Genomic DNA, 55,219 nt, shown 5'->3' on the forward strand with positions numbered 1-55,219 from the left:
GCGGCCCGGCGCCGCAGCCGGGGAGGAACGGTGATCCAGGCGCTGCGGACCGCGCTGGCCCTCGCGCTGCTGGCCAGCTTCTACGTCCTGGTCATCCTGGTGGGCCTGTTCGACGTGGCATTGCTGCTGCTGGCGCTCTGGGCTCAGGTCAACGGCGGATCGGGCAGCACCAACAGCGCGGGCAGCACCTTCATGGTGATCGTGGGAAGCGTTCCGCTGCTGTACGCCATCGGGCACGGTCTGACGGCGGTGAGCCGCCCCACTCCGGTCGGCGAGCACACCGCCCGGGTCACCCGCAGGACAGCGCCGGAGCTGTGGCAGACGGTCACAGAGGTGGCCGGCCGGGTGGGCGTCAGCCCGCCGGATCTACTGCTGCTGACCGCCGAGGCGAACGCCGCGGTGTCCGAGGAAGGATGGCTGCTGGGGCTGCTTCCCGGCGAGCGGCGGCTGTATCTGGGGCTGCCGCTGACGATGACCCTGACGCGGGCTCAGCTGAGGGCGGTGCTGGCGCACGAGTTCGGCCACTATGCCGGGCGGCACACCCGTTTCGGCGGCGTCGCCTACCGGGTCGCCTCGGCGATGGAGATCACCTTTGAACGGCTGCGCCCGGTGCCGGGAAGACACGGAGGAATTAGCCTCGGCTATCTGCTGGCGGTTCCGCTGCGGCCGTACCGGTGGCTGTTCCACCGGCTGACCTTCGCCGTCCGCCGCCGTCAGGAACTGGAGGCGGACGACACCGCGGCCGGGATCACCGGGCGCGAGGTGACCGCCCTCGCGCTGCGGACGGCGCTCGGAACCGATATCGCCTGGCGCCGGTTCAGCCAGGAGTGGCTGGAGCCGGCGGAGGACGCCGCACTGCGCCCCGACAACCCGTTCCTGGCCTTCCGGTCGCTGTTGGAGGAGGCGGACACGGATGTGCTCCGGATCCCGGCCGCCCGCTTCGGCGAGAAGCCCGGCCGCTACGACTCCCACCCCCCGCTGGCCGTCCGGCTGGCCCGGCTGGCCGCCCTCGACACGGATTCCGCTCGGGACGACGGCACTGCGGCGGCGGCGCTGCTGCCGGCGGACCTCGGCCGGATCGTACGACGGGTACGGGGCCTGCCGCCCGGCGCACGGAGCCTGCCGTGGCAGGAGTGGGCCGAACAGGCCGCCGGGCGCCCGGCGCAGGAGCGGGCCGCGGCCCTGCTGCGCGCCGCGCGGCGTACCACCGAAGGGGGACAGCCGACTCTGGGTACCGTCCTGGAGCTGCTGGGGGACGGCCACGCGGGCCCCCTGGCACGGGAGTTCGGCGAAGAGCCGGAGGGGGACGGTGACCTGCACGGGGCGCTCCGCGCGCTGGTGGGGCAGCACCTGGTAGGGGCGGGCCGGGCCCACTGGCGTCCGGCGTGGGGCGGGGAGAGCGAGCTGGAGTGCCCCGGGCTGACCGGGCGCGCCCTCGATGAGCTGGTGCGCGACGCGCTCGCGACGCCGGCCGGGCTCGCGCCGCTGCGGGCCCGGCTCGCCGCACTCGGCGTGGACCTCGGCCGGCCGGTGCCGGCCGGGGGGCCGGAGCCGGAGCCCGGTAGCCGGGAGCCCGCGTCCGTGGGCATCACGCCGGTGAGCGACGAGGAGGCGGCGGCCGAGAAGAGGAAGTACCTCTACCTGACCGTGGCCGTCGCCGCGGTGGCATTGGTCCTGATCGTCGTGGGCGCGCTCAGCAGCTCCGGCGGCGGCTCCCCCGCGCTCCCCCCCGGCATCAGGTGCACATACGGCGCGGACGGGAACTCCTGCCTGAACAGGGCGTACCCGCCCACCTGGAATCCGTACCCAGGACCCGGTTACGGGCTGCCGACGCCGTACCCAATCGTCCCGCGCCCGACCTTCAGCCTCGACATCGGCTCGCTGCTCAAGCCGGTGTCAGCCCGCCCCCGCGGCTGAGACCAACTCCGCCGGGGTCCCCCAGGAAGCGGCGAAGAAGGTCTCGGCGAGGGCGCGGCGCTCTCGCGGGGCGCTCTCGCGGGCCCGGAGTTTCTCGTCGGCCAGCAGATCCGCGGCAGCGGGCGCGCCGACGGCGATCACGGCGATGGGCCGGAAACCCTCGGGGATCCCCACGGCCGCGCGCAGCCGGTCGCCGTCGAACCCGGACATCTGGTGGGCGTGCAGACCCTCGGCGTGCGCCTGGGTGGTCAGTTGTGCGACAGCGAGTCCGGTTTCGTAGGCGGCGGTGGAGTGCGGCGAACCGTCCTCCTTGACTTCGGCGGCGACAGCGGCGACGAGCACGGAGGCGGTGCCTGCCCAACGCTGGTTGAAGCCCAGCAGCGAGTCGAAGAGAACCTTGTGGGCCTCGTCGCCGCGACGGCCGACGATGAACCGCCAGGGCTGTCCGTTGAACGCGGACGCGGCCCAGCGGGCCGCCTCCAGCAGGGCGGTCAGCTGTTCGGCCGTGACCTCGTGAGAGGGGTCGAAGGAGCGCGGGCTCCAGCGCTCGGCGAGCAGCGGGTGCACGGCGGTGGAGGTGACGGCGCTACGGGACATGCGGTTGGCTCCCGGGGGGTGGTCGGTTCGGGCTGGGCTTGTTGCGGTCAGCGGAAGCATGGCGGCCGGCTATTCCCGCCGGCCACCTCGGCCGCCGGGAATTCACGCGGCCGCAACAGAGGGGGCGGTTCCGCGGAATTCGCCGTGCCCGTGCCAAGGGCGGGCCAGCAGCGTCAGCGACAGGGCGGCGCAGGCCAGCGCGCCGAGCATGATGACCGCCATCGGCGTCGCACTGCTCGTGCCGAACAGCCCCACCAGCGGCGAGGCGAGCGCCCCGAGCAGGAACTGCGTACCGCCCAGCAAGGCCGACCCCGTACCGGGGGCGTGCCGGCCCAGGGTCTGGCCCAGACTCATGCTGGCCGGGAAGACCATCCCGATTCCCGCCAGCGTGACGAACAGGCAGCCTTCGGTCGTGGTCTGAGCGGCTACCATGGAAGAAGAGTATCTAATAGTCTACCAGTTGACAAAAGTCGGAGTGATGAGCCGCATCTCCCCTCCCCTCCCTTTCACCGTGCACACACCGCGCGAGCAATGGGCCGCCGCGCGGCCGGAGCTCGACATCTCGCCGATGGATGTCATCGGCCCCGTAAAACGCATCCAGTGGCTGTACGAGGCCGCGCTGGAGCCGCTGTATGACGCCGCGCCGGTCACGGCGCCCGAACTGGACGTCCTGGTGCAGCTGCGGCACAACGACGAGCCGCTCATCGCCCGGCGGATCGCCGACCGGATGCGATGCTCACGGGCCGCGATCAGCAAGACGCTGGCCAAGCTCGAGAAGCGGGGCTTCATCGAGCGCCGGCCCAATCCCGCGGACCGCCGGGCCGCCCTCGTCACGATCACGGAGGCGGGGGCGGAGGCGGTCGACGCGATGTTCCCCCGTCAGCTCGCCGTCGAGGCCGACCTGCTGGCCGGGCTCGGACCGGACCGGGGCCGGGTGGTGGCGGCGCTCAACCTGCTGGCCGGCGCGCTGGAGCGCCGCGCGGCGGGGTAGGGGCGTTCTCCCACCCGCCCGTGCCCGAAAACCAGGGGCGCCGCCCCTGGACCCGGGACGCGTTTCGTTGTCCGGTGCGGCCCGGTGCGCCGGTTGTGCCAGCCCGTTCCGCCTTGCGGAACGTTCTCCCACATCCCGGTGCGACCGGGTGTCTGGGGGCGGAGCCCCCAGCGGGTCCGGGCGGAGCCCCGGTTTCGTGAAGGGAGGTGGGGGGAAGAACCCTGGCCGCCGTCCACCCGTCAGGCCGGCGCGATCATGCCCGCCGACAGGTCGATGTCTGCACCGCACAAGCCGGGCATGGCCAGCACGGCCAGCAGCGCCTGGGCGACCTCGGGCTGCTCCACCAGCCTCCCCAGCGCGGAGCGCGAGGCGAAGGCCCGCTCGGCCCCCTCGACCGTGGAGCCGGTGAGTTCGGCTTCGAGGCGGAAGTTGCGGGCCATGCGCGGGCCCCGCACCGGGCCCGGGGAGAGCGTGTTGACGGAGATGCCGAGCGGTCCGACCTCGCCGGCCAGCGTCCGGGTGAGGCCGATCAGGGCCATCTTGGAGGCGGTGTACGGCGTCCGGTTGAGAAGCGGGCGCTTGCCGCTGACCGAGGCGACGTTGACGATGTCGCCCCGCCCTGCCGTGATCATGGCAGGCAGGAAGGCCCGGCAGACCAGGTAGACGCCCCGTACGTTCGCGGCGAAGACGTCGTCCCACTCGCCCGGTTCGATGTCGACGAGCGGCTTCACGGGACCGGCGACGCCGGCGTTGTTGACCAGGACCGAGATGTCCTCGCCGGCCAGCTCGGCCGCGAGAGCGGCCACCGAGGCGGGGTCGGAGACATCGCAGCGGGCGGTACGCGCCGTGCCGCCGGCCTCCTCGACCAGCGAGGCGCCGGAGGCCAGCGCCTCGGCGTTGCGGCCGACGAGCACGACCCGGGCACCGGCCCCGGCCAGGGCGGCGGAGAACGCCCGGCCGAGGGGGCCGCCACCGCCGGTGACCAGCGCGGTGCGGCCGGAAAGAAAAGGCGCGAAGCACTTCGTCAGAAGGGTGGTGGCGGGCAACGGGTCGGCGGGGTGCTTCACACGCCGGTCCCCTCGTAGCCGGAGCCCTCGGTGGCCCAGGGCAGCGCGTCGCCGCCGAACTTGGCGGCGCGCAGGTCGCCGGAGCGGGCGTGGCCCTCGAAGAGCTCCACGCGGGCGGCGCGGCCGCACAGCCGGCCGAGCAGTACGCTGGAGTCCGGCTCGGTGACCTCCTGGTACGTCACAGTCTTGAGGTACTTGCCGACCCACAGGCCGCCGGTGTACCGGGCCGCACCACGCGTGGGCAGCACGTGGTTGGTGCCGATGACCTTGTCACCGTAACTGACACACGTACCCTCCCCCAGGAAGAGCGCGCCGTACTGGGTCATGCGCTCCAGCGCGAGGCGCGGCGCGGCGGTGAGCACCTCGACGTGCTCCGAGGCGAACTCATCGGCCAGTTCGTACAGTTCGTCGATGCCGTCGACGACGATGACCTGGCCGTGGTCGCGCCAGGCGGGCCCGGCGAAGTCCTTGGTGGGCATGTCCGGCAGGATCGCCTCGACGTGCGCGATGACCTTGCGGGCGAGGGCCTCCGACGTCGTGATGAGGATCGCCGGGGAGTCCGGGCCGTGCTCGGCCTGGCTGAGCAGGTCGACAGCGGCGGTGTACGGGTCGGCGTCGGCGTCGGCGAGGACCAGGATCTCCGTCGGCCCGGCGGACAGGTCGATGCCGATCTGGCCGAAGAGCTGGCGCTTGGCCTCGGCCACGTAGCCGTTGCCGGGGCCGGCTATCAGGTTGACCGGCTTCATCGTGTCGGTGCCAATAGCCATCGAGGCGACCGCCTGGACGCCGCCGAGCAGCCAGATCTCATCCGCGCCGGCGAGATGCGCGGCGGCCACGGTCGCGGACGGGATCTCACCACGGATCGGCGGCGTGCAGGCCACGACCCGTGGCACCCCGGCGGTCTTGGCGGTCACGATCGTCATATGCGCGGAGGCGGTCAGCGGGTAGCGACCGCCGGGGATGTAGGCGCCGACGGCCTGGACGGGGATGTGCTTCTGGCCGAGCCTCACGCCGGGCAGGGTCTCGATCTCGAACTCGCCCATGGAGGCGAGTTGGTGCTCCGCGAAGTTGCGGACCTGGTCCTGGACGAACCTGATGTCGTCGATGACCTGCTGCGGCACCTCGTTGACGATCTTCTCGGTCTGCTCGGGTGAGAGCCGGAAGGCTCCCGGGGACCACTTGTCGAAGCGCTCGGAGTACTCGCGGACCGCCGCGTCACCGCGCTCGCGGATGTCGGCGATGACGCCGGTGACGGTCTCGCGGACCACGCTGAGGCCGGCGGTGACCTGTTCCTTCGGTACGGCGTTCTTCAGAGTCGTACGCACGGCGGGTGCCTTCCATCGAAAGAGAGGGTGTCAGGGGTGCGTGGGGTCGTGCAGCAGTGAGCCGAGGACGTCCTTGCCGAGGGTCTCGACCAGCGAGTCGGTGAACTCCCCGTCCACGAGGACGAAGACCATGCGGGCCGCCGCCCCGGAGCGGTTCTCCCAGCGGTGGTCGGTGCCCCGCTGGACGACCACGTCGCCCGCGCGCAGCACCGTCTCGGTGTCGTCCAGGACGAGCACGACCTCGCCGTCCAGGACGATGCCGTAGTCCACGGACTGCGTACGGTGCGTGGGCGAGACCACGCCGGGGGGGAACTCGTTGATGCGTATCTTGGTGCCGCCTGGCTCCGGCGGGACCGTCAGGGAGATCCGCGTCGGGTCGGGCTCGGCGGCGGCGACCGGCGCCGGCATGGCCGCCGTTGACCACATCTCGTAGAACAGCGCCCCGTCGGGAGCGGTACGGACCACCGGGGGCGCACCGTCCGACAGGAAGACGGAGACGCCTGCCTCGTCGTGGCCGGTGACAACGCGACGCGGCTTGAAGGCCATGGGGAGTGGTGTCCTTCCGGTCAGACCGGTGGCGCGCTGAACAGCACGTCCGGGTCGTTGAACTGCTCCTTGGCGACCAGTTCGCTCATCGGGTCGGCCGTGCCCCACTGGTCCTGGGTGATCGGGTCGTCCACGTCGTGCAGACCGGGGTGCCAGGTGTCCTCGTCGAGGATCGCGAGTTCGGTGGTGTACTCCACGGTGTTGCCGTGCGGGTCGTGGAAGTACGAGAAGGTGTTGTCGCCGGCGGTGTGCCGGCCGGGGCCCCAGGTCATCCGGGTGCCGGCGCGCAGGGCCCGCCCCGTGCCGCGCATGTACTCCTCGACGCCGCGCATCTCGAACGAGGCGTGGTGCAGGGAGACATGGGGGCCGCGGGCGATGGCGAAGCTGTGGTGGACGGGGCTGCAGCGCATGAAGTACATGAGCTCGCCCATGTGCTCGCTGTACAGGGTGTCGGAGAGCCGGAAGCCCAGGTGCCGCTCGTAGAAGGCGCGCAGCCGCTCCGGGTTCCGGGAGTTCACCACGCAGTGCGAGAGCCGCACCGGGATGGCCTCGCGCTCCTCGATCTTGCGGTGCGCACGGGTCCCGACGCCCGCCGAGACCTCGACAACGCGGCCGTCGGGGTCGAAGAAGCGGAAGCCGTAGCCGCCGCCGGGGGTGTCCATCGCGCCCGGCTCGGAAACGACGGGCACGTCGGCAGCCGTGAGCCGGGTGGCGAGTTCGTCGACGTCGGCGGCGTTCGCCGCGCCGAAGGCGACGAGATCCATGCGCTTGCGCCGGTCGCGCCGGATCCGCACGACGTACTGCTCGGGGCTGCCCTCGGCGGCGAAGAGGGCGATGCCGTTGTCGCCGCCGATCTCGGCCAGGCCCCAGGTTGCGCCGTAGAAGGCCCGCTGCTTGTCGAAGTCCGGCACCGCCAGATCGACATGGCGCAGATGGGTGATGGGTTGGAAGGTCACGGTGCTCCTCACAGGGTGTGCGGGTCGGCGACGCAGGCGTTGCGCTGGGTACCGAGCCCGGTGATCTCCGCCTCCATGACGTCGCCGGGCGCCAGGAAGGTCCCCCAGTGCGCGCCGTTGCCGGCCGGGGAGCCGGTGAGCAGCAGGTCGCCGGGGCGCAGGGTGGTGGTGGAGGAGGCGTACTCGATCAGCCTCGCAATGTCGAAGATCATGTCCTTGGTCGACTCGTCCTGTCGGACGACCCCGTTGTGCCGCAGGGTGATCCGCACATCGGAGGGGTCCGGGACAAAGGCGGCGGGGACCAGGAAAGGGCCGGTGGGGAGGAAGGTGTCGGCGTTCTTGGCGGTGAACCAGTCGGTGCCGATGGCCTTCAGGTCGGGCCGGTAGAGCCGGTCGCGGGTGGTGATGTCGTTGCAGATCGTGTAGCCGGCGACGTACGACATCGCGTCCTCGCGATGGATGTGCCGGCCCTCGCGGCCGATGACCAGGGCGAGTTCGAGCTCCCAGTCGTGCTGCTCGCCCAGCGAGGGCAGCATCACGTCGTCGTAGGGGGCGCAGATGGCGCGGGGGCTGCCGAGGAAGATGTACGGGACGCCGCTGCGCGCCCGTTCGTCCATCATGCGTATCGCGTCGGCCCGGGCCTCCAGCGGTGTCGCGCCGTGCACGCTCTCCCGTTCGGCCGCGACGAGATCGACCACATGGCGGCGGTAGTTGGCGCCGCTCTGCAGGATCTGGCCGGGCTCGATGGGGGCGAGGATCCGCAGGGCCCCGAGCTCGTGCCAGGTGCCGCCGGGGTCGTGGGCGAGGCCGGTCAGCCGGGCCAGGGAGGCGTCCCAGGTCTCGGTCACGGCACGGACGGTCCCCCAGCGGTCGGACAGGTCGCGGACTCTCCGGCCGGTCACCAGGCCGGGGAAGGGGCCGCCGGTGGACGCGGCGAAGGTGCCGAGCGCGAACGGGCCGGCGTGGGTGGGCAAAGCGTCGGACACGGTTGCTCCCTGCGGAAGGTGCGGTTGTCCGCAGGCTAGGCAGGCCCGGCGGGGTGGCGGAAATACCCATCCGCGATGCCAGGCATCACCGGCGGTGCGGCCGTGGTGAGCCCGGGTCCGCAGGGCCTATCACGCTGCCGGATGGATGCTGTGCCGCTTGGCGATGACTGCATCCGTTGACGTCTCCTCGACCGCCCGGGGAGGGTCGTGGCCAGGCCTTCGACCACCCCGGATCCCGAGGAGTACGTGTGATCGTCGAGTATGCCGGGCCGACCGCCGAGGCCGGACTCTGCTTCGCCGCACCGCCGGCCGCGGAGCACTTCGCTCCGGCTTTCCGTTCAACCGACTTCTAAGGATCGCCCATGGCCGTCTCCAAGGTGCTCGTCGTCGGTGGCGGCGTCACCGGCAGCGTGCTGTCGCTGGCCCTCGCCCGGCGCGGCGTCGACGTCGACCTCGTTGAGATATCCCCGCAGTGGATCGGTGTCGGGCACGGCATCACCGTGCACGGCAACGCTCTCAAGGCGCTGCGTGAGGTCGGGGTGCTCGACAGGGTGCTGGAACAGGCGGTGCCGTTCGACCTGTTGCGGATGCGGCACGCGGACGGCTCGCTGATCGCCGAGGTGCCCACGCCCCGGACCGGCGGCCCTGATCTCCCTGCCACGGTCGGTTCGCTGCGCTCCGCGCTCCAGGACGCGCTGTGCGACGCGGTGTACGCGGCAGGGGTCACCGTACGGCTGGGACTGAGCGCCGACGCCTTCGACCAGTCCCCCGAGCACGTGGATGTCACCTTCACCGACGGCACGGGCGGCCGTTACGAGCTGGTGGTCGGCGCCGACGGGCTGAAGTCCCGCATCCGCTCGCTGATCGGCATCGAGACGAAGCCACAGCCGGTCGGCATGAGCATTTTCCGGGTCGTGGCGGACCGGCCGGCCGAGATGGACTGCGCGGAGGTGTACTACGGCGGCCCCCGCTACAAGGCCGGCTACAGCCCGATCTCCGCGGACAAGTGCTACGCGTATCTGCTGGACGAGAATCTCGACGAGTCCCTGGTCGGCCCGCGTGCCCCGCTGGCGCTGCTGCGGGAGCGGGGCGCCGGGTACGGCGGCACCTGGGGGCGGATCCTGCGGTCGCTGCCGCAGGACACGGCGGTGGACTACCGCTGGATCGAGGCCGTCCTGGTGGAAAGTCCGTGGTACCGCGGCCGGGTGATCGTCATCGGAGATGCCGCGCACGCCTGCCCGCCGCTGATCGCCCAGGGAGCGGCGATGTGCGCGGAGGACGCGGTGGTGCTCGCCGAACTCCTCACCGGGGACGGGGACAGCCCGGTGGAGACCGTGCTCAAGGACTTCATGGCCCGCCGGATGCCCCGGGTCCGGGTGGTGCTGGACAACTCGTTGCAGCTGGCCGAGTGGGAGATCCGCCCCGGGACACCCGGTGCCGATCCGGCCCGGATCATGTCCGAGACGCTGTCCTTCCTTCAGGCGGACGCGTGATAATCGACTTCCACGGGCACCTGGCCGTGCCCACCGCGGATGCCCTGGTGGCCGGTGCGCCGGGTTTCGCGGCGGAGCTCGCGGACGAGCGGCTGGCGCACTCCCCGGAGAGCCTGATCGCCAACCAGGACCAGCTCGCCCGGCTGCGCCCCAAACTGACGGACGTGGCCGCCCGGCTGGACGACCTGGACGCCATGGGCGTGGCCGCGCAGGTCGTGGGGCCCATGCCGATGCACCACTACTGGGCCGGCCGGGAGCTGGCCGGACGCCTGGCGCGCACCACCAACGAGGCCGTGGCCGAGCACTGTGCCGCCGCCCCGGACCGGCTGCACGGCCTCGGTACGGTCCCGCTCCAGCACCCGCGCCTGGCCGCCGCCGAGCTGTCGAGGGCCGTGACGGAGTACGGGCTGCGCGGGATCAGCGTCTCCACCACCGTCGACGGCCGGGAGCTGGCGGACCCGGCGCACGACCCGGTGTGGGCGCGGGCCGAGGAGCTGGACGCCCTTGTCTTCCTGCACCCCTGGGGGTGCTCGCTCGGCGAGCGGCTGGCGACCCGCTATCTCGGCAACACGGTGGGGCAGCCCGTCGAGACGACGGTGGCGCTCTCCCATCTGATCTTCGCCGGTGTGCTGGACCGCTTCCCCGGGCTGCGGCTGGTCGTGGCCCACGGCGGCGGCTATCTGCCGACGTACATCGGCCGCTCCGACCACGCCTGGCAGGTACGCCCGGACGCCCGCGGCTGCGCGCTTCCGCCGAGCGGTTATCTGCGCCGGCTGTGGTTCGACGCGCTCGTCTACACGCCGCAGGCCCTGCGGCACCTGGTCGACGCGGTCGGCGCCGACCGGATCGTGCTGGGCACCGACTACCCGTTCGACATGGGCGTCACCGATCCGGTGGAGCGGCTGGACGCGGCGCGGCTCGGTCCGGCGGACCATGCGGCGATCGCGGGCGGCAATGCCATGGAACTCCTCTCGAAGGGACACCAGCGATGACATCGGGGCCGATCGAGGAGGAACTGGCAAAAGCCCGGTCCGCGTACCGCAACCGGGGACGCTGGGGCGAGGACGATGTGCTGGGCACCCTCAATTTCCTCGATGACGCCAAACGCGCCCATGCCGCGAGTCTGGTACGGCGTGGCAGGCCGATATCGCTCGCCCAGGAGTGCAACGGCAACGGCCCGCAGCGCGGCTTCCGGGGCCGGATCAGCCCCGTCCGCTTCAAGGAGTCCGGGGTCGACGCCGCCGCCGGCCACATCGTCATGTCCTTGCAGGCCGGCACCCGGTGGGACGGCCTCGGCCACATCCATGACCGCGAGCAGCCGTGGAACGGCCGCCCCTGCACCGTCGTGGACGGCTCCGGGGACACCGTCACCGGCATCGAGCACATGGCGGACGCCTTCGTCGGCCGGGGAGTGCTGCTTGACGTCGGCCGGGTGGTCGGCGAGGACGGCAGAGAGCTGCCCGACGGATTCGCGATCCGCGAGGAGCATCTGCGGGCCACGATCGAGGCGCAGGGCGCCACTTCCACCGTGCGCCGCGGCGACATCGTGCTGATCCGCACCGGCCGGCTCGCCAGATGCCGCCGGCTGGGTGACTGGGGCGAGTACACGGGCGGCCCCGCCCCCGGCCTGTCCTTCACCACCCTGGGCTGGCTGCACCGCACCGAGATCGCCGCGGCGGCCACCGACACCTGGGGCTTCGAGGTCCGGCCGTACGAATTCCCCGGCCATGTCATGGCCCCGCTGCACCAGATCGCGATCCCCGACATGGGCCTGCCGCTCGGCGAGATGTTCGACCTGGAGGGGCTGGCCGGCGAGTGCGCCGCCGACGGGGTCTATGAATTCCTGCTGGTCGCCGCCCCGCTGCCGGTCACCGGCGCGGTCGGAGCCCCCGTCAACCCCATTGCCTTCAAGTGAGTGCCCCCGTGCGTGACAACCGATTCTCCGGCCGGCTCCACCTCCCCGGCGACGAGACCTACGAGCAGGCCCGCACCGGCCGGGTCTTCAACGCCCGCCGCCCCGGCCGGCTCCCCGCCGCCGTCCTGGAGGCGGGCTCCGAACAGGACGTGGTGGAGGGCGTCCGGCTGGCGGCCGAGCGCGGCTGGAAGGTCGCGGTGCGCTCCGGCGGCCACAGCTGGGCGGCCTGGAGCGTACGGGACCAGACGCTGCTGATCGATCTCGGCGGCTTCCGGGAGATCAGTTACGACCAGGAGACCGGCATCGCCACCGCCGCCCCCGCGGTCAAGGGCGGCGACGAACTCAACCCGTACCTGGCCACGTTCGGCCGCTTCTTCAACGGCGGCCACTGCCCGTCCGTCGGCATCGGCGGCTTCCTGCTCCAGGGCGGCCAGGGCTGGAACGCCCGGGGCTGGGGCTGGGCCGCCGAGAGCGTCGTCGCGATCGACGTGGTGACAGCGGAGGGCGAACTCGTCCGCGCCGACGCCGAGCGCAACAGCGACCTGTTCTGGGCGGCGCGGGGCGCGGGCCCGGGGTTCTTCGGCGTGGTCACCCGCTTCCACCTCAGAACCCGGCCGCTGCCCAGAGCCATGGCGCACACCGTGCACGCCTATCCCCTCCGCCTCTTCGACGAGGTCATGACCTGGCTGCACAACACCCACCACCAGGTGTCCGACCTCGTCGAGATCGTCGCCCTCACCCAGACCCCGCTGGAGCCGATCCCCGGCCACCCGGGCGGCCCGGTCCTCCTCGTCACCGGAGTGTCGATGACCGACACCCCCGAGGAGGCGCGCGCCGCGCTCGCCCCGCTGCACGCCAATCCGTACGCGGACCAGGCGCTCTTCCGGGTCGAGGCCAAGCCCACGCCCCTCGCCGAGCACCTCGCCATGCAGCGCCTGGCCAACCCCGAGGGCCACCGCTACCTGGTGGACAACGCCTGGCTCCAGGGCACCGCCGAGGAGGTCGTCCCGGCGATCCGCCGGGCCTTCACCGAGCACCCCACGCCGCAGACCTTCACCATCTGGTTCAGCATGGCCCCGCTGCGCGAACTGCCCGACATGGCCTTCTCCCTGCAGACGGAGATCTACTCCGCCACCTACGTCATCTACCAGGACGAGGCGCGCGACGCCGAGTTGCGCGAATGGCTGGCGGCCGCGATGGCCGACATGCAGCCGGTGACAGCGGGGCAGTACCTCGGCGACTGCGACTTCAGCGTCCGGCAGCTCAGGTTCATGGGCGACGAGCAGTGGGAGCGGCTGCGCCGGATCCGTGCCGACCGCGACCCGAAGGGCCTGTTCGCGGAGTACCTGACCGCCGGCGGCGCCCCCCTGAACACCAACCACTGGCAGCACCACTGAAGGAGCGACCACCCATGCGTTACGCCACCTACGAGTACGAGGGCACCGAGCGGTCGGGAGTGGTCCTGGGTGACGCGCTCCACCCGCTCCCCGAAGGGGTGACCCTGCTGGCGCTGATCCAGCAGGGCGGCGACGCCCTGCGCGAGGAGGGCCTCCGCGCCCTGACGCGTGCCGCCGCCGTCTCCGTGGAGCAGGTGCGGCTGCTGCCGCCGCTGACGCCGCCGAGCATCCGCGACTTCGTCGCCTTCGAGGCGCACATCGAGGGCGTGTCGCGCAGCCTCGACGGCCTGGAGTCGGTACCGGAGGTCTGGTACCGGGCGCCCGCCTTCTACTTCACCAACCCGCACGCGGCCGTCGGCGCCTACGACGGTGTGCCGATGCCGGCCGGCTGCTCGGTGCTCGACTTCGAGACCGAGGTCGCGGCGGTGATCGGCCGCTCGGGCAAGGACCTCACCCCGGAGGAGGCCCGCGAGCACATCATCGGCTACACGGTCTTCAACGACTGGTCCGCCCGCGACCTGCAGAAGCCCGAGAAGGAGCTGGGCCTGGGCTTCTCCAAGGGCAAGGACTTCGCCAACACCCTCGGCCCCTGGCTGGTCACCGCCGATGAGCTGGAGCACCGCCGGGAAGCCGACGGCTACCTCGACCTGGAGATGACGGTGTCGCTGAACGGCACCCTGCTGGGCCGTGACACTCTCGCCAACGCCTCCTGGACCTTCGACGAGATGGTCGCGTACGCCTCCCGGGACACCTGGGTGCGCCCCGGCGACATCCTCGGCTCCGGGACCTGCGGCTGGGGCAGCCTCGCCGAGATCTGGGGCAGGGTGGGCGAGCGCACTCCCCCTCCGCTGGTCCCCGGCGACGAGGTGACCATGACGGTCGAGGGCATCGGCACCATCAGCAACCGCGTGCTGCCCGGTGCCCCGGCGCAGGTCCCGCCGAGGGCCCGCAAGCGCGGACGCACGCCCCGCCCCTGAAACGGGAGGGACGCGAGAGGCGGTGGGCGATTCACCGCCGCGATACCTGGCATCGCCTCTGCGTCCCGGCACATGAGAGTTACCTCAAACACCTGTCCGTGCCGGGAACCGGTCATTACGCTCACGTTTCACCGATGTGACAGGGTTGGAGGCCCGGCAGCAGGTGGGGCGACATCGGCACTCGACGCCGCCCCGGATACTGCCGGGCCCTTCAGGGCCGAAGGGATGCGTCCATGAGTCTGGGAGCGATCGACCTCAACCTGCTGGTGGCCCTGGAGGCCCTGCTCGAGGACCGTAATGTGACCCACGCGGGGGTCCGGCTGTGCACCAGCCAGTCCGCGATGAGCGGCTCGCTGGCCCGTCTGAGACGCCACTTCAACGACGAGCTGCTGGTCCGGGTAGGTCGGGACTACGAGCTGACGCCGCTGGCCGAGCGGCTCCTGCCGGTGGTCCAGGAGACGCTCCGCAAGGCGGAGGAGGCACTGTCCCTCACCAAGCAGTTCGACCCGGCCCACAGCCACCAGCGGTTCTCCGTCGTGATGTCGGACTACACCATGTCGGTGTTCGTCAAGCCGCTGCTCCAGGAGCTCGCCCGTGAGGCGCCCGGCGTAAGGATCGACTTCCACCCGCTGGTCTTCGGGCAGCCCGAGAACGAGACGTATCTGCGCTGCCACGACATGATGATGGTCGCCCTCGGCTACAGCCTCCCGGGGATCAGCGAGACGGTCCTGCACGACCGCTTCGTGTGCATCGTCGACCGCGACAACCCCCGGGTGCGGGACGGCCGCCTCTCGCTGCGCGACCTCGCCGAGATGCCGCACGCGGCAGCGGGCTTCGGGAAGAGCATCACCCCCGCGGACCGGCAGCTGGAGACCCTCGGCATCACCCCCCGGGTCCAGGTGAGCGCACCGGGTTTCAGCGTCCTGCCGATGCTCATCGCGGGCACCGATCTCGTCGCCCTGGTGCCCGAGCGGCTGGCCAGGCGGTACGAGCACCTGTCCGGCTGCCGTATCGTGCCGACGCCGTTCCCCGACGTGCCGCTGGTGGAGGCCCTGTACTGGCACCACAAGCGGCACACCGACCCCGGCCACCGATGGCTGCGGGAAATGGTCGTCCGGGTCGGGGCCGAGCTGGACGTCGCGGAGAGTGCCGTCGTGACGCCGGCGCCGGCGCCGTCACAGCCGCCGCTGCTGTCCCTCGCCTGATGGATGGCACCCATCAACACTACGGATTTCCGGTGGGCCTCCGCCGTATCTAGCGTGAGGTGGGACAGCACCGACCGCTGGAGGAATCCGTGAGCCAGAGCCACAGCCGTCTGCAGGGCAGGACCGTCGTCGTGACCGGGGCAGCCCAGGGCCAGGGAGCGGCGGAGGTGGAGCTGCTGGCCCGGGAGGGCGCCACCGTCATCGCGACCGACCTCCTGGACGACGCCGGGGAGAAACTCGCCGGGCAACTGCGGGCCGACGGGCTTTCCGTGCACTACCGCCACCTCGATGTGGCGGAGCCCGGTGACTGGACGGCCCTGGTGGCGTGGCTCAGTGCCGGCCACCTCCCGCTGCACGGTCTGGTCAACAACGCCGGCATCCCCATGCGGCCCCGGCTCACCTCGGTGACGCTGGAGGACTGGAACCGGGCGTTCGCCGTCAACACCACCGGTCCGATGCTCGGCATCCAGGCCCTGGCCCCGCTGATGACGGGCCCGGCGGGTGGCTCGATCGTCAACATCGGTTCCGTCGCCGGGCTCACCGCGCATCACGCCGTCGCGTACACCGCCAGCAAGTGGGCCCTGCGCGGTCTCTCCAAGGTGGCCGCGCTCGAACTGGGCCCCCAGGGCATCCGGGTCAACACCGTCCACCCCGGCTACATCGAGACACCGCTGATGGCGAACGCCGCCACCGCCTTCACCGAGGCCCACCTCTCCCTCACCCCGCTGGGCCGTCCTGGCACGGTTGACGAAGTCGCGCCGCTCGTCGCCTATCTGCTGTCGGACGAGTCCGCGTACGTCACCGGCGCGGAAATCACCGTCGACGGCGGGTATGCCTCGCACGGTGGCACGAAGGCGATCATCAACGCGCTGGACGCCCAGGCGGCGCCCGGCCGGTCATGAACGGCCCTTCGCCACCGTGCCCGCTGCCGCGCGGCTGATGTCGCGAACTGCCGCTGACGCGGCGGGTCGCACCTCGCGGCGCTACCGACCGCATCCGATCCGCCGCCGGCACGGCAGACCCGAACGGAGGCGCTACTCGCGCGCTCCAGTGCCTTGCGATGCTCTCCCCCAGCCGTCGACCAGGAGGCACCCCCAGCGCGTCGGGCGCCCATGAGCGCCCGGAGAGGCCCGAGGCGGCGCCCGGCCGGTCACGAGCGGCCCTTCGCCACCGTGCCCGCTGCCGCGCGGCTGATGTCGCGAACTGCCGCTGACGCGGCGGGTCGCACCTCGCGGCGCTACCGACCGCATCCGATCCGCCGCCGGCACGGCAGACCCGAACGGAGGCGCTACTCGCGCGCTCCAGTGCCTTGCGATGCTCTCCCCCAGCCGTCGACCAGGAGGCACCCCCAGCGCGTCGGGCGCCCATGAGCGCCCGGAGAGGCCCGAGGCGGCGCCCGGCCGGTCACGAGCGGCCCCTCGCCACCGTGCCCGCTACGGAGCAACTGATGTCACCCCAGCTGCTCCGCAGCAGGCAACGAGCTGCCCCCGGCTAACGCTGGAAGGTGCCCGCAGCGCGTCCGGGCCCGAACACAGCCGCTGCGCAAGCGCTCTGGCGCCTTGCGACGCCGCCCCCAGCACGGCGGACACACATGAACGGCCGGCGAGGCCCCAGGCGGCGCCCGGCCGGTCATGGGCGCAGCCGGACGAGCGCCACTGCCTCGGCCGGTAATTCATTTGCGCCGTCGCGGGGCGCCGCCCAGACTTTGCCGGTGCTGATCCGACGTGAGACTCCCGCCGACATCCCCGCTGTGCGCGCTGTCACCGGGGCCGCTTTCGCCAAGCCGGAGACTCCGGTGCCTGTCGAGGTCACCCTCCTTGATGCCCTGCGCACCTGCGACGGCTGGCTGCCCGCCTTGTCGCTCGTGGCGACCGGTGCCCAGGACGGGGTAATCGGGCATGTGGTGTGCACCCGCGGACACGTCGGAGCCGCCCCGGTCCTGGCCCTGGGCCCGCTCAGCGTGCACCCCGGCCACCAGGGCCGGGGGGTCGGCCTGGCGCTCGTGCACTCCGTGCTCGGCGCCGCGGACGCGCTCGGCGAGCCGCTCGTCGCCCTCCTCGGCAGCCCGGCGTACTACCGCCGGTACGGCTTCCGCCCCAGCACGGAGTACGGCGTCATTGCGCCGGACCCCGGCTGGGGCGGGTACTTCCAGGTCCGCCCCCTGGCCGCGTACCAGCCGGCCCTGCGGGGCGCCTTCGCGTACGCGGAGCCGTTCGACCGCGTCTGAGCTGGTGTCAGGGCACTTTCAGCGTTGGCGTCAGACCACGGCCGGTTCGGAAGCCGCCACGCCCGCCGCACGGCGCGACGCGTCCGGCCGGACCACCACGAGAGTGATCAGCGCGCCCGCCAGCGAAGCGCAACCGCAGACGACCATGCCGAGGCTGAGACCGTGAGCGAGGGCGTCGCGGGCGGCGAGCTGGGCGGCCCGTCCCACCGTGGGGACGTTGACGACGGCAAGCGGGCCGCCGGCGTCGTTCACCGCGGCGGCCGCACCGCTGAGTTTGCCGACCAGGGCGGAGCCGGCGGCGCCCATGGCCACGGCGCTGATGACGGCGGGACCGAGTGCCTGGCCGAACTCCCGGATCAGGCTGGTGGCCCCACTGGCCATGCCGGTGAGATTCACGGGCACCGAGTTGACGGCGGCGGCGGTCAGGGAGCTGATCAGAAGGATGAAGCCGATACCGAGCAGCAGCACCGGACCGATGAAGGAGACCAGCGAGGCGCTGGTGACAGAGATGGTGGCAAGCCAGAACTGGCCGGCCGCCATCGGCAGCAGCCCGCCGAGGAGCATCCAGCGGGGGTTGGCCTGGCTGAGCAGCCGGGAAAGCACCGGGGCGAGCAGCAGCGGGATGAGTTGCAGGACGACGAAGGGCATGCCCGCCCGCAGCGAGCTGAGGTGCATGACCGCGCCGAGCCGGATGCTCACGCAGTAGGCAGTGCCGATGAACCCGAGCATGCCGACCAGCGCGACGCCCGCCGCGCCCGCGAAGGACGGGATACGGAGCAGGGACAGATTCATCATCGGCGACTTCGACCGCAGTTCCGCGTAGACGAAGGCTCCCAGCGCCAGTACGGCGACGACCAGGGGTACGACGATGACCGGCGATCCCCAGCCCCGGTCGGATCCCTCGATGACGCTCCAGAGCAGGGTGCTCAGCGCCACGGCGATGGTGAGCTGTCCCGGCCAGTCCAGTGAGCGGCCCTGGGGAGCCTTGGAGTCGGTGACCAGCCGCAAGCAGACCAGCGCCGCGATGACGCCGATCACGGCCGGCGGTACGAAGACCCAGCGGAAGTCGGCCACCGTGCCGATGCTGCCGGACAGCAGCGGGCCGATGGCGGAGGCGAGGGAGATGCTCAGCGCCCAGGTGGACAGCGCCTTGGCTCGGTCGCCGGAATCGGGGGTGGCCGCGGCGATCACCGCGAGGGACGAGGGGAAGAGGGCGGCCGCTCCGATCCCGGCCACGGCCTGGCCGATCCAGAGCCAGTGGATGTCCTGCGCCGTCGCGTTGAGCAACTCGCCGACGGCGAGTATGAGCCCGCCCAGGATGAGCAGCCGTTTGCGCCCGAACAGGTCACCGAACACACCGAAGTTCAGCTCGAGGATGGCGGTGGGCAGGATGAACGCCGAGGTCACCCAGGCGACCTGGGACCCGGACGCCCCGAAGGCACTGGTGATTTCCCCGTTGATGGGGGACGGAATGGTGATGCACATCTGCGCGATGGCGACGGCGAGGCAGCACGCGATGAGTGTGCCGCGGTCGAGTGGCGCCTTTGCCTCTGTCGACACTGGTTTTCCTTCCGGATCCCCGTTCGGATGATTTACGGATTCGCCTCGATCAGCTCGATCAGATTGCCCTCGGGATCGGTGACCCAGGCCATCCGGAATCCGGGCTGCGGGGACGGCCCGGGTTTCATCACCTCGCCCGCGCCGAGGGCGACCAGCGCCTCGTACACCGGGTCCAGCTCGGGCACGTTGAGCGCGAAGTGCCCGTATCCCTCGGTGAGCGCGGCGGTCAGCGGATCGGGGGCACGGAGTCCCGGCTGCGAACCGGGCCGGGCGAGCAGCTCGATCCGGTAGCCCTGCGGACTCTGCAGGACGATCCCGGAGAGCCCCGGCCCTTCCAGGTCGAAAGCGAAGTACGGGGTGAGCCCGAATGCCTCGCGGTACCAGGCCGTGGCGGCCGCCAGGTCGCGCACGTTGATGCCGACATGGTCGAAGCGCGCCTCCATGTCAGCCCGCCATCGCGCTGTCGCCGCCGTCGACCATGAGATTCGCGCCGTTGACGAACGCCGCCTCCTCGGAGCAGAGGAAGGCGGCGGCGCGGGCGATGTCCTCCGGCTGTCCTACCCGTCCGACGGGGATACGGGCCTCCAACGCGGCCCTGGGCCCGTCGGGGTCGTCCAGGAACGGCGCGGTCGCGGAGGTGTGGATCATGCCCGGGGCGATGGTGTTGACCCGGATGCCGTGCGCGGCGCCGGCCGCGCACAGGTGCAGGCTCATCGCGAGCACACCGCCCTTGGCGGCGCCTTGCGGCACCATCGGCATGAACGGTGCGCCGCGCACAGCGGCGACGGAGGCGACATTGAGCACCGCTCCGCCGCCCCGGGCTATCAGATGGGGCCAGGCCGCCTGCGTGCAGAAGTAGGGGATGTCGAGCTCGTTCTTGATCGTGAAGTACCAGTCCTCGGCGGGCATGGTCTCGAACGGCCCGTTGCGCAGGGCGGAGGCGTTGTTGTAGAGGATGTCGATGCCTCCGAAGGCCGCCACCCCCGCCTCGGCCCACTCCCGGGCGCCCTGCTCGGTGGACAGGTCCACCGGCGCCAGGGACTTCATCACGCCCCCGGCCTTCCCGACCAGTTCCACCGTCTCGGCGGCGGACTCCGGGTTGATGTCGCAGCCGAAGACCGCGGCGCCCTCCTCGGCGAACACCTGTGCCGCCGCCCTCCCGATGCCCGCTCCGGTGCCGCTGATGAGCGCGGTCTTTCCGGTCAGCCGTCCCATGCCTTGTCCTTCTTCCGGTAGCCGCCCGGGTGCGACGGCTTGCAGCCTAAATTCCGCTTGTTTTTCCGGACAAGGCATGGACGGCTCTGTGGCCATCGCCCCTCGGGATGGCTGGTATGGCCCGTTGAAGCACGGCGGTCAGTAGATCCCGAGGCCGGCCAGTGCCCGGCGCTGCAGCGGAGAGGGCTTGACCGGCCAGTAGAGATAACAGACGCCGCCGCTGCCGCTGCGGATCTGCCCGGCGGCGTTGTACCGCTTGGTCCGGAGCCACACGGTCTCGAACTCGGAGCGCTGGTAGATCCGGCGTACGGCCGTGTCGTCCGTGCTCGCCGGGTCGTTCGCGATCACGTCACCCTCGGGTGTGAAGCCGACGACGACCATCAGGTGGCCGGAGGTGCCGTAGCCGGCGCCATCGAGCTCGGTGGCGAGGAAGGACTGGGACGTTATCACCGGGATCCCGGCCCGGATCAGCCGCTCGGCGTCATTGAGGCTGTGCAGCCGGGTGACGACGGCGTTCAGACCGCAGTACGTCGCGGCATAGGCGGCGTTGAACGGCCAGTTGCCGCATCCTTGGTACTGGGCGTCATAGGTGAAGCGGGCCGCGTGGTCGACCTGCGGGTCGGCGTAGGAGGGGTCGACCCAGGCGAGCTGCTCGGCGGTGGGCTTGCGCCCCCAGTACTCGATGACCATCTGGGACGAGGTGGGGCTGCACCAGGCCTCGCCGCCGTTGTCGTACTCCGGATACTGCCCCTTGTGGATCTCCTGGGAGTAGCGGGGCACGGGCAGTTCGGCGCCGGCGCCCTCGCCGGGCACCGAGCCGGTGACGGTGAAGCGGTCGGGGATGTCGGAGGCCATGGCGCCGGTCCGCCACACCACCGGGGTGAGGTCGGTGCCGGGCTCCCGGTAGAGGGTGAGCCGAAGCCGGTACGAGGCGAGGCGCAGGCCGGATTCGGGCGTATCGATGGAGAAGGTGTCGGTCCCGATGCTGCTCCTGCCGTCGCCCTGACCGTCGAGGGAGGTGCGCCTGATGTCGGCGTCGCCGGACGCCCAACGGCCCATCACATACCAGGGGGTCGCGGTGCCGTCGGTGTATGTCCCGGTCAGCTCGGCCTGGATCCAGGTGCCGGCCGGGGTGTCCGCGTTCCAGGAGGCCACCACTTCGCCGGCGGGGTGCGGCAGGATGCGGACCGGGGAGGTCCAGACGGCCGTCTCCCAGGAGGAGGTCTGCTGGGTGTGCGGGTCGGTGTACACGACGGTGGAGGTCGGCCGGCCGATGACGATGCCGTAGCGGGGCCCGGTGAGCCGGGTGCCCTCGGCGGTGCCGGAGCACCAGTCGGCGTAGGACGTCCAGGAGTGATGGTCGACGGGCGCGTCGTCCGTGTTGCCGGCCGGGCGGGCGTTGCCGGCCGGGCGGGCCGTCAGGGGCACGGCGGAGGCCGGCGGTGCGGTGGTGGCGGCCGCGACGGCGAGCGCTGCGGTCAGTACGGTGCGGCGCGGTGTGGGTCTGGTCATGGTCGGTGTCTCCCTCTCACGAACGCCTCTCATCAACTGGCCGAAGTCCGACTCCGACAAGCTTAGAGGCCGCGCGAATAGGTGGGGCGGCGTCGCTGGCCGATGGCTCTCGCCTGGCGGCGTTGTCGTCGGTCAACGACTCTCCCCCAGACTCCGTCCGGGAGGTGCCCCCACCAAGCTCTCGGCTCCGCCCGAGCAGGGGGCACCCCCATCGCGTCGCCTCGCCCCCAGCCTTCGGCCGGGAGGTGCCCCCAGGAGGTGCCCCCACCTCCGCCTTGCCAGACTTGCCCATCGCCCCGCTCCTTCACCCGCCCCACCTATTCGCGCGGCCTCTTATTGGCAACTATTTCACGGAGTGTCAGCCCCGACTTCCCGACTACGGGTGAGAGCGTGTCCGCGACCGATGCCAACGCCGCAGAGGAAGCCGATGACGCGTCATGTCTTCAGAACCGGCAGGGCCCTGACCGGTCTCGCATTGCTCGCCACCGGAGCATTGGGCTGGGAATCATCCGCGCAAGCGGGGCCGAAGCCGCGTTCCGCATGCACACAATCCGTGCCTTTCCGATCCGGAACCGAAGGGTATGACACCTTCCGTATCCCGGCCGCGCTGATGGCCGGGCGGAACACACTGCTCGCGTTCGCCGAAGGGCGGAAGAATTCCGCCGCCGACGACGGCGACATCGACACGGTGCTCCGGCGGTCGTCGGACGGCGGCTGCACCTGGGGCCGCCTCCAGGTCATCGCCGACGGCGGCGCCGACACCCTCGGCAATCCCGCGCCGGTCGCCGATCCGCGTACCGGCCGGGTGGTCCTGCTGCTGTGCCGCACGACAAGCCGCTCGCCGAACCGGCGGGTCTACGTACTTCACAGCGACGACAACGGCGCCACCTGGACCCGGCCGCGCGAGATCACCTCCGCGGTCAAGCGCCCGGACTGGAGGTGGTACGCCACCGGCCCCGGGCACGCCATCGCGCTGCGCCGCGGACCGCACGCCGGCCGGCTGCTGGCAGCGGCCAACCACAGCACGGCAAGCGAAACCGGAACCGGAACCGGGCCGGAGTCCGGCAGCCACTCGCTGTACAGCGACGACGGGGGCGACAGCTGGCACATCGGCTACGTCGCGGACCTTCCCGGCGGCCGGCTGAAGCTCAACGAGGGCACCCTGGCCGAGCTGCCGGACGGCCGCGTCTATGTCAACGTGCGCGACCAGGGCGGCTTTTCGCAGGCCGGCCGCGCTGACGCGTACAGCTCCGACGGCGGCCGCACCATCAGCGGCGTTTTCCGCCCGCAGAAGGATCTCACCGGCCCGGTGGTCCAGGGCAGCCTGCTACAGACCGACGGCGGCCCGCTGCTGTACTCCGGGCCTTCGGACCCGCAGCGGCGGGCCAGGATGGCAGTGCGCGTCAGCCGGGACGGCGGCCGGACCTGGACCGCCGGACGGACCATCAGCACTCGCCCGGCCGGCTACTCGGATCTGCTGGGGCTCGGCGGACGGTCCGTCGGCCTACTCTACGAAACGGGCGTGGAATCCCCTTACGAGACCATCACGTTCACCCGGTTCACGGTCCCGGCGGACTGACCGGAACCCTTCGGTCCGTTTCCGGCGGATTCCTGGCCCGCCTATCGGAATTCTTCGTATCAGGAGGTAATCGGGTGGGCCATTTCCTCGGCCAGGGCGGCGGCGAAGGAATCTACATCGTCCTCTGTGGTGTCGAAGGCGCACATCCAGCGGACCTCGGCGGTGCTCTCGTCCCAGAAGTAGAAACGGTAGCGCTTCTGCAGGCGCTCGCTCACTTCACGCGGAAGCAGTGCGAATACGGCATTCGCCTGTACAGGACGCACGACGGTGACGCCCGCTATGCCACGCACGGCCGCTTCCAGTCGCTGGGCCATGGCGTTGGCGTGGCGGGCGCTGCGCAACCAGAGGTCACCGGCGAGCAGCGCCTCGAACTGCACCGAGACGAAGCGCATCTTGGAGGCGAGCTGCATGGAGAGCTTGCGCAGGTGCTTCATGGCACGCACCCGCTCCGGGCTGAGGACGACGACGCACTCGCCGAGCAGCAGGCCGTTCTTGGTGCCGCCGAAGGAGAGGATGTCCACTCCGGCGTCGGTGGTGAAGGCGGCGAGGGGGACGCCGAGGGTGGCGGCGGCGTTGGCGATCCGGGAGCCGTCGAGGTGGACGGTGAGGCCGCGCTCGTGGGCGTGGTCGCAGATGGCCCGGATCTCGGCGGGGGTGTAGCAGGTGCCGAGTTCGGTGGTCTGGGTGATGGAGACGACCTGCGGCTGGGCACGATGCTCGTCGTCGAAGCCCCGGGCCTCCAGGTCGATCAGCTCGGGGGTGAGCTTGCCGTCGGGCGTGGTGACGGTGAGCAGCTTGAGGCCGCCGACCCGCTCGGGCGCGCCGCACTCGTCGGTATTTATGTGGGCGGAGGCGGCGCAGATGACGGCGCCCCAGCGTTCGGTGACGGACTGGAGCGCCGTGACATTGGCGCCGGTGCCGTTGAAGACCGGGTAGGCCTCGGCGCGCGGGCCGAAGTGGCGGCGGAAGATCTCCTGGAGGTGCGCCGTGTACTCGTCGTCGCCGTAGGAGACCTGGTGGCCGCCATTGGCGAGGGCGATCGCGGCGAGCACCTCGGGATGGACTCCGGCGTAGTTGTCGCTGGCGAAGCCACGGACCTCCGGGTCGTGGTGGCGGACTGCGTCCGTCGAGGGGGCGGTCAGGGGCGCGGGGTGAGCCACAGGCGGTTTCCGTTCACTTCTTCTACGGGCCGGTTCCATACGCCGGCTATGGCGTCGGCCAGGTCGGTCACATCGGTGAAGCCGGCGAATTTGGCGTTGGGGCGCTCTGCCCGCATCTCATCGTGCACCAGTGCCTTGATGATCAGGACGGTGGCTGCCGCGGTGGGCCGCTCATCCGCAAGCTTGCGGAAGGAGTCGCCCATGGCGAGGGTCCAGGCCTCCGCGGCGGCTTTGGCGGCGGAGTAGGCGGCGTTCCCGGCGGTGGGCGCGGAGGCGCCGGCCGCGCTGATGAGGACATACCGACCGTAGGGGCTGCGCAGCAGCGGGTCGTGGAAGGCGAGCGAGGTGTGCTGGACGGTGCGGATGAGGAGCTTGTGCAGGAAGTCCCAGTCGGCGAGGTCCGTCTCGGGGAAGCTGGCGGAGCCGCGCCAGCCGCCGACGAGGTGGATCATCCCGTCGACACGGCCGCGGTCCTTCTCGATCCGGTCGGCCCAGCGGCGGGTGGCTTCCAGATCGAGGAGGTCGATGATGTCGCCGGTGATGTCGGCGCCTCCGACGTCGTAGCGCGCCTCGTCGACGGCCTGGGCGAGCCGCTCGGGGTTGGCGTCGGCACCGATCACCTGCGCGCCTTCCTGCGCGAGCCGGCGGAGCGTCGCACGGCCGGCCGGTCCGCCGGCGCCGGCCACCGCGATCACCGCTCCGCCGAGGCGGCTCCTGGGTTCGGTCGGCAGCCCCGTCATCGTCATCGCCTCCTCAACCGTCTCGCTCACGCGGCGGCCCGCAGCGGGCCGCCGGTGGTGATGCCCTTGGTGGAGGCGATCACTCCGCGCAGCTTCTTGGCGAGCGCCTCGTAGAACATACTCAGCGGAAACTCGTCCGGCAGCACGTCGTCCACGAGTTTACGCGGTGGCTGGGAGAGATCCAGGGCGTCCGGGCCCTTGGCCCACACCGAGCCGGGGTGCGGGGAGAGATAGCTCGCGACGAGATCGTAGGCGGCGAACCAGTGCACCAGTTTGGGGCGGTCGATGCCGGTCCGGTAGAGATCCTCGATCTCGGCGCAGAGCTGGTTGGTCACCTGCGGGGCGCGCTGCCAGTCGATGTGCAGTTTGTTGTCCGTCCAGCGTACGGCGTCGTGCTTGTGCAGGTAGGCGAAGAGCAGCTGGCCGCCGAGGCCGTCATAGTTGCGGACCCGCTCTCCGGTCAGGGGAAACCGGAAGAGGCGGTCGAAGAGGACCGCGTACTGGACGTTGCGGCCCATCTCCACGCCCTCGGCCTCGAGCTTCACAGCCTCCTTGAAGGCGGTGAGGTCGCAGCGCAGCTCCTCCAGGCCGTACATCCAGAACGGCTGGCGCTGCTTGATCATGAAGGGGTCGAAGGGCAGGTCGCCGTGGCTGTGAGTGCGGTCGTGGATCATGTCCCACAGGACGAATGTCTGCTGGGCGAGCTCCTGGTCGGCGAGGAGGGCGGCGGCATCCTCGGGGAGCGACAGGCCGAGGGTGCCGACGGCGGCCTCGGTGACCGCGCGGAAGCGGGCAGCCTCGCGGTCGCAGAAGATACCTCCCCAGGTGAAGCGCTCGGGGGCCTCCCGGACGGCGACGGTCTCGGGGAAGAGCACCGCGGAGTTGGTGTCGTAGCCGGGGGTGAAGTCCTGGAAGGTGATCGGCACGAACTGCGGGTTGTCGTAGCGGGTGCGCTCCAGCTCGGCGAGCCACTGCGGCCAGACGACACGCAGCGCGACCGCTTCGAGGTTGCGGTCGGGGTTGCCGTTCTGGGTGTACATCGGGAAGACGACGAGGTGTTCCAGCCCGTCCCTCCGGTCGGCGGCGGGCTGGAAGGCGAGCAGCGAGTCCAGGAAGTCGGGGACGCCGAAGCCGGTCCCGGCCCAGCGGCGCAGGTCCTCCACGAGCGCCTTGTGGTAGCCGGCGTCGTGCGGCAGCAGCGGGGCCAGCTCCTCGATCGCGGCTATGACCCGGTCCAGGATCCGCTCCGCGTCCGCGGCGGAGGGGGTGCCCTCCGCGGAGAAGTCGACGGAGCCGTCCTTCCGCTGCCACGGGCGGATGACCTCAACCGCCTGCTTCAGTGCGGCCCAGGCCGGGTGCCGTACGACTCCGTCGCAGGACGTATCGATTGCATCCGTTGCCGTAGACGAAAGAATTTCACTCATGACCCCTCCTTCACAGAATAACCTTCGGTCTATGTACGGTATCCGCGCAAGGTTCTCCTGATCAAGTGGAAGGGGGACGATCTTCCTCAGGTGGTCGGCGTGCCGTCACCGGGTGTTCGCCGTAGTGCGGTCCGGCGCGGCCTAGGCTGGCGGCCATGAGCTTCCTCACCGTCGGCCACCGCGGCGTGATGGGCGTCGAGCCCGAGAACACCCTGCGCTCCTTCGTCCGCGCCGAGCGCGAGGGCCTGGACCAGATCGAGCTCGACCTGCACCTGAGCAAGGACGGCGCGCTCGTCGTGATGCACGACGCCAAGGTCGACCGGACGACGGACGGCAGCGGCGCGATCGCCGATCTCACCCTGGCGGAACTGCGCCAGCTGGACGCCGGGCTCGGCGAGCGGGTGCCGGTCTTCGAAGAGGTGCTGGACGCTGTGGCGACGCCCATCCAGGCGGAGATCAAGGATGTGGCGGCGGCACGGGTTCTCGCGGACGTACTGCGCGAACGACGGCTCCTCGACCGGGTCACCGTGCTGTCGTTCCATGACGAGGCGTTGCGCGAGGTCCGGGAGTACCTGCCCGGCGTACGGACGGTGCTGGTCGCCGGCCGGCTCGGCCCGGAGATCGTGGAGCGGGCGCAGGATGTCGGCGCGCACCTGGTCAGCCTGGAGTTGCGGCGGATCTACCTGGAACTGGTCCGGCAGTGCCACCGCGCGGGCATCGCCGTCATGGCGTGGACCGTCAATACCGCGCAGGAGCTGGCACTCGCCCGCGCCCTGGGCCTCGACGGCGCCGCCACCGACGTCCCCGAGATCAAACACGCGGTGGCGGCCGGGAAGAGCATGGGACCGGCCACCTGAGGTAGGCAACACGCCTGTCACAAATGTCCGCCATGTGGACGGTCACCGGCCTGATCTGGACAGACCCACGGCTACGGTGTCAATCTCCGGCCATGCGTCCTGCCATCGCCTCGCCGGCCCCGCGCCTCGCCGCCATAGCCGCGGCCTCCGTTCTCGCCCTCACCGCGGCGGCCTGCGCCCCGCAGGACAACACCACCTCGGGCGGTTCCACCTCCGCGTCCGGCTCCGCCTCCCCCTCGTGCACGGCTTCGGGCCTGGGCACCCAGGTCAAGGGGAAGCTGACCGTGGGCACCGACAACCCCGCGTACGACCCGTGGTTCTCCGGCGACAACCCCTCCAACGGCAAGGGATTCGAGTCGGCGGTCGCGTATGCCGTCGCCAAGCAGCTCGGTTACAGCAAGGGTGATGTGGTCTGGCAGAAGGTGGCATTCAACAATGCCTTCGCGCCGGGCGCGAAGAGTTTCGACTTCGACATCAACCAGGTCTCCATCAACGCCGACCGCAAAAAGGCGGTGGACTTCTCCTCCGGCTACTACGACGTCCGGCAGGCCGTCGTAGCGCTGAAGGGCTCCAAGGCCGCCGAGGCGACCAGCATCGCCGGGCTGAAGAAGTTCAAGCTCGGTGCCCAGGTCGGCACCACGAGCCTCGACTACATCAACGACGTCATCAAGCCGGACCAGAAGCCGGCCGTCTACCAGAAGAACGACCTCGCCACCTCCGCGTTGAAGAACGGCCAGGTCGACGCGATCGTCTATGACCTGCCCACCGCCTTCTACATCACCTCGGCCGAGGTGACCGAGGCGAAGATCGTCGGACAGTTCGAGAACTCCGTCGGCAAACCCGAGCACTTCGGGCTCGTCCTCGACAAGGGCAGCAGCCTCACCTCCTGCGTCAGCAAGGCCGTCGACACTCTGCGCAAGGACGGCACCCTCGCTTCCATCGAGAAGCAGTGGCTGTCCGACGCGGTGAACGCACCGGTGCTCAAGTGACCTTGGAGGACACGTACACCCCGTCGGCCCGGCGGATCGAGCGCGAGCGTCACAAGAACGCCCGTACCCGCCGGGCGACGGCCATCGCCGGTCTGAGCACCCTCGTCACGGGCCTGGTGCTCTTCTTCGTCATCACCAACTCCCCCGGCTGGCCGCGCACCCGCGAGACCTTCTTCAGCTGGCACTACGCACGCGTCTCCTTTCCCCAGATCATCGACGGGCTCTGGCTCAACCTGCGGCTGATGGTCGTCTGCGGCGTGATCGTGCTGGTGTTCGGGCTGCTGATCGCCATCGCGCGCACCCTGCGCGGGCCGGTCTTCTTCCCGTTGCGTCTGCTCGCCACCGCCTATGTCGACTTCTTCCGCGGACTGCCGCTGGTCATCTGTCTGCTGGCGGTGGTCTTCGGCGTCCCGGCGCTGCGGTTGCAGGGGGTGACCAACAACCCGGTCATGCTGGGCGGCGCGGCGCTGGTGCTGACCTATTCGGCGTACGTCGCCGAGGTCTTCCGGGCCGGCATCGAGACCGTCCATCCCAGTCAGCGGGCCGCCGCCCGGTCGCTGGGCCTGACCGGCGCGCAGACCATGCGCCACGTGGTGCTTCCGCAGGCTGTGCGGCGTGTCGTACCGCCGCTCCTCAATGACCTGGTGTCACTGCAGAAGGACACCGGGCTGGTGTCGATCGCGGGCGTCGTCGACGCCGTCTACGCGGCACAGATCATCGCCAGCAAGGATTTCAACTACACGCCGTACGTGGTCGCGGGCCTGGTCTTCGTCGCGCTGACGATCCCGATGACCCGGTTCACCGACTGGGTCACGGCCCGGATGAACCGCCGCCAGTCGCAGGGAGGCACGGTATGAGCGACACCCCGGTACTCCGGCTGGAGTCGGTCCGCAAGACATTCGGCGGCTCGGTGGTGCTGCGGGACGTCGGCCTGGCCGTGCCCCCGCACACCGTGACGGTGCTGATCGGCGCCTCCGGCTCCGGCAAGTCCACCCTGCTGCGCTGCGTGAATCTGCTGGAGGAGATCGACGACGGGGCGATCTTTCTCGACGGCGAGGAGATCACCGACCCGCACGTCGACCCGGACTCGGTGCGGCGCCGGATCGGCGTGGTCTTCCAGGCGTACAACCTGTTTCCGCACATGACCGTGCTCGACAACATCACCCTCGCCCCGCGCCGGGTGCACAAGGTGCCGCGCGCCGAGGCCGAGGACCGGGCGCGCGAGCTGCTCGCCCGGCTCGGCCTCGCGGAGAAGGCGGGCGAGTACCCGGACCGGCTCAGCGGTGGCCAGCAGCAGCGCGTCGCGATCGTACGGGCGCTGGCCGGGCAGCCCCGGCTGCTGCTCCTGGACGAGATCACCGCGGCGCTGGACCCGGAACTCGTCGGCGAGGTGCTCGGGGTCGTGCGGGACCTGAAATCGCAGGGGATGACGATGGTCATCGCCACGCATGAGATGGCCTTCGCCCGCGAGGTCGCCGACCAGGTGTGCTTCCTCGACCGAGGCGTCGTGCTGGAGCGCGGCACCCCCGGCGAGGTCTTCGGCTCGCCTACCGCGGTTCGAACCCAGCAGTTCCTGCGGCGGATCGTAGAGGCGGGGCGGCTTTAAGAGGCCGCGCGAATAGGTGGGGTGGAGGAAGGTGGGGGCACCTCCCGGCCGAAGGCTGGGGGCGAGGCGACGCGATGGGGGTGCCCCCTGCTCGAGCGGAGCCGAGAGCTTGGTGCGGGCACCTCCCGGACGGAGTCTGGGGGAGAGTCGTCGACCGACACCGACGGCAACACTTCCAGACGCCCCCGCCGACGGAGTCGGCTGATGTCACAGCTCGGCACGCGACGCCGCCCCACCTATTCGCGCGGCCTCTCAGACTCAGGGTCTGCCCGGCGGAGATCCGCCGGACAGGCCCTGAGACCGACCGGCCTGAGGACGCGCTCAGCCGAGTTTCTTCACCAGCAGCTCGAACCGCAGGTCGTCGCGGGTGGGCAGGCCGAAGCGCTCGTCCCCGTAGGGGAAGGGCGTCGTCTCGCCGGTGCGGGCGTAGCCGCGGCGGACGTAGAAGGCGAGGAGTTCCTCGCGGGCGGAGAGCACCGTCATGTGCATCTCACCCGCGTGCCATTCGTCGCGCGCGAGACGTTCGGCCTCGGCGAGGAGCTTCTTGCCGAGACCATCACCCTGGAGGGTCGGGCGGACGGCGAACATCCCGAAGTACGCTTGACCGCCACGGTCCTCGACCTGACAGCAGGCCACCACCTCGCCGCCCCTCTCGACCACGATCATCCGGCTGTCGGCGTGTTCCAGTACGCCGGCGACGCCTTCGGGGTCGGTGCGCTGGCCGCCGAGGATATCGGCCTCGGTGGTCCAGCCGGCCCGGCTGGAGTCGCCCCGGTACGCGGATTCGATGAGCGCGACGAGCGCGGGGATGTCGGCGGTGGTCGCGGTGCGGAAGGTCGTGTCCATCCGGACGAGGTTACCGTGATCGGTAACCTCGGCCGCATGGTCAACGTACTGAGCAGCCGGATTCTGCTGCGGCCGGCCGACCTGGAGCGATCGCGGGCCTTCTACCGGGACGCGCTGGGGCTGGCGGTGTACCGGGAGTTCGGGGAGCGGTCCGAGCGCGGGACGGTCTTCTTCCTGGGCGGTGGGTTCCTGGAGGTGTCGGGACGGTCGGACGGGCCTGCGACGCCCGCGCTGCGGTTGTGGCTACAGGTCCCCGATACGACGACGGCGTACGAGGAACTGGCGGAACGCGGCGTCAGGGTGCTGCGCGAGCCCCAGTTGGAGCCGTGGGGGCTGGTTGAGATGCGGATCAGGGATCCGGACGGGCACGAGATCGTCATCGTGGAGGTGCCGCCCGGCCATCCGCTGCGCCGTCGGCCCTGACATGTCCCGTGAGCTGCCGGACGGGGCTCGGACCCGGGCCTCGCGCTCCCCCGGTACGTCTGTGCGCTTGGGTGTGCGCCGCCGGGTGCGGGCAGCTTCTTCTGGACGGCCAAGTCCTGCGCCCCGGCTGCTTCGCGTCGTCCGGCACGCGCGGACGCCGCGTTGCGGGGTCATCCGGGTACGCCCGGTGATCCTCCGCCTCGCAGCCGCACTCGGGCGGCGACGCGACACAGGACTCACCCGTCCAGGGCCGGAGGGGAGGCGTTTCATGCATGGAACACTGTTGGTTTGCTGGCTGCTCGTGCTGCTCGGGACGGGGAGCGGGATTGTCTGCCTGCTGCGGACGGGCGGGCGGGGCTCCTCGGGCGACGAGGGCTTCATGGGCATCGGCATGGCGGTGATGGCCGTGCCCGCTTCCGTGCTGGACCTGCGGCCCTGGGGTCCCGGAGTGCTCGCGGTGCTCTTCGGGACGGCGGCGCTTCGGGCGCTGCGGCAGGCCGGAGGCCGTCCGGGGTGGTCCGCGCACCATGTGCACCACGCCGTGGGGACCGCTGCGATGGCGTATATGGCGGCGGTCATGGTCCCGTCGGGCGGGCCGGCGGAACACGCCGGGCACGATCACGTCGGCGTGCCTTTGCTGACGGGGCTGCTGCTGGCGTATTTCGCCGCATATGTGCTGGCGGCCGGGGTGCGGCTGGTGTCGGTGCCCGCGGTGGCGGGGCAGCCGGGCACCGCCGTACTCCAGGCGCCCGAGCTGGCGGCGGCATGCCGGGTGTCCATGGCGATCGGGATGCTCGCGATGCTGCTGGCGCTCTGAGGCGGTGAGGCGTGCGTCACTTTCGCGCCGCGCCACGCCGGAGAGTAGTAGCGCACTCATAGTGTGTGCGGCATGACGGTCCCGTTCGTGCTGCTGGTCCTCGGCGCACTGGCGGCGGCAATGGCGCCGCGCTTGCTGTCCCGTGCCGATTGGCCGGAGCGCGAACCGGTGCTTGCACTGTGGGTCTGGCAGTGCGTGGTCGCCGCCGTCCTGTTGTGTTGTGTGCTCGCGATGGCGCTGAGCGCCGCTGCCGCGTGGGCGGCAGTGCGCGGGCATCTGTTCGCCTTCGCGCCCAGTGGCGTCATGGACGCGTACAGGCTCCCCGGCTACGGGCCCTGGGCCGGATACCTGGCCGCCCTCCTCGCCTGCGGCGGCGTCTGGACCGCGGCGATGCTCACCCGCGAGGTCCGTGCGGCGGGGGCCCGTCAACGGCGGCGGCGCGCCGGCCTTCTGGAGCGTGCCCCGGAAATGCCCGGCGAGCGGCCGGGCCGGGCCGGCCGTCTCGTCGTCCTGGAAGGCGATCGGCCCGACGCCTGGTGGCTGCCCGGCACACGCCCCCGGCTGGTCATCACCACAGGTGCCCTGCGGCGGCTCAAGGGGCGGCAGCTCGATGCCGTGCTCGCCCACGAGCAGGGACACGCACGGGCCCGGCACGATCTGCTGCTGCACTGCGCGAGCGCGCTGGCCGTCGGCTTCCCGCAGGTCCCGGTCTTCGCCGGCTTCCGCAACCAGGTGCACCGGCTGGTCGAGCTGGCCGCCGACGACATCGCCTCACGCCGTTTCGGGCACCTGACAACGGCACTCGCCCTGGTCGAGCTCAACGAGGACCGCGGAGTCTTCGGGCCGTGCCCCACCCCGCTCGCCCAGGTCCCGCACCGCGTCGACCGCCTCCTGGACGCCGCCCCGCGGTTGTCCCGGGCGCGCCGTGCCCGGGTCACCGCGCTCGCGCTGCTCGTCCCGGCCGTGCCGTTGCTGGTGGCCTTCGGCCCGGGGATCGGCGCGCTGGCCCGGGTGTACTGACCCGTGAGCTGGTGGAAACGCCCGGCGGGTTGTCGCACCGGCACCTTGCACGGCCGTACAGGCGCGCCGTCGGCGATGATCCATGTATGCGACGAGCGCCCGTGACCGACCGCCCTGCTCCTGCCCATGCCGAGCGCCGCGCCTGCCTCCGGGCCACCGCGGTACTCGGCGCGCTGTTCGTGCTGCTGCTCGTGCTTGTGGCGGCCCGATGGAGTCCGTTGATGAGGCTGGATGCGAGGACCGCGGCCGACCTGCACCGGGTCGCGGTGGCGCACCCCGGCTGGACGCACGTCAACCGGGTGCTCACCGACTGGGTGTGGGATCCGTTGACGATGCGCGTGCTGCTCGCCCTCGCGGTCCTGTGGGCGCTGTGGCGGCGTGAGCTGCGGACCGCGCTGTGGCTGGTGGTGTGCGGCGTGGCCGGCAGTGTGCTGGAGCAGGGGGTGAAGTCGGCGGTCGGCCGTGCCCGCCCGAGGTGGCCGGACCCGGTGGACAGCGCGAGTTACGCGGCTTTCCCGTCCGGGCACGCGATGACCGCGGCGGTCGTCTGCGGTGCGCTGCTGTGGCTCTTCCTGCGGCGTACTGGGGCGGGCGTCTGGTGGCGCGGGGCGGCATGGGCACTCGCGGTCGTCTCGGTGGTGGGGGTCGGTTTCACCCGGGTCTATCTCGGTGTGCACTGGCCGAGCGATGTGGTCGGCGGATGGCTGTTCGGGGGCGCCGTGGTGGCGGGATCGGCGGCTGTGTGCTCGCCGTGGCTGGAAGAATCGCGGCCATGACGATCAAAGGCTGCATGTTCGACTTCTCGGGGACGCTGCTGCGTATCGAATCCGCCGCCAGCTGGCTGCGAGCAACCCTGGCCGAGGCGGGAATCGCCGTCCGGGAAGCGGAATCCGCCGCCTACGCGCGGCGTTTGGCCCGGTCCGGCGGGCAGCCCGGCGGGCCACCACCGGAGGTCATGCCGCCGCACCTGGAGCAGTTGTGGCGTGAACGCGACCGCAGCGCGGCGCAGCACCGTGCCGCCTACACCGCGCTCGCGCGGGAGGCGGAGCTGCCGTGGGAGGAGCTGTACGACCAGCTGTACGACCGGCATATGGCGCCGGCCGCCTGGACACCGTACCCGGACGCCGCCGAGGTCCTTGGCGAGCTGCGGCGGCGGGGTATCGCGGTGGCGGTGGTGAGCAATATCGGCTGGGACCTGCGTCCGGTGTTCCGGGAGCACGGTCTTGACCGGTTCGTCGATGTGTTCGTGCTGAGCTTTGAGCACGGCGTCCAGAAGCCGGAACCGGGGATTTTCCGTATCGCCTGCGAGGGGCTGGGGCTGCCGCCGGAGCAGGTGGCGATGGTCGGGGACGACCGGCATGCGGACGCCGGTGCCGCCGCGCTGGGCTGCCCCGTGCATCTCGTCGACCACCTGCCGGTGGAGCGGCGCCCGGACGCGCTGTGGCCGGTCCTCGGTCTCCTGGACGAGCAGGTCATATGAACGACCCGGGGAGCGGGGTCCGGCACAGCCGTCGCGAAGCCCGCGAAGAGGTACCCGGCAGTCCCCCGTGCCGCCGGGTACCAACGACTCTGAGTATATTGGCTCAGAGCCAGTCAACGCAGGAGTAAAGCATGTCCCCCCGGCGTCCATCGGTCAATGAAGAGATGCGCCGGCGTTCCCAGGAGCGGTTGCTGCTGGCGACCGTCGAGCTCGTCGAGGAGCACGGTTACGAGGCGACGAAGCTCGGTGACATCGCGGACCGGGCGGGGGCGGCACGCGGGCTGGTCTCGTACTACTTCCCCGGGAAGCGGCAGCTGTTGCAGTCGGCGACGCACCGGCTGATGCACCAGGAGCTGGCCGCCGCGCTCGAGCGCGATCCGCGCGAGATCTGCGGGCGGGAGCGGCTGGCACGGGCGATCGACTGCGTTCTGGGGCTGGCCTCCAGGCATCCGGTGCTGATGCGGGCGCATATGGCGGGGATCCTTCAGGAGGAGGGTTTCGTGCAGTGCCCGGAGCAGCAGCGGCTGGCCGCTCTGTTGCGCGATTCGGTCGCGGGATGGGGGTCGCCCGATCCGGAGTCGGACTACCGGATGCTGCGGGCGCTGTTGATGGGCGCGGTGTTCGCGCAGCTGCTGCCCGGCGCGCCGATGCCTTCGTCACTGCTGCGGGCGGAGCTGTTCCAGCGGTTCGGGCTGGAGTGGTTCAGGGGCGTTCCGCCGGGCGGGGAGCCTCCCGGCGGAACGCCGCTGTTCCGTGGCGGTCAGCGGTAGCCGGGCTGGCTCGGACGTTGAGCTCGGCCAGGCGGACCCGTTTGGCGCTGTCGGTGCGCCGGTCGGAGATCTTCAGGACGTCGAAGCCTTCGCGGATGTCGTTGGAGTAGATGTAGCCGTTGTAGTAATAGGCGGACCACGAGTCGCCGACTGTGAAGGTGTCGGCCGAGATAGGGCCGCGCTCGAAGAATCCGATCTCCTGGGGGTGGGCCGAGTCGGTGAAGTCCCAGACGGAGACGCCGCCCTGGTACCAGGCCTGGACCATGGCCCGGGATGCGAAGGCGTCGATCAGCGGCCTCCGGCCGCGGGGAGGACCAGTGCGTCCAAGACCGTTCGGGACGTGCCGGTGAGCCAGGGCACACTCCTGCTCACTGACCAGGAACGGTAGACGGTGATGTCGTGGCAGCCGGTGGTGGCCGAGACACTCGCCTTGGTGTCGGTGGCCGGGATGCCGGGGTTACCGCCGTCCGGGAAGAGCACGGGGAAGTTGACGACCGCTGAGGCCTCGGGGTTGGCGCGGGGGACCTTGGCCACGGAGATTCCGTCGTGCGGCGGCCGGCAGTCACGCTTGGTCGGCACGAATGTGTGGGTGTGCGAGCCGCAGTCGGTCTCGACGGCGGCCACGTATCCGGGGTTGCCTTGTCGCTGATGTCGAAGACCTTGATGCCCTCCCAGGAGGACTTCTCGGTGGCGGGCTGGGTGGTGCTCGCACAGGAGTTGTCATTGCGGGAGGAGTCGGTGGACAGGATCAGCAGATTCCCGGAGACGGAGATGCCGTTGTGCGATCCGGGACAGAACACCCGGCCCACGATCTCCGGGGTTGCGGGTGGGCTGATGTCGTATACGACAAAGCCGTCGTGGTTTCCGGCGAAGGCGTACTGCCCCTGGAACGCCAGGCCGGAGTCGACGCTTGGAGGGCTTGCTTGGGAATGTTGACCAGGTGTTGGACATTTGCTGCGGCCCGGACAGCGGCACGAAGGCGGGCGGTGGCCCCGGGGTCATCGCTGCGGGCAAGCCGGGCGAGGACGCCTCGACACTCTCCGCCGCGGAAGCGGCGAAGGCCCACCCCGACGACACGCCCGATCAAGCCGATATCGGCTATGTGACCAGGATGGTCGAACACCATCAGCGGGCGCTGCTGATGAGCGGGCTCGCTGCGAAGCGTGCGGAGTCCAAGTGGCTGAAGGGACTCGCGGACCGGATCTCGGCTTCCCAGGGGCCGGAGATCACGACGATGAGTGCCTGGCTGAAGGCCAACGGCGGCATGGCGGAGCACAGCGCACACGAGCACGGCGCCATGCCGGGCACGGCTACGGACCAGCAGATCGCCGAGCGGGAGCGGCCCGGGGTGCGGCGTTCGAGCGGCTGTTCCTGAAACTGATGATCACACATCAGCAGGGAGCGGTCACGATGGCCACCGACGTGCTCTCGGCCGGGAACGACATCCAGGTGGGGGAATGGGCGACCGAAGTGACAGCCCAGCAGACCAGCGAGATCGCACGCATGCGCGGCCTTCGCCGACCTCCCGCGGACCGGGCTCCGGTGCCATGCTGGACGTACCCAGCGGGAAGGAGCCTGCCCGTGCTTCGCGTCGCAGTCGTCGGATCCGGTCCGAGCGGTGTCTACACGGCGGAGGCGCTGGTCCGCCAGGACACGGTGCCCGATGTGGCGGTGGATGTGCTCGACCGGCTGCCGTGCCCGTACGGCCTGGTGCGGTACGGCGTCGCACCCGACCACGAGAAGATCAAATCCCTCCAGGGCAATCTGCGCGGGGTCCTGGAGGGCCCCAGGGTGCGCTTTCTGGGCAATGTGACGGTGGGCGAAAGGCTGGGCCCGGCCGAGCTGCTCGGCCTCTACCACGCGGTGGTGTACTGCGTAGGGGCCGCGGCCGACCGCAGGCTGGGCGTGCCCGGCGAGGATCTGCCCGGCAGCTGCTCCGCCACCCGTTTCGTGTCCTGGTACAGCGCGCACCCCGACGAACCCCCGGACGGCTTCGCACTGCAGGCCCGCTCGGCAGTGGTGATCGGCGTCGGCAATGTGGCGGTGGACGTGGCCCGGATCCTGGCGCGCGGCGCGCAGGACCTGCGCCGCACCGATGTGCCCGACGCGGCGCTGCGTGCGCTGGCCGGCAGCCGGGTCACGGATGTGCACATCGTGGGGCGGCGCGGTCCGTCGCAGGCGAAGTTCACCACCAAGGAGCTCCGGGAGCTGGGCGGCCTGCCGGAAGTGGACGTGCTCGTACGGCCGCAGGAGCTGGAACTCGACCCGGCGTACACGGATCCGTCGGGACTGCCGGCGGTGGCACGGCGGAACGTGGAAGTGCTGCGGGAGTGGGCGGAGCGGGTGCCGCGCGAACGGGCGCGCCGGCTCCATCTGCGGTTCTTCCTGCGGCCGGCGGAGCTGCTCGGCGAGGGCCGGGTGGCGGGGGCGCGTTTCGAGCGGACGACGCCCGACGAGTGCGGCGGGGTTACCGGGACGGGGCGTTACGAGGAGATCGGCGCGCAGCTGGTGCTGCGGTCCGTCGGCTACCGCGGGGTACCGCTGGCCGGGCTGCCCTTCGACGAGGGGCGTGGGGTCGTGCCCAACGAGGAGGGCCGGGTGCTACGGGACGGGGCGCGGTCGCCGGGCGAGTATGTCGCCGGGTGGATCAAGCGCGGCCCGACCGGGGTGATCGGCACCAACCGGCCGTGCGCCAAGCAGACGGCGGCGGCGCTCGTCGCCGACGCGCCCATGCTGCTGCGGGCACGGAAGGTGCCGGGCGATCCGCTGGACGGGCTCCGCGCCCTGGGACAGGACCCGGTGGCGTGGCCCGGCTGGCTGGCGATCGAGGCGGCGGAAGCGGCACTGGGGCGCACCCTGGAGCGTACGACGGTCAAGATCCCTGACTGGCCGGGACTGCTGACCGCGGCGCACCCCGGGCGGTGACGCGTCCCGGACGGTGCCCCACAGGGACCGGCACAAATGGACCGGCGCACAGGCGCCGGCATGCGGGCGGCGACACACGAGTGAAACACCGGCGACATCAACAAACTGTTTAAGCGGTTTACGGTTTCGAGGATCCCTGACCCGCAGCATCCAGGAGTGCTCATGCCGCCCGCACCGGTCCATCCCGTCGACGAGGTCCTGCCTCCCTCACAACTTGGCGCGTTCGGCCTCCAGCATGTGCTCGCCATGTACGCGGGTGCGGTGGCCGTGCCTCTCATCGTCGGCGGATCGCTGAAAATGCCGCCCGCCGACCTGGCGTATCTCATCACCGCCGATCTGCTGCTGTGCGGGATAGCCACACTGCTCCAGTGCGTGGGCTGGTGGCGGTTCGGAGTGCGGCTGCCGATCATGCAGGGCTGTACGTTCGCGGCGGTGTCGCCGATGGTGCTGATCGGCCAGCACGGCGGACTGCCGGCGATCTACGGGTCCGTCATCGTGGCCGGAGTGGCGATGATCCTGCTGGCGCCGGTATTCGGGCGGCTGTTGCGGTTCTTCCCGCCGCTGGTGACGGGCACGGTGATCCTGGTGATCGGGCTGAGCCTGCTGCCGGTGGCCGGCAACTGGGCGGCGGGCGGCACCGGTTCGGCCGACTTCGGTGCGCCGAAAAATCTTGGGCTGGCAGCCGGGGTACTGGTGGCGATCCTCGCGATCCAGCGGTTCGCTCCGGAGTTCATCGGCCGGGTCGCGGTACTGGCCGGCATCGCGCTCGGGATGGTGGTGGCGGTACCGCTGGGATTCACCGACTTCGGCGGGGTCGGGGACGCGGACTGGGTGGGCATCAGCACGCCGTTCCACTTCGGGACGCCGGCCTTCCAGGGCGCTGCGATCGTCTCGATGCTGGTGGTGGCGCTGGTGACGATGACCGAGACCACCGGTGACTTCATCGCGGTCGGCGAGCTGACAGGCCGGCGGGTGGAGCCCGGACGACTCGCGGACGGCCTGCGCGCGGACGGGGTGTCCACGGTGCTCGGCGGTGTGTTCAACACCTTTCCGTACACCGCGTTCGCCCAGAATGTCGGTCTGGTGGGGCTGACCCAAGTGCGCAGCCGCTGGGTGGTGGCGACGGCGGGCGGCATCCTCGTGCTGCTCGGCCTGCTGCCGAAACTCGGTGCGGTGGTCGCGGCCATACCGGCACCGGTGCTGGGTGGCGCGGGGCTGGTGATGTTCGGGACGGTGGCGGCGAGCGGGCTGCGGACGCTGGCCACGGTCGACTTCAAGGACAACCACAATCTGACGGTGGTCGCGGTGTCGGTCGCGGTCGGACTCCTGCCGGTCGGCGTACCGGACGTCTACAAGCAGTTCCCCGACTGGTTCCAGACGGTGATGGACAGCGGGATCAGCGCCGGGTGCCTTACCGCGATCGCGCTCAACCTGCTCTTCAACCATCTGCCGGACAGGAGCGGGTCAGGGGCCCCTCTGCCGGATGGCGGCGGGCTCAGCTGACGGTCCACACGAAGCCGGCGGTGTCGGTGGCGCCGGTGCGGTCGGTCGCGGTGACGCTGACCGTGCTGGTGCCGGTGGAGGTGGCGGTTCCGGAGATCACACCCGAGGGGCTGATGGACAGCCCTGCGGGCAGGCCGGCCGCTGTGAAGGTGAGGGCGGACCCGGCGGTCGTGGTGTGTCCGGCGATCGGGAGTCGTACCGCCGTGCGGACCAGGCTGCTCATGCCGTGCGGGTTGGTCACGGTGACGGTGGTACCCGGACTCCCGGTGCCGGTGGTAACCGTCTTCGCGCTCAGCGTGCTGCTGACCGTCAAGGTCCCGGTCAGGGGCAGGTTGCGGGAGGAGTCGCCCATCATGATCTGGTAGCTGCCCGCGGTGGTCGTCCAGCCGCCGGCGCTGTCCGCCCAGTGCGCCAGGTCGTGCGCGGTGACGGTGAACTGCACGGACTGGCTCGCCCCCGGCTGCAGGTCGACCCGATGGAATCCCTTGAGCTGCTTGGCCGGCTCGCCGGTGGAGGCGGGGTCTGCGACGTAGAGCTGGGCGATCTCGGCGCCCGCGCGGCTCCCGGTGTTGGTGACGGTCGCGCTGACCGTTGCGTTGCCGCTCGCGTCGAGCGCGCCGACCTGGATGCCGGAGAAGGAGAAGGTCGTGTACGACAGGCCGAATCCGAAGGGGTACAGCGGAGTGATGTTGTTTGCGTCGTACCAGCGGTAGCCGACTTTCAGGCCCTCCGAGTACTGCACTGTGCTGCCGTCGCCGGGCCACTGCGCGGTGGTGTGGGCGGGGACGTCGGCCAGGCTGGCCGGGAAGGTGACGGGCAGCTTCCCCGAGGGGTTGACGTCGCCGAACAGCAGCGCGGCCACGGCGTTGCCCACCTCCTGCCCGGCGTACCAGTTCTCCAGCACACCCTGGACCTGGCCCAGCCACGGCATGGTGACCGCCGAGCCCGTGTTGAGGACCACGATGGTCTTCGGGTTGGCGGCCGCGACCTGCGAGATCAGCGAGTTCTGCTGCCCCGGCAGGTCGATGCTGGTCAGGTCGGTGCCCTCCTGCTCCCCGTAGCTGGCGAAGACGATCGCCACGTCGGAGCTACGGGCCAAGGTGACCGCCGACGCGATGTCGGAGGCGTCGTTGTACTGCACGCTCACCCCTGAGCCGGCCCGGTTCTGGATGCCGGTCAGCGGCGAGACAGTGCCGGAGCTGGTAGCGGTGGCGCTGCCGCCGCCCACGCTCTGTACCCCGGCGCCGCCGTCGGCACCCAGGACCGCGATGGAGTGCACCGAGGAGGTCGAGAGCGGCAGGACCCCGGTGTTCTTCAGCAGGACGCTGCCCTGTTCGGCGACCTGGCGGGCGGTCACCTGGTGGGCGGTCGTGGTGACGACGGCGCCGGTCGAGCCGGTTTTGGTCTTGTCGAAGAGGCCGAAGGCGAACATCTGGGTCAGCACCCGGCTGACCATGGTGTTCAGCGTGGCCTGGCTGACCTGGCCGTTCGCGAGTGCCTGGCTGAGGAAGTCCGCGTAGAAGTAGCCGCCGGGCATCTCCATCGTCATCCCGTTGTTCGCGGAGTCGACGGTGGAGTGGGCGGCGCCCCAGTCGCTGGTGACGAATCCGCCGAAGCCCGCCTGCTGGTAGAGGGCGGTGTTCAGCAGATAGGGGTTCTGGCAGGCGTAGGTGCCGTTGACCGTGCTGTAGCCGCACATCACCGAGGCGGCAGCGCCCTTGCTCACCGCGGCCTGGAAGCCGGGCAGGTAGATCTCCTGCAGGGTGCGGGTGTCCACGACGGCGTTGTCGGCGGGACCGTTGCGGTTGGTCTCCTGGTTGTACACGGCCGCGTGCTTGGCCTGCGCCATGACGCCCCGGCTCTGCAGGCCCTGGATGCCGGCGGTGGCCATCTGCGCGGTGAGGTAGGGGTCCTCGCTGTACGTCTCGAAGGCCCGGCCCCAGCGCGGATCGCGGACGATGTTGAGCGTCGGGCCGAGCGCGACATCGGCGCCCTTGCCCGCGAACTCGTTCCCGGCGACCGCGCCGTACTGCTGCTGCAATCCGGTGTCCCAGGTCGCGGCGGAGGCCACGGCCGCGGGCAGCTGGGTCACGCCGCCGAGGCCGTCACCCACACCACTGGGGCCGTCCTGGAAGCCCATCGAGGGGATGCACAGGGAGGGGATCGCGGAGAGGTTGCCGATGTAGGGCGAGGCGTTGCCGTTCCCGTGCAGCATCGAGATCTTCTGGGCCTGCGTCATCTGCGCCATGACCTGGGCGACGCGGTCGGCGACGGGCGCGCTGGAGCCCACCCACGGGCAGACCCCGTTCCCTCCGGAGGGCGGGGTCGTGGTGCCGCCCGGCGTGAGGATCGTGAACTCCCAGAGGGAGTAGCCGTACTGGGTGGCGCGCTGGGTGCCGTACATCCGCACATACCGTCCGGTGCCGGACAGGGTCAGGGTCTCGGTACCGCCCGCGCCGGTGGTGGTGGAGTAGACGGAGGTCCAGCTCGTCCCGTTCGCCGAGATCTGGATCTGGTACGCCTTGGCGTACGCGGTCTCCCAGCTCAGCTCGGCCCCGCAGATCGTCTGGCTGGAGCCCAGGTCGACCTGCAGCCACTGCGGGTCGCTGGCGGCGCTGGACCAGCGGGTACCCAGGTTTCCGTCGAACGCCGAGGCGGCCGGGGTGCCTGTGTTCTCGGTGGAGGACGCGGTGGCGGGCTGGTTCAGCGCGGCTGTCGTGGTGCCACAGGCGGCGGCCGCCGTGCCCCCGTAGACCTGGAACTCCCAGAGGGAGTAGCCGTACTGGGTGGCGCGCTGGGTGCCGTACATCCGCACATACCGTCCGGTGCCGGTCAGGGTCAGGGTCTCGGTACCGCCCGCGCCGGTGGTGGTGGAGTAGACGGAGGTCCACCTCGTCCCGTCCGCCGAGATCTGGATCTGGTACGCCTTGGCGTACGCGGTCTCCCAGTTCAGGACGACCTGGCTGACCGACTGGCTGGATCCCAGGTCGACTTGGATCCATTGCGGGTCGGCCGCGGCGCTGGACCAACGGGTGCCGGTGTCACCGTCCACGGCCCCCGAGGCCGGGGTGCCCGTGTTCTCGGTGGAGGACGCCGTCGCCGGCTTCCCCTGCGAGAGCAGGACCGGTCCGGCGGCCGTGGCCGGTTGGGGTGCGGCGACCAGGGCGAGGGCGGCGATCAGCAGGAACCCGAGAAAGGCAGCCAGCCGTGTCCTGATCAGACGGGCGCGGTGACGGCGCTTCGCCATGCTGTGCACCGACGTTCCGTGCCACGAATGCGACATGACTGGACTGCCTTTCTTCCTGAGGTGGTCGCGCTACTGGGAGACCCGCACGTAGTCGATCAGCATCTTCTGCGGGAAGACGGTCGTGGCGTCGGGAGCGCCGGGCCAGTCACCGCCCACCGCGTTGTTGAGGATGATGTAGAACGGGTGGTCGTACACCCAGGGGCCCTTGGTCTGCTCCAGGGTCGATCGCTCCACTGTGAAGAAGGCGTTGCCGTCCACGGAGAACGTCATGTGGCTGGAGTCCCAGTCCAGGGCGTAGACATGGAAGGCACTTGCGAAGTCGCTGCCCGCCACCGTGTACGGCAAGCCGTAGCCGTTGGCGCCGTTGTAGGCCGGAGCGTGGATCGTCGAGTAGACAGAGTCCGCGACCTTGCCGACGTGCTCCATGATGTCGATCTCACCGCAGTTGGGCCACGGCGTGCCGGTCTTGAAGTTGGAGCCGAGCAGCCAGAACGCGGGCCACAGCCCCTGGGTGCCGGTCACCTTGATCCGTGCCTCGACATGGCCGTAGGTGAAGTTGAAGTGGTCGGAGGTGTTGATCCTGCCGGAGGTGTACTGGCAGGTGGTGCTGCCGCTCAGCGGGTCCGTGGGGCAGCTGGAGCCGGCGGTGACCTCCTTGCGGGCCTCCAGGACCAGATTGCCGCTCCCGTCCTGGTAGGCGTTCTTGTTGTCGGTGTAGTACTCCAGCTCGTTGTTCACGCCGGCGCCGGCGTCGGCGGTCCACTTCGAAGCGTCCGGGGTGGTCCCGGAGGCCGCGTTGAACTCGTCGCTCCACACCAGCTTCTCGGGATTGCCCGGGTTCGGCGGCAGGGCCGGCGGGGCGGTGGGGTTGCCGCCGGTCCCGTAGACGTCGAACCCCCACAGGGAGTAGCCGTACGCGGTGCCGCGGGCCGTGCCGTACATCCGTATGTAGCGGCCGGTGCCGGTGACGGCCAGGGTCTCCTTGAAACCCTTGCCCGTGGTGGTGGAGTAGATACTCGTCCAGTTGGTACCGTCGTTCGAGACCTGGATCTGGTAGGCGGTGGCGTAGGCCGGATCCCACTGCAGGACGACCGTATCGATCTGGGCGGTGGCTCCCAGGTCGACGGCGATCCAGCCGGGGTCGACCCATCCGGTGGTGTCACTGGTCGCCCAGCGGGTGGCGGGGTCGGCGTCGAACGCCTTGGCCGGGGTGCAGCCGGCGCAGTTGGCACTGTCCTGGTAGGTGGACGCTGTGGCCGGTTTGCCGTACGAGAGCAGCACCGAGGACGGTGTGGTGGTGCCTCCTGTGGTGAAGATCTGGAACTCCCACAGGGAGTACCCGTACTGAGTCGCGCGCTGTGTGCCGTACACGCGGACGTAGCGGCCGGTGCCGGAGAGGGTGATCAGCTCGGTGGCCCCAGGGCCGGTGGTGGTGGAGTAAACGGTGGTCCAGTTGGTGCCATCCGGCGAGACCTGGATCTGATACGCGGTCGCATACGCGGTCTCCCAGCTGAGCTGCGCTCCGCAGATGGACTGCGAGGAGCCGAGGTCGACCTGGAGCCACTGCGGGTCGCTCGCGGCGGAGGACCAGCGGGTTCCGGCGTTGCCGTCGACCGCCGAGGAGGCGGGGGTGCCGGCGTTCTCGGCGGACGACGCGGTCGCGGGCTTGTTCAACGCCGCGTTCGTCGTGCCGCAGCCCGCGCCGGCGGTGCCGTAGACCTGGAACTCCCAGAGCGAATAGCCGTACCCGGTGGCACGCTGGGTGCTGTATACCCGGATGTAGCGGCCACTGCCGGTGACGTTCAGGGTTACCGTGCCGCCCGCGCCGGTGGTGGTGGAGTAGATGCTGGTCCAGTTGGCGCCGTCGGTGGAGGTCTGGATCTGGTAGGCGATTGCGTACGCCGCCTCCCAGTTCAGGACCACCTGGCTGATCGCGGCGGTCGCACCGAGGTCGATCTGGAGCCACTGCGGGTCACTGGCGGCGCTGGACCAACGGGTGCCGGTGTCGCCGTCCACGGCCGCCGAGGCCGGAGTGCCGGTGTTCTCGGTGGAGGATGCCGTCGCCACCTTGCCCTGGGAGAGCAGCGCCGCGGCGGCCTGGGCCGGAGCGCCGGTCACGACCAGCGCGAGACTCGCCAACAGAGCGGTGACGAGAATCAGGATGAGGGAACGCCGGCTGCGGCCCTGAGCGGGCCCCCGGCACTTCCCGGAGGGGGTGGGGGGACTGCCTGTCACGGCGTCTCCTCTCGGTAGTCGCCAGGGTGAGAGAGCGCTCTCTCAGTCATGTGATGATTACGGCGTTGTTGCCGACATGTCAATGAGTCATGCAGGATCCGTTCGGAGCTTTCATTAGTTGACGCCCAACTCCCTGGAATGGTGACCATTTGCCGGGTTTGTCGAAGTAAGGGGATTCCAGGGGTGCGGGATCCGTATGCAATGTCTTGACATGTCGAAAGTGGCGTCGTACACACCGGTATTCGTCGCTCTCTCATCAGTTGTCCCTGACACGCACGTCGGGTGACGGCACCGGCAGGTGGATAAGCCCGTGCCGGTGCCGTCGCGACGTATGGGCGGTCCCAAGGGCAGGTATAAAGGCCTGATGAGCTCAGATCCGCCACCACCCCGGCCGGCCACACTGGAGGATGTCGCGCTCGTCGCGGGCGTGTCCCGGGCCACCGTGTCCCGCGTGATCAACGGCGCGCAGACCGTGGACCCGGCCCTGCGACGCGCCGTCGAGCGGGCCATCGCCAACACCCGCTACGTACCGAACCGGGCGGCCCGTTCGCTGGTGACCCGGCGCACCGGCTCCATCGCGCTGGTGGTCTCCGAGGAGGAGCGGCGGACGGTCGCCGACCCCTTCATCGGGCGGATGTTCACCGATCCGTACTTCGGCCGGGTGGTCAGCGGCCTGTTGGAGGTCCTGCGCCCGGTGGGCGTGCAGATGCTGCTGATGCTCGCCGACGACGACGTCTCGCGCACCCAGCTCGTCAGCTATCTGCAGCAGGGCCACGTCGACGGTGTCATCCTGATCTCCTCGCACGCCGCCGACCCGCTGCCCGCCATGCTCACCAGCACCCGGCTGCCCGCGGTGCTCTCGGGCCGCCCTCCGCAGCCGACCCGGATCAGTTACGTCGACGCCGACCAGCAGGCCGGTGCCAGGCTCGCCGCCGACCACCTCGCCGGGCTGGGGCGACGGCACATCGGCACCGTGTCCGGGCCGATGGACATGCCCGCGGGCCAGGACCGGCTGGCCGGCTTCCGTGCCGCGATGGCCGCCCACGGCGACCACGAGGTGATCTCCGTCGAGGGCGACTTCACCCAGGCGGGCGGCGCCGCGGCCATGAAGCGGCTGCTCGGCGAACTCCCTGACCTCGACGGCGTGTTCATCGCCTCCGACCTGATGGCGCTTGGCGCGCTGCCCGTGCTCCACGGCCAGGGGCGGCGGCTGCCCGAGGATGTCGCCGTGGTCGGCTTCGACGACAGCAGCGCCGCCCTGGCGTGCTCTCCGCCGCTGACCACGGTCCGGCAGCCGGTGGAGGAGATGGCGGCGGAAATGGCACGGCTGCTGCTCCGGGCGATCAACGAGCCCGGCCGCCCTGCCCAGTCGGTGATCTTCCAGCCCACCCTGGTGGTGCGGCAGTCCGCCTGAGGGGGCGGCGGCCGCAGGATCCTCACCGGCGGGCAGGCGGACGCGACGCAGCTGGGGGAAGCCTCCGCCCTGCGACCTGCGCGTATGCGCGCCGTACAGGCCATTGTCAGTGGTGCGGTGCAAACTCTGTGATGCCGGACAGATTCCGCATACGGGAGGAGACGCATCATGGACAATATCTTGCTCGGGGTGGGCACCCAGAAGGGCCTGTTCCTCGGACGACGGCGCGGTGACGGAAGTTGGGGCTTCACCGGCCCGCACTTCCCGATGCAGGCGGTGTACTCCGTCGCCATCGACACCCGCCGCTCCGTACCCCGGCTGCTGGCGGGCGCGGACAGCTCGCACTGGGGCCCGTCGGTGTTCCGCTCCGACGACCTCGGCGCCAGCTGGCACGAGCCGGCCCGCCCAGCGGTGAAATTCCCCCAGGGGACGGACACCTCACTGGAGCGCGTCTGGCAGCTCCATCCGGCCGGGGCCGCCGCGCCCGATGTGGTGTACGCGGGCACCGAGCCGGGCGCGCTCTTCCGCTCCGACGACGGCGGGGAGACCTTCGAGTTCGTACGGAGCCTGTGGGAACATCCGCAGCGGGAGCACTGGGGCGCGGGCTTCGGCGGCCAGGCGGTGCACACCGTGGTGACCGATCCCCGGGACCCCGGTGCGGTGACGGTGGCTGTGTCCACGGGCGGGGTGTACCGCTCCCGGGACGGCGGGGCGAGCTGGGCGCCGTCCAATACCGGGGTGCGGGCGGACTTCCTCCCGGACCCGTATCCCGAGTTCGGGCAGTGCGTGCACAAGATCGCCCAGGACCCGACGGATCCCGACCGGCTGTATCTGCAGAACCACGGCGGGGTCTACCGCAGCGACGACGGGGGCGCGCTCTGGACGGATATCGGCAAAGGTCTGCCGGCCGACTTCGGTTTCGCGGTCACCACCCATCCACGGCTCGGCGGTGTCGCCTATGTGTTCCCGGTCAGCGACGGCGGGGACCGGTACCCGCCCGGCTACCGCTGCCAGGTGTACCGGACAGAGGACGCGGGCGGATCCTGGTCCGCGCTGTCCGCCGGGCTGCCCCACGAGGACCACTACGGCATCGTGCTGCGGGACGCGCTGCGGACGGACGACGCCGACCCCGCCGGGGTCTACTTCGGCAATCGCAATGGCGAGGTGTACGCGAGCGCGGACGAGGGTGACAGCTGGAAACTGGTGGCCTCGCACCTGCCTGCTGTGCTCTGCGTGCGGGCGGCGGTGGTCCAATGACCCGGCATTGACCCAGTAGAGTGACTCCCCGTGGCTGCACGACCGTTGAACGAGATTGTCGAGGCGGGCTGGGCGAAAGCGCTTGAGCCGGTCGCCGGACAGATCACCGCTATGGGCGAGTTCCTCCGCGCCGAGATCGCCGCAGGACGCACCTACCTCCCGGCCGGACCGAATGTGCTGCGTGCCTTCCAACAGCCGTTCGACGAGGTGCGGGTGCTGATCGTGGGACAGGACCCGTACCCGACGCCTGGTCATGCGGTGGGGCTCAGTTTCTCGGTGGGCCCCGAGGTGCGGCCACTGCCCGGCAGCCTGGAGAACATCTACCGGGAACTGGGTACCGACCTCGGGGTCCCCCGGCCGGCGAACGGCGACCTCACCCCGTGGACCCGGCAGGGCGTGCTGTTGCTCAACAGGGCGCTGACGACCGCGCCGCGCAAGCCCGCCGCACACCGGGGCAAGGGCTGGGAAGAGGTCACTGAGCAGGCGATCCGGGCACTCGTGGCGCGCGGCACACCGCTGGTGTCGATCCTGTGGGGACGCGACGCGCGCAATCTGCGGCCGGTGCTCGGGGAGCTGCCGGCGGTCGAATCCGCGCACCCTTCCCCGATGTCGGCCGACCGCGGGTTCTTCGGCTCGCGGCCGTTCAGCAGGGCCAATGACCTGTTGGCGCGGCAGGGTGCCGGTCCGGTTGACTGGCGTCTGCCCTGACCGTGTCGGTAGACGCTAGTCTGCCCGGGTGACGACGCATTCGAACACCCCGGCGGGCTGGTACACGGATCCGCACGGCACGCCGAACCTGCTCCGTTACTGGGACGGATCCCAGTGGACCGAGCACACGCACGCCGGCCAGCCGGGGCAGCCGCCTCCGCAGCAGGCACAGGCCCCGCGACAGCAGGGCGGGACCGCCGCAGCCGGCCCCGGTGCCGGCACCCTGTTCAGCGAGCCGGTCCTGGTGGTGAATCAGAAGGCCAAACTGATCGAGCTGAACAACGAGTACAGCGTCTTCGACCAGCACGGCGGCCAACTGGGCTCAGTGGTCCAGGTCGGCCAGAGCACGGCCCGGAAGGTGCTGCGGTTTGTCTCCAGCATCGACCAGTACCTGCCGGTGCGGCTCGAGGTGCGGGACGGCTACGGCCAGCCGCAGTTGTTGCTCACCCGTCCGGCGAAGTTCATCAAGTCAAAGGTGATCGTGCAGCGGCCCGACGGCCGGCCGCTCGGTGAAATCGTACAGCAGAACGCGATCGGCAAGATCAACTTCTCTCTCGAGGCCGACGGCCAGAAGATCGGCGCGATCAAGGCCGAGAACTGGCGTGCGTGGAACTTCGCGATCGTGGACCACACGGAGAGCGAGGTCGCCCGGATCACCAAGACCTGGGAGGGCCTGGCGAAGACGATGTTCACCACGGCGGACAACTATGTGCTGCAGATCCACCGGCAGCTGCCCGACCCGCTGCTCAGCATGGTCGTTGCCTCCGCGCTCACCGTGGACACGGCCCTCAAGCAGGATGCGCGCGGGCTCGGTTAGCCGGCACGGCGCCCCGGACCACCGGGCGGCCTCCGTCCTCAGTCACCGTTCACACTCAGCCCGTCCGGTGATTGGGGACGTAATAAAATCGGACACAACCGGACAGGTGGCCCCTCCAGAGGACCCTCCCGAACACCCACGGCCTCAAAGGCACTAGCATGCCTCGCCATGAGCACTGCCGAAGGCCCAGCATCCGGGCTACCTGTTCGAATGCCGCGACCCCGCCAGCCCGGGCGACACCGCCGGCCGGAGCTGTTGACCACCCCCGACGGCGCGCCGGCACTTGTCCTCGCCGTGCCCGGCACCCCCTCCTCCGCGACCAGAAGCCTCGCGGAGGAGGTCATCAGCATCGCCCGCTCGGAGGTGTCCGGCCTCGACCCGCGGATCGGATACGTCGACGGCGACGGCGAGGATTACCCCACGCTGGAGGCCGTGCTGACACAGGCCACCGCCGAGCGCGCCGGTGACTCCCCCGCCGCGATAGTCGTCCCGCTGCTCGCCGGGCCCGAGGCCTCGGTGATGCGGCGGATCCGCAAGGCGGTCATGGACAGCCGGTCCGCCGCCGAGGTGACCGACGTCCTCGGACCGCACCCGTTGCTCGCCGAGGCGCTGCACGTCCGCCTCTCCGAAGCGGGGCTCGCACGCGCCGACCGCGCCCGGCTGTTCACGGTCGCCACCGCTGCCGACGGCATCATCCTCGCCACCGTCGGCGGGGAGGAGGCCGTCCAGGCCGCCGGTGTCACCGGTCTGCTGCTCGCCGCGCGGCTCGCGATGCCGGTGCTCGCCGCCGCGCTGGATATCGACGGCTCGATAGCCCAGGCCGCTGACCAGCTGCGTTCCTCCGGCTCGCTCACGCTCGCCCTGGCCCCGTATCTCATCGGCCCGGAAATCGCTCCGGAGCTGCTCCACGACGCGTGCAAGGAGGCCGACTGCGCCGGAGCCGACGCGCTGGGCCCCTACTCGGCCGTCGGCAAGCTCGTCGTCGCCAAGTACACAGGCGCGCTCGGCATGGCCCAGCAGTCATCGCAGAGCGCCGCCGCGCACTGACCCCTCCGCAGCGGCACCTTCCGTCACGCGAGGGCTCGGGCGACGGTCGTCAGGGACCGTCGCCCGGGCCCGCTCCCATCGGCCTCAGCCGAAGACGACGCAGGAAGCCGCCGGTACGGGGATCGAGCCTGCCCGCTTCGGGGTGCCGGTGTCCGGATCGACGTCGAACCAGGTCACATCCCCGGAACGCTCGTTGGCCGCGTACAGGCGCCGCCCGGAGGGGTCGAGGGTGAGATGGCGGGGCCAGTCGCCACCGCAGCCGACGGTCTTGAGGAGTTCGAGCCCGTCCCCGGACTCGTCGGCCGACAGTATGGCGATGCTGTTGTGCCCGCGGTTCGCCACCCACACGAACCTGCCGTCGGGCGAGACCACCACCTCGGACGGATAGTTGGGGCCCTCGGCCCCCGCCGGCAGCACCGTCACCTCGGCCACCGGCCGCAGCCGGCCCGCCTCCGCGTCCCAGTGGCAGACCGTGACGACCGGCTTGAGCTCATTCACGACGTAGGCGCGGTCGCCTCGCGGATGGAACGTGAGATGGCGGGGCCCGGCCCCGGAACGCAGTCCCAGCTCGCGCTCGATCTCCAGCTCGCCGGTGGCCGTGTCCAGCTCGCAGATCCGCACCGAGTCGGTGCCGAGGTCTGCGCTGACCACCCACCGCCCCGACGGGTCCGGCAGCACCATATGGGCGTGCGGCCCGGACTGCCGTTCCTTGTCCGGGCCGTCACCCTCGTGCTGCAGTACGGACCGCAGCGTTCCCACACTGCCGTCCTCGTTGAGCGACAGCACGCTGACCGAGCCCGTGGCGTAGTTCGCGGTGAGCAGATGGCCCTTGTACAGGCACAGATGAGTCGGCGCTCCGCCACCCACGGGCACGGCCGCGCCGAGCGGTCCGGGCACCCCGGGGTCTCTCAGGGAGAATGCCGCGGCGGCGCCCTCCTCGCCCCTCTCGCTCACCGCGTAGAGCACCCTGCCGTCCCCGGAGAGGGCCAGGAAGGACGGGTCCGCCACCGCGTCCGTCGCGCCGAGGGCGGTGAGAGATCCTGTAGCCGGGTCGACGGCGGCCGTGGTGACTCCGCGACCGCCCGCCGATGTGAACGACCCGATGTAAGCATGCGCGGCCACTGCCGTACCTCTGCTTCTTCCGTCTGTTGTCCGTACGGCGGCTGAGAGTAGTACGTGGCATGGCCGGATCACGCGCGGGGGTTGCACCAGCGCGTCGCCCAGGATCAGTGCCCGCATCTGACCTTAATGAACGCACGCCGTTCGCGCAGCGCGAAGGCAGGCCGGGCTTCGACGAGGAGGGAGGCGGTCAGCTTCGCCACGAGGGGGCGCCCGGGGGACGCTCACAGATGCCCGGTGTGGTGCGGCTCGGCACAGGCACCGTCAGCGCCTGAGGCCTGCCTCGAGCAGGTCCTTGGCGGCCTGCGGGGCCTTGGCCGGGGACCCGGCGTCGAAAGGCGGCTGGGGGTCGTACTCGATGGCGAGCTGGATCGCCTCGGCGGTGGTCCGGTCGGTGAGCCGGGCGGCCAGCGCGAGCGCCATGTCGATACCGGCGGACACTCCGGCGGCCGTCACGACCTTGTCGTGGAAGACGACGCGTTCCGCCGTGTAGACGGCTCCGAGTGCTTCCAGTTCTGCCGCCGCGCTCCAGTGCGTCGCGGCGGGGAGGCCCTCCAGCAGCCCGGCAGCGGCGAGCACCAGGGAGCCGGTGCACACCGAAGCCGTCCAGGTGGTCGTGGCGTGTACCCCGCGGAGCCACGCGATCATGTCCGGGTCGGCCAGGAACTCGCGGGAGCCCCTGCCGCCCGGCACGACCAGCACATCACAGCGGTCGATGTCCGGGAAAGCCGCGTCGGCGGTGATGGCCAGCGCACGGCTGTCGGTCCGCACGGGCCCGGTCCTGACGGCCGCAAAGACCACCTCCGCCCCAGGCAGCAGCCTGAGCACTTCGTACGGACCCACCGCGTCCAGGGCGGTGAATTCATCGAAGATGGCGATGACTACTCGCATGGTCGTTACCTCTCACAGAGCGCTGTGCGCGGAAAAGCGGCGGCGGTACTCGCCCGGGGTGACCCGGACGGTCCGTCTGAAGGTGCGGTGCATGGTCTCGGGGGTGCCGAACCCACAGGCACGGGCGACGGACTGGAGGGTGGTGTCCGTGGTTTCGAGCAGCCGCCGGGCGGCCTCGACCCGGGCCGACTCGACGTAGGCGGCCGGAGTGCGGCCGGTCTCCGCCCGGAAGACCCGGGTGAAGTTGCGCTCGCTCATCCGGGCCCGGGCGGCCAGTACGGTCACGGCGAGATCGTCCGCGAGGTGGTCGGCAATCCACCCCTGCACCTCCCGCAGCGGCGTACGGGACGGTAGCTGGGCGGCGAGCTGGGCGCTGAACTGGGTCTGGCCGCCGGGGCGCTGGACGAACATGACAAGCTGTCGGGCGATCGTCCGTGACACCTCCGCCCCGTGGTCCTCCTCGACCATGGCCAGCGCCATATCGAGGCCGGCGGTGACCCCGGCGGAGGTCCAGATGCTGCCGTCGCGTACGAAGATCGGATCGGGATCGACCGTCACCTCTGGGTACCGGGCGGCCAGGTCGGCGCAGCGACCCCAGTGGGTGACGGCCCGACGCCCGTCCAGCAGACCGGCACTGGCCAGCAGGTAGGCACCGCTGCAGACGGATGCGGTGCGCCGGGCCCGGCGGCTGGTGCGGGCGAACCAGCCGACCAGCCAGGGGTCCTCACAGGCCCGCTGGACGCCCGGACCGCCGACGGCGATGAGTGTGTCGACCGGTCCCCGCAGTTCACCGGCGGCCCCGGTCGGGGTGATCGCGAGCCCGCCGGTGGACCGGACGGGAGCCGTCCGGCCGGCGACCGTCTCGATCGTGTACCCCGACTGGTCGGCGGTGTGCCGCCGGGCCTGCGCGAAAACCTCGTGCGGCCCGGTCAGGTCGAGGATCTGGAAGTCCGGGAACACGACGAAGACGATGCGTTTCGCTGTCGCTGTCACTCATTCATCGTCGGCGTGGGCGCCCGATGGCGGCAAGGACACGCATATGACGATTCCAGCCACGCCGTCAGGCCCCGCCCAGGAAGGACGGCCGTACCTTGCGCCGCGGGTTGTCGCGGTTCGTGTCCGCCAACCGTTCCTCAACACTGAGCAGGAGTGTGTCCTGGCTCGGTGCGCGTCCCGAACGGTGTTGGGTGCGCTGGTTGCCCGCGTTCGCGTACCTGGTGGCGGCACCCGTCGTGCGGGTGGTCCGGTCCGGGGTGGGCGGGTTTCCTCGCGCCCAGGGATATCCGGCCGGGCCTGGGCGCTCCGATGCCCCGCACCATCGCTCTGGTGGTGCGGGGGCGGTGGCGTCCGACGCCGGGCCGAATACCCTTGGGCGCGCCGTCCGTCATCGGCGAGCCCCTGAACCATGCCCGTGCGGATGCGGCCGACGAGGGCCTGGGTGGCGTCCCAGAGACGAGCCCCGGTGGCACTCCAGTGGGCGCTGCTGTTCCTGCCCGTGCTTGATGCAGCCGCTGGAGCTGGCGGGCCAGGGTCGGCCGTTGTTCTTGACCGTCAGCAGGTAGTGGGCGCCGCGCTGGTCCACCAGGTATTCGGGGATTTCGTTGGTCTTGGTGCGGATCTCGCGGGTTGCGATGGTGACGGCGTCGCTGTGGCGGACGGCAGACAGGACGAAGACCTGGCTGCCGTCGGGGCGTCTGGCGCCGCGCAGGCACTTGCCGTCCACCGCCACAGCAGTGCGACGCGGCTTTGGCGACGGGTCGGCAATGGCGGCACAGTGAGCAAGGCGCTGTTCGCGTTCGGGCACGACGTCCGGGGTTAGCCGGGTCGGCTCGGGGCGGGTCAGTGCGGCCAGGCGCCCGTAGCCCGCCGCGGTGAGCGCGACGGGGGCGACCTTCGCGTAGGCCTCGCGCAGGGTGCCTTCGTCGGGGACTCGGTAGCGGCCGGTGAGCGGGTTGAAGGGACAGCCGAGCCGCCGCAGCTCCTGGGGGCTGCAGCGGCGCGCCCATTCCGCCACCGCAGTATGGGAGTTGTGGCCTGCTGAGGCCAGCGCGCACACTCCGATCGCGAGCGGGGCGGCCAGCCGGTAGCGCACCCCGCGCGGATCTCGACGATCGGGCACCCGGGCGAGGCGGTCGAGCAGAACCCTCCGGCAGAGCGACTCCGGGGCCCTGTGCCGTGTCCTCTGCCGTTGATCCCTTCGGCGGATCTGCTCGTCGTTCAGGTCGTTCAGCGGTGGCTCGTCAGCACTCAGCACGGCCGCGACGCTCCCGACCCGCCCACGGCCACCGCGCCCGTTTCCCGGAGATCAGCCCAGATCAGGGGCTGCCGCGCGGCTTACGACGTCGTGCGCGGTAGCTGAGACCCCGGTCTGAGCATGCAAACGGCCGTGCGAGACGATCATGATTGTGACGTCAAGAGGGGCCCGCACGGCCTTGAGCCATCGTATCTGCACCGGGATC

At 70.8% G+C, this 55,219-nt stretch carries 49 protein-coding genes and 2 pseudogenes; 29 read left to right on the forward strand and 22 right to left on the reverse strand.

The window, feature by feature from the left end:
* Positions 1-1,917 (forward strand): M48 family metallopeptidase (locus FCI23_RS37140; protein WP_211265615.1); only part of this gene is annotated, 1,917 nt, incomplete at its 5' end.
* Here the strand turns inward: FCI23_RS37140 and FCI23_RS37145 are convergent.
* Together FCI23_RS37145 and FCI23_RS37150 are read right to left on the reverse strand one after the other, a co-directional pair.
* A complete protein-coding gene (locus tag FCI23_RS37145; RefSeq protein WP_136728581.1) occupies positions 1,897-2,514 on the reverse strand; it encodes a nitroreductase family protein in 618 nt (205 codons plus the stop codon). The genes FCI23_RS37140 and FCI23_RS37145 overlap by 21 nt on opposite strands.
* A gap of 102 nt (positions 2,515-2,616) precedes the next feature.
* Positions 2,617-2,946 (reverse strand): MFS transporter, encoded by a 330-nt coding sequence (locus tag FCI23_RS37150; RefSeq protein ID WP_211265616.1) that lies wholly within the window; start codon positions 2,944-2,946, stop codon positions 2,617-2,619.
* Positions 2,947-2,992: 46 nt separating this feature from the next.
* On the opposite strand from FCI23_RS37150, the gene FCI23_RS37155 reads away from it, so the two are divergent.
* On the forward strand, positions 2,993-3,505 hold the full coding sequence (locus FCI23_RS37155; protein WP_136728582.1) for a MarR family winged helix-turn-helix transcriptional regulator: 513 nt from the start codon (positions 2,993-2,995) through the stop codon (positions 3,503-3,505).
* Between the two features lie 239 nt (positions 3,506-3,744).
* On the opposite strand, the gene FCI23_RS37160 is transcribed toward FCI23_RS37155, so the two are convergent.
* The 5 genes from FCI23_RS37160 to FCI23_RS37180 are packed head-to-tail and all read right to left on the reverse strand — an operon-like array spanning position 3,745 to position 8,385.
* On the reverse strand, positions 3,745-4,572 hold the full coding sequence (locus FCI23_RS37160) for an SDR family NAD(P)-dependent oxidoreductase (protein ID WP_246144448.1): 828 nt from the start codon (positions 4,570-4,572) through the stop codon (positions 3,745-3,747).
* Positions 4,569-5,897, reverse strand: a complete 1,329-nt coding sequence (gene hisD, locus FCI23_RS37165) for a histidinol dehydrogenase (protein ID WP_136728583.1) — start codon at positions 5,895-5,897, stop codon at positions 4,569-4,571. Before hisD ends, FCI23_RS37160 begins: the two co-directional genes overlap by 4 nt.
* Before the next feature lie 30 nt (positions 5,898-5,927).
* Positions 5,928-6,443: a cupin domain-containing protein gene (locus FCI23_RS37170; protein WP_136728584.1), complete on the reverse strand. Its 516-nt coding sequence runs from the start codon at positions 6,441-6,443 to the stop codon at positions 5,928-5,930.
* A 20-nt stretch (positions 6,444-6,463) separates the two neighbouring features.
* Positions 6,464-7,399 (reverse strand): VOC family protein, encoded by a 936-nt coding sequence (locus FCI23_RS37175; RefSeq protein ID WP_136728585.1) that lies wholly within the window; start codon positions 7,397-7,399, stop codon positions 6,464-6,466.
* A gap of 8 nt (positions 7,400-7,407) precedes the next feature.
* The gene (locus tag FCI23_RS37180; RefSeq protein ID WP_136728586.1) at positions 7,408-8,385 is read right to left on the reverse strand and encodes a fumarylacetoacetate hydrolase family protein; all 978 of its coding nucleotides are present in this window, start codon (positions 8,383-8,385) and stop codon (positions 7,408-7,410) included.
* Between the two features lie 362 nt (positions 8,386-8,747).
* Between FCI23_RS37180 and FCI23_RS37185 the strand changes: the two genes are divergently transcribed.
* The 8 genes from FCI23_RS37185 (at position 8,748) to FCI23_RS37220 (ending at position 17,599) form a co-directional block, all read left to right on the forward strand.
* Positions 8,748-9,878 (forward strand): FAD-dependent monooxygenase, encoded by a 1,131-nt coding sequence (locus FCI23_RS37185; protein ID WP_136728587.1) that lies wholly within the window; start codon positions 8,748-8,750, stop codon positions 9,876-9,878.
* Positions 9,875-10,870 carry an amidohydrolase family protein gene (locus tag FCI23_RS37190; protein ID WP_211265617.1) on the forward strand — a complete coding sequence of 332 codons (996 nt, stop codon included), beginning with the start codon at positions 9,875-9,877 and terminating at the stop codon, positions 10,868-10,870. The genes FCI23_RS37185 and FCI23_RS37190 overlap by 4 nt, the downstream gene beginning before the upstream one ends.
* Positions 10,867-11,793: a cyclase family protein gene (locus tag FCI23_RS37195; RefSeq protein ID WP_136728588.1), complete on the forward strand. Its 927-nt coding sequence runs from the start codon at positions 10,867-10,869 to the stop codon at positions 11,791-11,793. The genes FCI23_RS37190 and FCI23_RS37195 overlap by 4 nt, the downstream gene beginning before the upstream one ends.
* Before the next feature lie 8 nt (positions 11,794-11,801).
* Positions 11,802-13,190: an FAD-binding oxidoreductase gene (locus FCI23_RS37200; RefSeq protein WP_136728589.1), complete on the forward strand. Its 1,389-nt coding sequence runs from the start codon at positions 11,802-11,804 to the stop codon at positions 13,188-13,190.
* A 14-nt stretch (positions 13,191-13,204) separates the two neighbouring features.
* Positions 13,205-14,167, forward strand: coding sequence for a fumarylacetoacetate hydrolase family protein (locus tag FCI23_RS37205; RefSeq protein ID WP_136728590.1), 963 nt, complete (start codon positions 13,205-13,207; stop codon positions 14,165-14,167).
* A gap of 233 nt (positions 14,168-14,400) precedes the next feature.
* Positions 14,401-15,372 carry a LysR family transcriptional regulator gene (locus FCI23_RS37210; RefSeq protein ID WP_136728591.1) on the forward strand — a complete coding sequence of 324 codons (972 nt, stop codon included), beginning with the start codon at positions 14,401-14,403 and terminating at the stop codon, positions 15,370-15,372.
* An 89-nt stretch (positions 15,373-15,461) separates the two neighbouring features.
* Positions 15,462-16,274: an SDR family NAD(P)-dependent oxidoreductase gene (locus tag FCI23_RS37215; RefSeq protein WP_136728592.1), complete on the forward strand. Its 813-nt coding sequence runs from the start codon at positions 15,462-15,464 to the stop codon at positions 16,272-16,274.
* A gap of 809 nt (positions 16,275-17,083) precedes the next feature.
* Positions 17,084-17,599, forward strand: coding sequence for a GNAT family N-acetyltransferase (locus tag FCI23_RS37220; protein ID WP_136728593.1), 516 nt, complete (start codon positions 17,084-17,086; stop codon positions 17,597-17,599).
* Positions 17,600-17,629: 30 nt separating this feature from the next.
* Here FCI23_RS37220 and FCI23_RS37225 read toward each other — a convergent pair whose 3' ends face one another.
* The 4 genes from FCI23_RS37225 to FCI23_RS37240 form a co-directional block, all read right to left on the reverse strand.
* Positions 17,630-19,159 (reverse strand): MFS transporter, encoded by a 1,530-nt coding sequence (locus FCI23_RS37225; protein ID WP_246144449.1) that lies wholly within the window; start codon positions 19,157-19,159, stop codon positions 17,630-17,632.
* 32 nt (positions 19,160-19,191) lie between these two features.
* Positions 19,192-19,602, reverse strand: coding sequence for a VOC family protein (locus FCI23_RS37230; protein WP_136728594.1), 411 nt, complete (start codon positions 19,600-19,602; stop codon positions 19,192-19,194).
* Position 19,603: 1 nt separating this feature from the next.
* Positions 19,604-20,374, reverse strand: coding sequence for an SDR family NAD(P)-dependent oxidoreductase (locus FCI23_RS37235; protein ID WP_136728595.1), 771 nt, complete (start codon positions 20,372-20,374; stop codon positions 19,604-19,606).
* Positions 20,375-20,512: 138 nt separating this feature from the next.
* The gene (locus tag FCI23_RS37240; protein WP_136728596.1) at positions 20,513-21,886 is read right to left on the reverse strand and encodes a peptidase C39 family protein; all 1,374 of its coding nucleotides are present in this window, start codon (positions 21,884-21,886) and stop codon (positions 20,513-20,515) included.
* Between the two features lie 553 nt (positions 21,887-22,439).
* Here FCI23_RS37240 and FCI23_RS37245 point away from each other — a divergent pair.
* Positions 22,440-23,465, forward strand: coding sequence for a sialidase family protein (locus FCI23_RS37245; protein WP_211265618.1), 1,026 nt, complete (start codon positions 22,440-22,442; stop codon positions 23,463-23,465).
* Positions 23,466-23,524: 59 nt separating this feature from the next.
* On the opposite strand, the gene FCI23_RS37250 is transcribed toward FCI23_RS37245, so the two are convergent.
* From FCI23_RS37250 to FCI23_RS37260, 3 genes are read right to left on the reverse strand one after another with little or no spacing between them, the layout of a single operon-like run.
* The gene (locus FCI23_RS37250) at positions 23,525-24,625 is read right to left on the reverse strand and encodes a threonine aldolase family protein (protein WP_246144450.1); all 1,101 of its coding nucleotides are present in this window, start codon (positions 24,623-24,625) and stop codon (positions 23,525-23,527) included.
* Positions 24,604-25,371 (reverse strand): SDR family oxidoreductase, encoded by a 768-nt coding sequence (locus FCI23_RS37255; protein WP_211265620.1) that lies wholly within the window; start codon positions 25,369-25,371, stop codon positions 24,604-24,606. Before FCI23_RS37255 ends, FCI23_RS37250 begins: the two co-directional genes overlap by 22 nt.
* 20 nt (positions 25,372-25,391) lie before the next feature.
* On the reverse strand, positions 25,392-26,789 hold the full coding sequence (locus FCI23_RS37260; protein ID WP_136728599.1) for a DUF6421 family protein: 1,398 nt from the start codon (positions 26,787-26,789) through the stop codon (positions 25,392-25,394).
* A 155-nt stretch (positions 26,790-26,944) separates the two neighbouring features.
* Here FCI23_RS37260 and FCI23_RS37265 point away from each other — a divergent pair, with 155 nt between their 5' ends.
* The 4 genes from FCI23_RS37265 to FCI23_RS37280 all read left to right on the forward strand — a co-directional run bounded on the left by FCI23_RS37265 (position 26,945) and on the right by FCI23_RS37280 (position 30,241).
* Positions 26,945-27,646, forward strand: a complete 702-nt coding sequence (locus tag FCI23_RS37265) for a glycerophosphodiester phosphodiesterase (RefSeq protein WP_136728600.1) — start codon at positions 26,945-26,947, stop codon at positions 27,644-27,646.
* 92 nt (positions 27,647-27,738) lie between these two features.
* A complete protein-coding gene (locus tag FCI23_RS37270) occupies positions 27,739-28,635 on the forward strand; it encodes an ABC transporter substrate-binding protein (protein WP_136728601.1) in 897 nt (298 codons plus the stop codon).
* Entirely contained in the window at positions 28,632-29,492 is an 861-nt protein-coding gene (locus FCI23_RS37275) for an amino acid ABC transporter permease (protein WP_211265619.1), read from the forward strand. The genes FCI23_RS37270 and FCI23_RS37275 overlap by 4 nt, the downstream gene beginning before the upstream one ends.
* The gene (locus FCI23_RS37280) at positions 29,489-30,241 is read left to right on the forward strand and encodes an amino acid ABC transporter ATP-binding protein (RefSeq protein WP_136728603.1); all 753 of its coding nucleotides are present in this window, start codon (positions 29,489-29,491) and stop codon (positions 30,239-30,241) included. Before FCI23_RS37275 ends, FCI23_RS37280 begins: the two co-directional genes overlap by 4 nt.
* Before the next feature lie 321 nt (positions 30,242-30,562).
* Here the strand turns inward: FCI23_RS37280 and FCI23_RS37285 are convergent, their stop codons facing one another.
* Positions 30,563-31,087 carry a GNAT family N-acetyltransferase gene (locus tag FCI23_RS37285; RefSeq protein ID WP_136728604.1) on the reverse strand — a complete coding sequence of 175 codons (525 nt, stop codon included), beginning with the start codon at positions 31,085-31,087 and terminating at the stop codon, positions 30,563-30,565.
* A 36-nt stretch (positions 31,088-31,123) separates the two neighbouring features.
* Here FCI23_RS37285 and FCI23_RS37290 point away from each other — a divergent pair, with 36 nt between their 5' ends.
* From FCI23_RS37290 to FCI23_RS37315, 6 genes are all read left to right on the forward strand, one after another.
* Positions 31,124-31,510: a VOC family protein gene (locus FCI23_RS37290; RefSeq protein ID WP_136728605.1), complete on the forward strand. Its 387-nt coding sequence runs from the start codon at positions 31,124-31,126 to the stop codon at positions 31,508-31,510.
* A 268-nt stretch (positions 31,511-31,778) separates the two neighbouring features.
* Complete coding sequence (locus FCI23_RS37295; protein WP_136728606.1) at positions 31,779-32,327, forward strand: DUF5134 domain-containing protein; 549 nt, start codon at positions 31,779-31,781, stop codon at positions 32,325-32,327.
* Between the two features lie 72 nt (positions 32,328-32,399).
* On the forward strand, positions 32,400-33,347 hold the full coding sequence (locus tag FCI23_RS37300; RefSeq protein ID WP_136728607.1) for a M56 family metallopeptidase: 948 nt from the start codon (positions 32,400-32,402) through the stop codon (positions 33,345-33,347).
* An 86-nt stretch (positions 33,348-33,433) separates the two neighbouring features.
* Positions 33,434-34,123 carry a phosphatase PAP2 family protein gene (locus FCI23_RS37305; protein WP_136728608.1) on the forward strand — a complete coding sequence of 230 codons (690 nt, stop codon included), beginning with the start codon at positions 33,434-33,436 and terminating at the stop codon, positions 34,121-34,123.
* Positions 34,120-34,827, forward strand: a complete 708-nt coding sequence (locus tag FCI23_RS37310; RefSeq protein ID WP_136728609.1) for an HAD family hydrolase — start codon at positions 34,120-34,122, stop codon at positions 34,825-34,827. The genes FCI23_RS37305 and FCI23_RS37310 overlap by 4 nt, the downstream gene beginning before the upstream one ends.
* Positions 34,828-34,958: 131 nt before the next feature.
* Positions 34,959-35,597 carry a TetR/AcrR family transcriptional regulator gene (locus FCI23_RS37315; protein WP_136728610.1) on the forward strand — a complete coding sequence of 213 codons (639 nt, stop codon included), beginning with the start codon at positions 34,959-34,961 and terminating at the stop codon, positions 35,595-35,597.
* Here FCI23_RS37315 and FCI23_RS37320 read toward each other — a convergent pair.
* A pseudogene (locus FCI23_RS37320) lies at positions 35,530-36,663 on the reverse strand (LVIVD repeat-containing protein). The gene FCI23_RS37315 and the pseudogene FCI23_RS37320 sit on opposite strands and share 68 nt — an antisense overlap.
* 45 nt (positions 36,664-36,708) lie before the next feature.
* Here FCI23_RS37320 and FCI23_RS63255 point away from each other — a divergent pair.
* The 3 genes and pseudogenes from FCI23_RS63255 to FCI23_RS37330 form a co-directional block, all read left to right on the forward strand.
* Positions 36,709-36,810, forward strand: a pseudogene (locus FCI23_RS63255) (DUF305 domain-containing protein); the annotation flags it as partial.
* The gene (locus FCI23_RS37325; protein ID WP_136728611.1) at positions 36,774-38,522 is read left to right on the forward strand and encodes a DUF305 domain-containing protein; all 1,749 of its coding nucleotides are present in this window, start codon (positions 36,774-36,776) and stop codon (positions 38,520-38,522) included. The pseudogene FCI23_RS63255 and the gene FCI23_RS37325, both read left to right, overlap by 37 nt.
* Positions 38,523-38,684: 162 nt before the next feature.
* Positions 38,685-40,025 (forward strand): nucleobase:cation symporter-2 family protein, encoded by a 1,341-nt coding sequence (locus FCI23_RS37330; protein WP_136728612.1) that lies wholly within the window; start codon positions 38,685-38,687, stop codon positions 40,023-40,025.
* Here FCI23_RS37330 and FCI23_RS37335 read toward each other — a convergent pair.
* Positions 40,018-43,272, reverse strand: coding sequence for a glycoside hydrolase family 3 C-terminal domain-containing protein (locus FCI23_RS37335; protein WP_136728613.1), 3,255 nt, complete (start codon positions 43,270-43,272; stop codon positions 40,018-40,020). The two genes, FCI23_RS37330 and FCI23_RS37335, sit on opposite strands and share 8 nt — an antisense overlap.
* Before the next feature lie 69 nt (positions 43,273-43,341).
* Entirely contained in the window at positions 43,342-45,435 is a 2,094-nt protein-coding gene (locus FCI23_RS37340) for a discoidin domain-containing protein (protein ID WP_407646083.1), read from the reverse strand.
* Between the two features lie 436 nt (positions 45,436-45,871).
* Between FCI23_RS37340 and FCI23_RS37345 the strand changes: the two genes are divergently transcribed.
* From FCI23_RS37345 to FCI23_RS37365, 5 genes are all read left to right on the forward strand, one after another.
* On the forward strand, positions 45,872-46,921 hold the full coding sequence (locus FCI23_RS37345) for a LacI family DNA-binding transcriptional regulator (protein ID WP_136728614.1): 1,050 nt from the start codon (positions 45,872-45,874) through the stop codon (positions 46,919-46,921).
* Positions 46,922-47,089: 168 nt separating this feature from the next.
* The gene (locus FCI23_RS37350; protein ID WP_136728615.1) at positions 47,090-48,178 is read left to right on the forward strand and encodes a WD40/YVTN/BNR-like repeat-containing protein; all 1,089 of its coding nucleotides are present in this window, start codon (positions 47,090-47,092) and stop codon (positions 48,176-48,178) included.
* Positions 48,179-48,208: 30 nt separating this feature from the next.
* Positions 48,209-48,886 (forward strand): uracil-DNA glycosylase, encoded by a 678-nt coding sequence (locus FCI23_RS37355; RefSeq protein ID WP_136728616.1) that lies wholly within the window; start codon positions 48,209-48,211, stop codon positions 48,884-48,886.
* A gap of 28 nt (positions 48,887-48,914) precedes the next feature.
* The gene (locus FCI23_RS37360; RefSeq protein WP_136728617.1) at positions 48,915-49,703 is read left to right on the forward strand and encodes a phospholipid scramblase-related protein; all 789 of its coding nucleotides are present in this window, start codon (positions 48,915-48,917) and stop codon (positions 49,701-49,703) included.
* Between the two features lie 168 nt (positions 49,704-49,871).
* Positions 49,872-50,750 carry a sirohydrochlorin chelatase gene (locus FCI23_RS37365; protein ID WP_136728618.1) on the forward strand — a complete coding sequence of 293 codons (879 nt, stop codon included), beginning with the start codon at positions 49,872-49,874 and terminating at the stop codon, positions 50,748-50,750.
* An 84-nt stretch (positions 50,751-50,834) separates the two neighbouring features.
* Here the strand turns inward: FCI23_RS37365 and FCI23_RS37370 are convergent, their stop codons facing one another.
* The 4 genes from FCI23_RS37370 to FCI23_RS64075 all read right to left on the reverse strand — a co-directional run bounded on the left by FCI23_RS37370 (position 50,835) and on the right by FCI23_RS64075 (position 55,014).
* Positions 50,835-51,872 carry a lactonase family protein gene (locus FCI23_RS37370; protein WP_246144451.1) on the reverse strand — a complete coding sequence of 346 codons (1,038 nt, stop codon included), beginning with the start codon at positions 51,870-51,872 and terminating at the stop codon, positions 50,835-50,837.
* 261 nt (positions 51,873-52,133) lie between these two features.
* A complete protein-coding gene (locus FCI23_RS37375) occupies positions 52,134-52,760 on the reverse strand; it encodes a DJ-1/PfpI family protein (RefSeq protein WP_136728620.1) in 627 nt (208 codons plus the stop codon).
* 12 nt (positions 52,761-52,772) lie between these two features.
* Positions 52,773-53,753: a GlxA family transcriptional regulator gene (locus tag FCI23_RS37380; RefSeq protein ID WP_136728621.1), complete on the reverse strand. Its 981-nt coding sequence runs from the start codon at positions 53,751-53,753 to the stop codon at positions 52,773-52,775.
* A 391-nt stretch (positions 53,754-54,144) separates the two neighbouring features.
* Positions 54,145-55,014 (reverse strand): transposase family protein, encoded by an 870-nt coding sequence (locus tag FCI23_RS64075; protein WP_136728622.1) that lies wholly within the window; start codon positions 55,012-55,014, stop codon positions 54,145-54,147.
* Positions 55,015-55,219 lie beyond the last annotated feature (205 nt).

Source organism: Actinacidiphila oryziradicis (assembly GCF_005047355.1).
GTDB lineage: Bacteria > Actinomycetota > Actinomycetes > Streptomycetales > Streptomycetaceae > Actinacidiphila > Actinacidiphila oryziradicis.

Excerpts from the sequence above, each read along its gene's own strand:
- FCI23_RS37345 (WP_136728614.1), top strand. The coding sequence starts at position 45,872 with ATGAGCTCAGATCCGCCACCACCCCGGCCGGCCACACTGGAGGATGTC.
- FCI23_RS37240 (WP_136728596.1), bottom strand. The coding sequence starts at position 21,886 with ATGACCAGACCCACACCGCGCCGCACCGTACTGACCGCAGCGCTCGCC.
- FCI23_RS37235 (WP_136728595.1), bottom strand. The coding sequence starts at position 20,374 with ATGGGACGGCTGACCGGAAAGACCGCGCTCATCAGCGGCACCGGAGCG.
- FCI23_RS37230 (WP_136728594.1), bottom strand. The coding sequence starts at position 19,602 with ATGGAGGCGCGCTTCGACCATGTCGGCATCAACGTGCGCGACCTGGCG.
- FCI23_RS37150 (WP_211265616.1), bottom strand. The coding sequence starts at position 2,946 with ATGGTAGCCGCTCAGACCACGACCGAAGGCTGCCTGTTCGTCACGCTG.
- FCI23_RS37375 (WP_136728620.1), bottom strand. The coding sequence starts at position 52,760 with ATGCGAGTAGTCATCGCCATCTTCGATGAATTCACCGCCCTGGACGCG.
- FCI23_RS37310 (WP_136728609.1), top strand. The coding sequence starts at position 34,120 with ATGACGATCAAAGGCTGCATGTTCGACTTCTCGGGGACGCTGCTGCGT.
- FCI23_RS37305 (WP_136728608.1), top strand. The coding sequence starts at position 33,434 with ATGCGACGAGCGCCCGTGACCGACCGCCCTGCTCCTGCCCATGCCGAG.
- FCI23_RS37285 (WP_136728604.1), bottom strand. The coding sequence starts at position 31,087 with ATGGACACGACCTTCCGCACCGCGACCACCGCCGACATCCCCGCGCTC.
- FCI23_RS37170 (WP_136728584.1), bottom strand. The coding sequence starts at position 6,443 with ATGGCCTTCAAGCCGCGTCGCGTTGTCACCGGCCACGACGAGGCAGGC.
- FCI23_RS37350 (WP_136728615.1), top strand. The coding sequence starts at position 47,090 with ATGGACAATATCTTGCTCGGGGTGGGCACCCAGAAGGGCCTGTTCCTC.
- FCI23_RS37155 (WP_136728582.1), top strand. The coding sequence starts at position 2,993 with ATGAGCCGCATCTCCCCTCCCCTCCCTTTCACCGTGCACACACCGCGC.
- FCI23_RS37270 (WP_136728601.1), top strand. The coding sequence starts at position 27,739 with ATGCGTCCTGCCATCGCCTCGCCGGCCCCGCGCCTCGCCGCCATAGCC.
- FCI23_RS37185 (WP_136728587.1), top strand. The coding sequence starts at position 8,748 with ATGGCCGTCTCCAAGGTGCTCGTCGTCGGTGGCGGCGTCACCGGCAGC.
- FCI23_RS37335 (WP_136728613.1), bottom strand. The coding sequence starts at position 43,272 with ATGGCGAAGCGCCGTCACCGCGCCCGTCTGATCAGGACACGGCTGGCT.
- FCI23_RS37205 (WP_136728590.1), top strand. The coding sequence starts at position 13,205 with ATGCGTTACGCCACCTACGAGTACGAGGGCACCGAGCGGTCGGGAGTG.
- FCI23_RS37315 (WP_136728610.1), top strand. The coding sequence starts at position 34,959 with ATGTCCCCCCGGCGTCCATCGGTCAATGAAGAGATGCGCCGGCGTTCC.
- FCI23_RS37195 (WP_136728588.1), top strand. The coding sequence starts at position 10,867 with ATGACATCGGGGCCGATCGAGGAGGAACTGGCAAAAGCCCGGTCCGCG.
- FCI23_RS37295 (WP_136728606.1), top strand. The coding sequence starts at position 31,779 with ATGCATGGAACACTGTTGGTTTGCTGGCTGCTCGTGCTGCTCGGGACG.
- FCI23_RS37365 (WP_136728618.1), top strand. The coding sequence starts at position 49,872 with ATGAGCACTGCCGAAGGCCCAGCATCCGGGCTACCTGTTCGAATGCCG.
- FCI23_RS37265 (WP_136728600.1), top strand. The coding sequence starts at position 26,945 with ATGAGCTTCCTCACCGTCGGCCACCGCGGCGTGATGGGCGTCGAGCCC.
- FCI23_RS37280 (WP_136728603.1), top strand. The coding sequence starts at position 29,489 with ATGAGCGACACCCCGGTACTCCGGCTGGAGTCGGTCCGCAAGACATTC.
- FCI23_RS37255 (WP_211265620.1), bottom strand. The coding sequence starts at position 25,371 with ATGACGATGACGGGGCTGCCGACCGAACCCAGGAGCCGCCTCGGCGGA.
- FCI23_RS37145 (WP_136728581.1), bottom strand. The coding sequence starts at position 2,514 with ATGTCCCGTAGCGCCGTCACCTCCACCGCCGTGCACCCGCTGCTCGCC.
- FCI23_RS37300 (WP_136728607.1), top strand. The coding sequence starts at position 32,400 with ATGACGGTCCCGTTCGTGCTGCTGGTCCTCGGCGCACTGGCGGCGGCA.
- FCI23_RS37290 (WP_136728605.1), top strand. The coding sequence starts at position 31,124 with ATGGTCAACGTACTGAGCAGCCGGATTCTGCTGCGGCCGGCCGACCTG.
- FCI23_RS37260 (WP_136728599.1), bottom strand. The coding sequence starts at position 26,789 with ATGAGTGAAATTCTTTCGTCTACGGCAACGGATGCAATCGATACGTCC.
- FCI23_RS37330 (WP_136728612.1), top strand. The coding sequence starts at position 38,685 with ATGCCGCCCGCACCGGTCCATCCCGTCGACGAGGTCCTGCCTCCCTCA.
- FCI23_RS37210 (WP_136728591.1), top strand. The coding sequence starts at position 14,401 with ATGAGTCTGGGAGCGATCGACCTCAACCTGCTGGTGGCCCTGGAGGCC.